Source organism: Mesorhizobium sp. WSM2561 (assembly GCF_000513915.1).
In the GTDB taxonomy this organism is placed as follows: Bacteria; Pseudomonadota; Alphaproteobacteria; order Rhizobiales; family Rhizobiaceae; genus Mesorhizobium; species Mesorhizobium muleiense.
On the sequence record NZ_AZUX01000004.1, the window covers coordinates 225,693 to 281,667 of the forward strand.

Below are 55,975 nucleotides of genomic sequence, written 5' to 3' on the forward strand. Positions count from 1 at the left end.
CGTTGGCGTCGATCAGCAGCAGGTCGCTCGCCTTGATGCGCGAGAAATGCACCTGGTTGGGATTCATTAGGAATTGCGAGCCGTCATCGTTGACGGCCAGCGAGAAATGATTGGCCACCGCTTCATGCATGTTGAGCCGCGCCGTCCAGCGGAAGGCGCAAGCCAGATCGACGCGTTCCTCGTAGAAGGGCAGGTTGGTCAGCATTTCCTTCTGCAGGCGGGCGATGCTCATCGAAAACCTCCGTGAAAGAAGCAAGGATGCCGTGCGCCGCCGATGCGCGCAACCGGTTTCGTTTGGTGCAGGCGAGCGCTTTGGCTTACGCCGCAGTGCTTCTGGCGGCGTCGATGCGCAGCCCGCCATGCTCGACGACAAAATCGATCACCTGCTGCAGGCCCTTGCCGCGCGACAGATCGGTAAATCCGAACGGCCGCTTGCCGCGCATGCGGGCGGCGTCGCGCTCCATGACATCGAGATTGACGTTCACATAGGGGGCGAGATCGCTCTTGTTGATGACCAGGAAATCCGACCGGGTGATCGCCGGGCCGCCCTTGCGCGGGATTTCTTCGCCCTGGCAGACCGAGATGACGTAGAGCGTCAGATCGGCGAGGTCCGGGGAAAACGTGGCGGCGAGGTTGTCGCCGCCCGATTCGATGAAGACGATGTCGAGATCCGGGAATTTCCTGGTCATCTCGGCGATCGCCTGCAGATTGATCGAGGCATCCTCGCGGATGGCGGTGTGCGGGCAGCCGCCGGTCTCGACGCCGATGATGCGATCCTCGGGCAGTGCCTGCAGCCGGGCCAGCATCATGGCGTCTTCCTTGGTGTAGATGTCGTTGGTGACCACGGCGATCGAGAACTCGTCGCGCAGCGCCTTGCAGAGCTTTTCGGTGAGCGTCGTCTTGCCGGAGCCGACGGGACCGCCGATGCCGACGCGAAGAGGACCATTGGCTTGTGTCATCTAGGGAACTCCGTAATGGCTAGCACTGCAAAGCCGAGCCCTACAACCAGGCAGAGCGGCGAATAATAGCCGACATCGAGCCGCGCGAAAGGCTGTTCGGGCGCCAGCCGGCGCCACCAAGGCGTGAAGCCGGCAATGCCGCGCCCCAGGAAGACCAGCGCGATGAGCAGCGCTGTCGCGGCGAGCCCGGCCTTGGGAAAGGGCGTGGCAAACACGCCTTGGAGCGCCAGCGGCCACAGCGTCGCCAGGCCGAGGCAGGCGGCGACGGCAAAGCTGGCAAAGGGCGCCGGCATTTCGTCGACGCCGCGAAAGCCGACCACCGCGCGGGCGCAGGAGGCAGCGTCCCCGCCCGGCCAGATCCCGCCAATGCCCCAATAGACATGCAGGGTGGTGATCAGCAGCAGGACGAAGGAGAGCGCGAAGGCGAGGACGATCATGAGCGGAACAGCCGCGAATATTGCGTCTCGTGCTTCATCGCCATGACATCCGAGACAAACGCGCAGCCGCCGAGATCGTCCAGCGTCGAGCCGGCAGCACGGGCGGCGACGCTGAGCGCCAGCGGTTCGAAGCCGGCGAGCAGCGCCGTGGCGCCGGTCTGGCCGACGACGCCGAGCCGGATCGCGGCCTGGACGAGGTTGGAAAAGAAGCTGTGCAGGAAGGCCGACAGTGCATCGTGCAGGGCAATGGCGTTGCCACCGGCAGTTGCACCGACGGCAACGCAATAGGCGCACTCGGCCGGCAGACGGTCGAGCACCTGACACGGCCATGCCGATGCCGCCTTCAGGAAGGCGGCGCCCTGCAGCATGGTCTCGGTGTGGCGCTCGCGCGAGCCGGCCAAGGCCTCGGCGAGGGCGGCGATTTCGGCGAGATCGCCGGCTTGCCGCGCCCGCCGCCAGCTTTCGGCAAACAGCACGGCATCGTTCCAGCCCGAGCCCATGTCGACCAGCGTCTCCAGCCACGCGGCGAGGTCTTTGCTGTCGGCGATCAGCCCGGCATGCACGGCTTGTTCGAGACCATGGCTGTAGGAAAAACCGCCGACCGGGAAGGCGGGCGACAGCCACGCCATCAGCCGCAACAAAGCGACGTTGGAAGGCTGGTCAGTCATGGTCGTGCGAATGGCTGTGGGAATACGATTCGCTATGGGTATGGGAATGCGACTCGCTGTGCGCCTCGGCATAGGCATGACCGTGACTGTGCCCGGAATAGGCGCCGCGCAGCGGCTTGAACGGCTCGGAAACGTCGCGCACCGTGGCGCCGAGCCCCTCCAGCATCGCCTTGATGACATGGTCGCGCAGGATGAGAATGCGTTCCGCTTCGATGGCGGCCGCAAGGTGGCGGTTGCCGATATGCCAGGCAAGCTCGGCCAGGTGCACGGCGCTCTCGGCACGGACGTCGTAGAGCGGTTCCTCGGCCGCAACGATCTCGATATGACGGCCATCCTCCAGCACCAGCCGGTCGCCATCGTTCAAGGCCACCGGCTCGGGCAGGTCGACCAGCACTCTATCGCTACGGGCCGTTTCGATGGTGCGGCGGCGCAGATGCCGCTCGTCATGGGCCAGCACCGCATGATCGTAGGGCGCGACGGTTCCGGCTTCGCCGGCGGTCAGGACCGAAACGGCACGCGGGAATTTGGTGAAATCGGTGCGGATGTCGAGCTTCATGTAAAACTGCCTCTCCCAACAAGCGTAGCCTATCGCGTCCGTCGCCCCAATGGTGCTCAAACGATCGTGTCGAAGAGCCGCAGGATGAACGATATCTGGTAGACGATGGCGGCGGCGACAAAGGCGATGTGAAAGCGACGATCGCTGACCAGTATGGCGATGACGCAAAGCGTGACGAACACCGGCGTGCGAAACAAATATTCGACGCCGAAGCGGGCGAAATGCTCCGGCCCCTTCAGCAGCGTATCGATCACGTCGAGCAGATAGGTCGCCGCCAGCAGGCCGAAGAACCAGGCGCGGCGCGAATAGAAAAAATCCTCGTAGCTGGTGTAGTCCAGCATCTGGTCCGGAAACAGCAGCGCGCAGAGCAGGAACAGCGTGACGGCGTAGAAGATGATGAACAGGTATTTTCCGAAGGTCCAGGTCTCGATCTGGAACAGGCCGAACTCCCACCACCAGAAATGCACCAGCATCAAAAGCACCGACACAACCCAGGCCAGATGCACCGAATAGAGCCGGTACTGGCCCGGATGCTGGACGATGCGGGCCAGCCCCGACAGCAGCCGGGTGACGCCAAGCCCGATCACCATGCCCAGAACGATGCGGATGTGCGGGAAGATGTCGTGGGCGTAAGGGAGTTGCTGGTTCATTAGCTACCCCCTTTGGCAAGGAACGCAGTAAAGAAGAAGCCAGCTAATCCCGCAGGAAATCGCCCATCGATAGCGGGTTTCCCGGCCAAAATCGTTCATCGAGCGCCTGCTTGCATGTGAATGGAGGTTCGCCTGGAAAGTGAGATTTCCTGAGACCCGTCTCCCTGACCGCGACAAGCAAAGCGTCTTTATATGCATCGTCGAAAATCTGAGCGGGATATCGGCGAAGACTCGGGCTGTCCTTGATGATGTTTCCGATCCAGATGCGCTGTTCGGAAATTGACGACTGCCAACTATGACTTCGATGGCCGGGTTGGAATTCCCATTTCAGGAGATGTGCAAGCAGCACCTCCATCCGACTGCGAATCTCTCGTTTGTCACGTCTCCCCAAGCTCTCGATCTCCTCGGCAAGATTCTCACGATCGAGGTCGGAGAAACGAGCTTCGCGCAACAATGCGCTTTGCTCGGCGCACCACTGGACGTAGTCCGCTTCGTAGGGAGTGAGGGCCCTGAGACGATCAATCCTGTTCATGAGGCCCATCATGCCGCAATTTCGAGACAATCGCAAAACGGCACGTGAGAGCCTTGGACAACTGAGCACCGAATTTGACGCCCCGCCAACAGGGCGTTTGTAGGGATCAGAACAAAAAGTACCTCTGCGCCATCGGCAGCACGGTGGCCGGTTCGCAGGTGAGCAATTCGCCGTCGGCGCGGACCTCGTAGGTTTCGGGGTCGACCTCGACATGCGGGGTTGCGTCGTTGAGCACCATCGAATGCTTGCCGATGCCGCCGCGGGTGTTGTCGACGGCGACCATCTGCTTGTCGACGCCGAGCCGGCCGCGCAGGCCGGCATCGAGCGCCGCCCTGGAAACGAAGGTCACCGACGAATTGGTCATCGCCTTGCCATAGGCGCCGAACATCGGCCGGTAGTGCATCGGCTGCGGCGTCGGGATCGAGGCGTTGGGGTCGCCCATCGGGGCGGCGGCGATCATGCCGCCGATCAGCACCATGTCGGGCTTGACGCCGAAGAAGGCCGGGTTCCACAGCACCAGGTCGGCGCGCTTGCCGACCGCCACCGAGCCGATCTCATTCGACAGGCCGTGCGCGATGGCCGGGTTGATCGTGTATTTGGCGATATAGCGGCGGACGCGGAAATTGTCGTTGTCGCCGGTCTCCTGCGGCAGCGAGCCGCGCTGGCGCTTCATCTTGTCGGCGGTCTGCCAGGTGCGGATCGCCACTTCGCCGACGCGGCCCATCGCCTGACTGTCCGACGAGATGATCGAGAAGGCGCCGATGTCGTGCAAAATGTCTTCGGCGGCGATGGTTTCCTTGCGGATGCGGCTTTCGGCGAAGGCGATGTCTTCGGGGATCGACGGCGACAGATGATGGCAGACCATCAGCATGTCGAGATGCTCGGCCAGCGTGTTGACGGTGTAGGGCCGCGTCGGATTGGTCGAGGACGGGATGACGTTGGGCAGGCCGCAAACCTTGATGATGTCAGGCGCATGGCCGCCGCCGGCGCCTTCGGTGTGGAAGGCGTGGATGGTGCGGCCCTTGATCGCCGCCACCGTGTTCTCGACAAAGCCGGATTCGTTGAGCGTGTCGGTGTGGATCATCACCTGCACGTCATAGTTGTCGGCGACCGACAGGCAGCAGTCGATTGCCGCCGGCGTCGTGCCCCAGTCCTCGTGCAACTTAAGCGAGCAGGCGCCGCCCAGCACCATTTCTTCAAGCGCGGCCGGCAACGACGCGTTGCCCTTGCCCGACAGGCCGATGTTCATCGGGAAGGCGTCGAAAGACTGGATCATCCGCGCCAGATGCCACGGCCCCGGCGTGCAGGTGGTCGCCAGCGTGCCATGCGCCGGTCCGGTGCCGCCGCCGAGCATGGTGGTGATGCCGGACATCAGCGCCTCCTCGATCTGCTGCGGGCAGATGAAATGGATATGCGCGTCGAAGCCGCCGGCGGTGAGGATCTTGCCCTCGCCGGCGATGATCTCGGTGCCGGGACCGATGATGATGGTGACGCCGTCTTGCATGTCCGGATTGCCGGCCTTGCCGATCGCGGCGATGCGGCCATCCCTAAGGCCGATATCGGCCTTGAAGATGCCGTCTGAGGCATCGACGACCAGCGCATTGGTGATGACGGTGTCGACCGCGCCTTGGGCGCGGGACACCTGGCTCTGGCCCATGCCGTCGCGGATGACCTTGCCGCCGCCGAATTTCACCTCTTCGCCATGCAGGGTAAAATCCTTCTCGACCTCGATGAACAACTCGGTATCGGCAAGCCGCACCTTGTCGCCGACGGTCGGGCCGTACATCTGCGCGTAGGCGGCGCGGGTGATTCTAGCCATCAGCAATTGCTCCCGAAATCCGGCCCCAAATACGGACCCAAGATACAGCCGGTCGAAGCCCGGCCCCACATTGTCGCCATCCTATGGTCACGCAATGACCTGCTGGGCGACACCTTCCGATCCCATTTAACGTTTGAGGTGGCAGGGTCACCCCAAAACGACCGTTTGCCAATCGATGGAAAGGAAGTTTTATGCGCAAAACGATATCTCTCGCCGCAGCCGCCACCCTCCTGCTCGCGACCGCTGCCAGCGCCCAGCAACAGCCTGCGCCGCAACCCGGCGAGCCGCCGGCTTCGCCCGCTCCCGCGGCGCCTGGCGCTCAGCCGGCTGCGCCGGCGATTCAGACCGTCAACGTCGTCGACATCGAGGAACTGCCCAAGGAAACGCAGACGAAGGTCAACGAAGTGATCGCCAAGCGCGGCGAGGACGGCCTGCAGAAATTGCGCAGCTCGATCGACGCGACGCCCCAGGTCAAATCCGCGCTCGAAGCCAAGGGACTCACCTCGGCGCAAGTGATCGCCGCCAGCATGGACGCCAACGGCTCGCTGACCTTGATCACCAAGAAGGCGAGCTGACGACGCGCTGTGGCGGGCCGGCACAAGGTCGGCCTGCCGCATCGGGGAGGGAACCTTCGCAGGGCGGAATACGTTTCGACTTTTTGGCCTAGAAACGGGTCTCGAAAGAGGCTCTGAGAGCGAGCGATGGCGATCACCACCTTCCCCGACACCCGATGGCTGCATATGATTGCCGCAACTGCGTTTCTTGCGGCGAGCGTTCCCCACGCCGGGCTGAATGCGCAGGGCCTTGAAGGCCCCGAGACCCAGAACAAGATCATCGGTTCGGAGGTCGGCCAGGAAGAGACCAACACGGCTGTCGAGGCCGGTAAAGTCGCTACGGCGATCGACCGGACGCGTGAAAACATCGGCGCGGTGCGCAAGACATCCAAGCTCGACAAGGTCGATATCGTCTTCCTCACCGACGCCGCGCGCACGGAAGGCGGGCTGCCGCCGGCGATCGAAAGCAAGGTCGAGCAGCATCAGGAGGACATTGCGGAACTGCGCGATGAGATCGAGGCGAACGCATTGCTGTTCAACGCAATCGACTCGCGACGCGTGCAGACCGAAGACGTTCTCGCCGTCGAATTCGACGATCCTGGCAAGGTCGTCATCTACGCGGCGGCCAAGCCGCCCGGCTGAGCCGAAACCGCTGAACGCTCTGGATCGCACAACGCGACCAGGGGATCGCACAGCGCGCCCATGGGATCTCACAACGCGCCCATGATCTTCTGCTGGAACCCGTAGACCTCGCGTTTGCCGCCGAGCGGCACCAAGGTGACGTCGCGCTCCTGGCCGGGCTCGAAGCGCATCGCGGTGCCGGCGGCAATGTCGAGGCGCATGCCGCGCGCCTTGTCGCGATCGAATTTCAGCCCCTCATTGGTCTCGAAGAAATGATAGTGGCTGCCGACCTGGATCGGCCGATCGCCGCTGTTGGCCACCTTCATGGTGATGGTCGGCTGGCCCTTGTTGAGCTCGATGTCGCCGCCTGCCGTGATGATTTCGCCCGGGATCATCGCCAGCCTCACAAGGCGCCGAAGACGAGGCCGGAGGCGAGCAGCAGGATCGCCGAGAGGGACGTGCGTTTGATCGTTGCGGGGACCATCGATATGCCTTCCGTTGTCAGCATCGTGCCGTCACGCGGCGTTGCGGGCCGGGCCGCAGCCTTCGGCCTTGAGCACGCGCTTTGTCGAGGCGGGATATTTGTTCAGCATCGCAGCCGGCCTGATCGGGCGCGGTGCGAAATCACCGCCGCAATTCGGGCAGACGCCGCCCAGCACATTTGCCGCGCAATCGGCGCAGAAGGTGCACTCGAAGGTGCAGATCAGCGCATCCGTCGCCTCAGGCGGCAGGTTCTTGTCGCAGCATTCGCAGTTGGGGCGCAGCTCAAGCATTTTTTCCTCTCCTCACCTTATCGGCTTTCACCTTATCGGCTCGTGCACGGTCACCAGCTTGGTGCCGTCGGGAAACGTCGCCTCGACCTGGACGTCGTGGATCATCTCGGCGATGCCCTCCATCACCTGCGCGCGGGTGACGACGTGGGCGCCGGCCTCCATCAGCTCGGCGACCTGGCGGCCGTCGCGGGCGCCCTCGACGACAAAGTCGGTGATCAGCGCGATCGCCTCCGGGTGATTGAGCTTGACGCCGCGTTCGAGCCGCTTGCGCGCCACGATCGCCGCCATGGCGATGAGCAGCTTGTCCTTTTCCCTTGGCGTCAGGTTCATGCGTTTCCCCGCAACAGCATAGTCAGGATGGCATAATCGGAATCAGAGTGACCATAATTTGGGCAGACCCGCCCGTCCGTTGAGCAATTCGACGAGCGGAACCAGCCGCTTGCGGAGTTGGTAGCCGTCCTCGGCAAACAGCCTCGCAAGAAGCTTGCCAGATTTCTTCACGCTCCAGACGCTGGCGTCGCCCTGGCCGCCGATGATCTCCCGGGCCGGATCGAGCAAAGCCTCCACCCGCGGCGAGATCATCAGCACCGTCGCCATGGCAATGCCGCCGCCGGCCACCGCCGAACCGCCCAGAATCGCCGCTATGTCCGGCCCGATGCGGAAATCCTCGGCATGAACCAGCGCTCCGTCCTGACTGACGCGCCAGCGGTCGTGGAAATTGCCGTGCGCCGCGCGTTCGCCCATGGCGAGGCGGCCGAAGACGGTCGCCTCGAGCACCAGCGCCTCGGCACCGGCGGCTAGCTCCAGGTCGAGCCTGCGGGCGAAGGCCGATCGATCAAAGACGATGGTTTCCTGCGGCAGCCAGGCGATGCGGCCGCCGGCGCCGACGGTCAGCTTCACCCGCACCTCGGCACGATCGGCTGCGGCGCGGTAGACCTTCTCGCAGGCCTGGGTGGTTATGCTGGCGCAGGCGCCGGCGCCGACATCGACCCCCCAGCCGAGACGGTCGCCGCCGGTCAGCCCGCCGGCGGTGTTGATCAGGACCGCTTCGAGCGGATCGGCCGAGACGGCCGGCATGCGGATCTTGGCGGAACCATCCTGATAAAGCCGCCGAAGACGCGTGCGGCCGCCATTCCTGTCACAGCCGAGCCGCGCCGTTCCGGCGACGCGCTGGGCCGGCGGCACAAAGTCCAGGCCAGGTTCGATCATATCCATGCCGCCAACGATAACCACAGCGCCGGCTTTGTCGACATATAAGCTTGTTGCTTGACAACGTTTCGGTTTCTATAGAGGAGCCGTCTTGGTACGGTCACACAGCGCCTCGCGGGATAAAAGGCGATGATGACAATTTGAGCCTGGGGAAAAACAGGCGCCGATCCGTTGGCGTCGGGGAACGACAAGGGTTGGGGAAGGAACCGAATGGCTGACCAGCTGGCAACGGACATCATCGAGAAGATCAAGGCTCATGCCGAGCCGGGTGGCGAAGAAATCACCACCAGCACCGAACTGACCTCACTTGGCATCCATTCGCTGGAACTGACGGAGATCATCTTCGACCTCGAGGAACAGTATGGCATCGAGATCGAGATGAACACGGTCGATGCCTGGAGCAATTTGAAGAACGTCGGCGACATGGTCGAGGCGGTTCGCGCGCTGATCGCGAAAAAAGCCTGACTGAATGCACAAGCGCGTCGTCATTACCGGCATCGGCGGCTTATGCGGGCTCGGCACCGATGTGCCGGCGATCTGGGGCGAGATGCGCGCCGGCCGCTCGGCCATCGGCCCGATCGTCAATTCGGAGCTGCATGACCTGAAAATCAGGGTCGGCTGCGAAATCAGGACGCTTCCCGAGCACGGTATCGACCGCAAGCAGGCCGTGTCGATGGACCGTTTCAGCCTTTTGGCGACGATCGCCGCGCGCGAGGCCGCGCAACAAGCCGGGCTAAGCTTGCACGCGGCCAACACCTACCGGATGGGCGCCATCGTCGGCGTCGGCGTCTGCGGCTGGGAGGCGATCGAAGAGAGCTATCGCGCCATCCTGCTCGAAGGCAAGAACCGCACCGGCATCTTCACCGTGCCGAAAGTGATGCCGGGCGCTGCGGCCGGCCATGTCAGCATGAATCTCGGCCTGCGCGGACCGGTCTTCGGCATCACCTCGGCCTGCTCCTCGTCCAATCACGCCATTGCCTCGGCGGTCGACCAGATCAGGCTTGGCCGCGCCGATGTCATGCTCGCCGGCGGCACCGATGCGCCGCTGGTCTGGGGCATCCTCAAAGGCTGGGAGGCGCTGCGGGTGCTGGCGCCCGACACCTGCCGGCCGTTTTCGGCCGACCGCCAGGGCCTGGTGCTCGGCGAAGGCGCCGGCATGGTCGTGCTGGAAACCTATGAGCATGCCATGGCGCGCGGCGCCACTATACTTGCCGAAATTGCCGGCGCCGGGCTTTCCGGCGATGCCTCCGACATCGTCGCGCCCACCGTCGAAGGGCCGGAGGCGGCGATGCGCTTCTGCCTCGTCGATGCCAGGCTCAACCCGGAAGACATCGACTACATCAATGCGCATGGCACCGGCACCAAGGCCAACGACCAGATCGAGACGGCGGCGATCAAGCGTGTCTTCGGCGACCATGCCCACAGGCTTTCGATCTCCTCGACCAAATCGATGCATGCCCACTGCCTCGGCGCGTCGGGCGCCCTGGAGTTGATCGCCTGCGTGATGGCGATCCGCGAAGGCATCGTGCCGCCAACGGCCAATTTTCGCGAAACCGACGCCGATTGCGATCTCGACATCACGCCGAATGTGGCGCGCGAGCGCAAGGTGCGCGCGGCGATCAGCAACGGCTTCGCCTTCGGCGGCACCAATGCGGTGCTGGCGTTGAAGGCGGTCTGACCGCAATCGGTTGCCCAGCTACGGCGAGACTTCTTTGCCACGCGCTGCCGCGCGAAAAATCCCCGCCCAGGAGTTTCGATGACCGACCTGTCCGCCTTTCCGATCGCCACGCGCTGGCCGGCCAGCCATCCCGACCGCATCCAGCTCTATTCGTTCCCGACGCCGAACGGGGTAAAAGTGTCGATCGCGCTGGAGGAACTCGGCCTGCCCTACGAGGCGCATGCGGTGAACATCGGCAAGGACGAGAGCTGGACGCCGGAATTCCTGTCGCTGAACCCGAACGGCAAGATCCCGGCGATGATCGATCCGGACGGCCCGGGCGGCAAGCCGATCGGGCTGTTCGAATCCGGCGCCATCCTGCTCTACCTCACCGACAAGACCGGCAGGCTGATCCCGGCCGACCCGGCGCGGCGTTACGAAACGATCCAGTGGGTGTTCTTCCAGATGGCCTCGATCGGGCCGATGTTCGGGCAGGTCGGCTTCTTCCACAAATTCGCCGGACGCGAAATCGCCGACAAGCGGCCGCTGGCGCGCTATCGCGACGAATCGCGGCGGCTGATCGGTGTGCTCGAGACGAGGCTGAAGGGTCGCAGCTGGATCATGGACGACGACTACACCATCGCCGATATCTCGATGCTGGGCTGGGTACGCAATCTGATCGGTTTTTACGAGGCAAGGGAACTTGTCGGCTTCGACGATTTTTCCCATGTCGCGGCATGGCTGGAGCGCGGCCTTGCCCGGCCGGCGGTGCAGCGGGGTCTCAACATCCCCGCCCGGCGTTAGCTCAATCGGCGGCTGGTGCCGAGAACCGACTACTTTGTCTTGGCTTTGTGTTTTGAGCCGCCCTTGCCCATGACGGAAGCGGCAAGCGATGCAGCGCCCCTGGCGGTAGCGACAACCGCGCCGGCCGCGACATTGGCCGTCGTCTTGACCGTGCGCATTGCGCTGTCGGCCATCGAGCCGCCGCTTGCCGACTTCCTCGGCTTGGCCGGTTTTGCCGTGGTTTTGGCGGCCGTCGGTGTCACTTTCTTCGGTGCTGCCTTGCCGAAACTGGGCTTTGCATCCTTGGAGCGGGCGGCGACGGCCGGGCCAGCGCCCGCCTTCGATTCAGTTGTCTTGGATTCAGTTGCCTTTGATCCAGCTGCCCTGGATCGAGTTGCCCTGCCCTTGCCGGGCGCAGGCTTTCTTGCCTTGGTTGCCATCGGAGTAGCCATCGGACAGTTTTCCTCATGTCAGCATCATTGCCGTATCTGACACAACGGCCGGAAAGTCCTAAGGTTCCAGGCGCGGGCCTTCCTTGCAAATCAGGCGTGATCGCCGATCACCAGATCGGCGGGGCGGCGGCGGGCAAGCACGCGGTCGATGTTGGGCATGTCGTTGGAGGCGATCCAGGCGCGGGCGTCGTCATCGGAGCGGCCATGCTCGTGCCATCGCTCGAGCAGCCGGCGCTCGAGCTCGGCGCGCGGCACATCGACGAAGATCGAGAAATCGAACAGCGGCGCCAGCCGCGACCACGGTTCCTCGTCAAGCAGGAGATAATTGCCTTCGACCAGGATGAACTTGGTGTCGGCGGCGATGATCGACGCAGCCGCGCGCGACAGCTCCATGCTGCGGTCGAACACCGGAATGGCGATGTCGGGCTCGGCCGCGCGGATGCGCTTCAGCAGGGTTTCGAAGCCGGCGAAGTCAAAAGTTTCCGGAGCGCCTTTTCGCGCCCGCAGGCCGCGCCGCTCGAGCACGATATCGTCGTAATGGAAGCCGTCCATCGGCACGATTTCGGCCGCGCCTTCCGGCAGCAGCTCATGCAGGCGGGCCGACAGCGTCGACTTGCCGGCGCCCGGAGGACCGGCGATGGCAACGACAAAACGCCGCGCCTTGCCGGCGCGCTTGAAGATGGTGGCGGCGAGGTGGGCGATCTCGGACATGCGTGATTCCGGGTGATAATTTCGGCTGCATCTTGGCGATAGTTGGCAGGAATTTCAAACCCGGGATTGAAGTTCGCCCAATTGTCGAGGTCGCCGCCGCCCCTCATTGGCCGCGACGTCGGCGCCGAGCTTCTTCCTTCTCCCCTTGTGGGAGAAGGTGGATCGGCGCGCAGCGCCGAGACGGATGAGGGGTGTTGGACGGAGTGCTGTTGGTGCCAAGCTGGAACACCCCTCATCCGACCGAGCTTCGCTCGGCCACCTTCTCCCACAAGGGGAGAAGGGAAAGCTGCACGTGGCCGCTCGCCCCAGAACTGGCCGTGAGGCGTAATTCAAGTTAAAGCAATCGCCCAGGCCAGCCCAATCAACCAGGAACCGATCGGCCAATCCTCAGGAAATCGCCGTCGAAAGCGACATCCCGCGTCGTACCGTCAGCGGCCGCAAGGCGCATATGCCCCTGCGTAGTTGTGATGTCGCGCGGCGGCTCGCCGTCCAATAAGGGCATGGCGCCGATGACGTGGCGGAACGAGACGTTGCGGCCTTCGCCAAGGGCAAAGGCGGTCGCCACCCCTTCCCGCTTCAGCCAGTTGTCGCCCAGCGACGCGGCATGGCCGAGCGCGGTGCGGCCGTCCTCGATGCCGAGCACGCCGCGATGGCGGCCGCTCCACGGCGCGTAGTCGCGCCCGCCATTGCTGATCCACAGCATGGTGACCGGCAGCTCGGCCGGGTTTTTCAGCACCACAACGAGATCGGCTTCCGCCTTTCGCGCCAGCGCGGTCCAGCCCGGCCCGCCATGGTCGGCCTCGACCAGCGTGACGAAGTCCTCTCGGCTCTGGTCCATGCGGTAGTCGGTCAGGTCGAGGATGCCGCCATCGGCGGCGGGAAAGCGCGTCAGGTCGGCGGACCGCGCGGGATAGGCGAGCAGAAAACGGCCGCGGGCCGGATCGGGCTCCAGCGGGTCGTCCGGCGTTGCCGCAAATCGTTTCGGCGAGAAGGCGAGCCTGCCGCCGTCCTTCATCACCGTCATCGGATGATGGGCGACGGAGATCGCGCCCGAACCGCCGGAAAAGACATGTTCCTGGTAGAGAAAGGGATGGTCGTCGCGCAGGGTCAGGATTTTTTCGACCGTCGCGCCCAAGACCTTGTGCTGCAGCCTGAAAACGGCCCGCCAGCCGTCGGCAGTCGCCTCGGAGGCGACGACATCCCAGGGGCTGTTGGCCGGCCAGCCATGCAGGGGTGCTTCCTCGACATCGCTGCGCGAAAACGGCGCGCATAAAAAATCGCCGGACAGGCGAACGGTGCCGGCGGGCAGGTCCTGCGGCAGCGTCTGGCGCGGCTCGTCGATCCATGGCGCGCGATGCAGCGGTTTTAGCCGCCGCCCGTCGATATCGACCGTCATGTCGGCGAGATGGCCGACGGTGAGATCGACCGTTACCGAAATGCCTTTTGCCTTGATCGTGAGCGTATCCATGGCGCACCTGCTGATTCTGCCGGCGCCAGCAAAGCCGCATGACGCCGGTTGCGCAAGCCGGGTGATGGGCTTTGCATGTCAGAGGCGCATTTGCCCGGTGACGTACCCCTCGCCTCGAGGCTTTCGCAGTGGAGGCCGAGGCTTTCGCTCTACGACGCACCCCCACCCCTAACCCCTCCCCACAAGGGCAGCGCTACCGCAGGTAAAGCCGAGGCTTTTGCTCTACGATGTACCCCCACCCCTAACCCCTCCCCACAAGGGGGAGGGAGACTTCCGTTGGCGCTGACCTCGGCAAATTGCCTGCCTTCCGGCGCGCCCAAGGGAAAGTAAAGGCGCGCGGCAGCGTTCCCTCCCCCTTGTGGGGAGGGTTAGGGTGGGGGTCCATCGTAGAGCGAAAGCCTCGGCCTTTCACCGAGATAGCCCTGCCGTAAACGGGGAGAAAGAAACTGGCCGCAATGCCGGCAGGGCAATGAGGGGCAGCGCCAACGCCGGGAATTCAACCCGAAGCGATTGCCGTGAAGACCGGCATTAACCAAATGGACGGCGCCATTGGGTTAGGCTAGTTTCCCACTCGTTTCAGCAACAGCTTACCTTCAGAATGTCCAAACCGCGCCACTTTCCGCTCCTCCAGAAATTTGTCGCGGCGTTTGCGCTGCTGGTGCTCGTCGCCGGCTGCGCGACGACGCCGACGGAGACCATGCTGGCGGTGCCGGCGCCGGCGCAGAAATATGCGGCTGTCGTCATCGATGGCGGCAGCGGCAGGACGCTGTTCGAGGCCAACTCGACGGCGCCGCGCTATCCGGCCTCGCTGACCAAGATGATGACGCTCTACCTGCTGTTCGAGGCACTGGAGCAGGGCCGCGTCAGCAAGACGACGCTGATCCCGGTGTCGGACAACGCCGCCAGGCAGCCGCCGACCAAGCTGCGCTTCAGGCGCGGCGAGACGATCGACGTCGAATCGGCGATCCGGGCGATCACCGTCAAATCGGCCAATGACGTGGCCGTCGCCGTCGCCGAATATCTCGGCGGCAGCGAAGACGCGTTCGCCGCGATGATGACGGCCAAAGCGCGCCAGATCGGCATGCGCAGCACCGTCTTCCGCAACGCCTCGGGCCTGCCGGACGTCGCCCAGCAGACGACCGCGCGCGACATGGCGGTGCTCGGCATGGCGCTGCGCGCCCGCTTCCCGCAGCATTTCCACTATTTCTCCGAAAGCGATTTTATGTTCCGGGGCCGGCTGGTGCGCGGCCACAACGACATGCTCGGCCGCGTCCGCGGCGTCAACGGCATCAAGACAGGCTTTATCAGAGCCTCCGGCTTCAACATCGTCACCTCCTACGATGCCGACGGCCGCCGGCTGATCCTCGTGGTGATGGGCGCCGACAGCGCGCGCCAGCGCAACGACCACGTCGAGGCGCTGATCCAGCGCAACCTGTCGCCGGCGTCGAACACGACGACGCGGCTGCTGTATGCCGGGGAGCAGTGAGGCGTGACGTTCGGCGGGGGGCGAGCTCTTGATCGGTGGTTTCAACTTGACAGGTGACGGCAATTATGCTAGGAATTTATTCATGGTGTGATTTGCGCCCGCCCGCCGGGTTTTCATTTCAGGCTTCGGCGCCATTCTTCATCCGATAAAACCGCAGGTTTGCCGGCCTTTGTCCTTGGCTTCTCGCACCTTCGAGGGTCATGGCAGGCTCCAGATCGTGGGCTTCCCTGGAATGAGCAATCCGGAAAATGCATTATTCCGAGTTCGCAGCCCTGCCACCGGCCACTTGCCCGTTGAAGCCCGCGCCTGCTTCCGCTAAGAAGCCGTGGCTGGCCGGTTTACCGGCTGGTTCGTTTTCCGGATCGTCGATCCTGAAAGCACCCGTAGCTCAGCTGGATAGAGCGCTGCCCTCCGAAGGCAGAGGTCACAGGTTCGAATCCTGTCGGGTGCGCCAATAAAATCAATGGCTTGGGCGATTCAACCAGCTTCCGAAAAATCACACAGGTAACGCATAGGTAACATGAGACATGATTTCGTGGCCTCGAAGTCGTACTATGGGCGTCTCACGTCGCTGGGTGTAGCAAACCAAGGCCGTCCGCGAACACGGCACGCGCGAGCTGGTCAAGGCCGTCGAATCCGGTGCGGTCCCTGTCTCCGCGGCCGCCGACGCGGCCATACTGCCAGCCTCACCAAGAGTCCGCCCTTCCTGGCCGCAGCACTCGCATTGAGCCGGCAGCCGGGGCGACGACGCAACATGGCAGCAGCGTTGAGCTTCTTCGCCGCCTCGTCCTGGCTGGCGGAAGTGCGCAAATTTGCGCGGTGGGAACAGTTCAGCGAGCGGGTGCGCGGAGAACCTCATGCGGCCCCTTCTTCCGCTTGCGATAGAGCCTCATGTGGTTCTCGGTGCCCGCGCGGGCCGTTTTTCGCGGCTGCGCGGCTCGAAGCGACAATTTGGACGCGACCGCCGCAGCGGTGCTATTGTTGCGTGGATGTCCTCTCGATCAAACTCGAGCCGGCCGCCTGGCAAACCGCACGGCAAACTCACGGCGCAGCAAGCTCGTTTCGCCGAACAATACGTCGTTGACTTGAACGGAACGCAGGCTGCCATCAGAGCCGGCTACTCGCCAACGGGCGCGGCCTCGCAGGCCAATGCCCTGCTTCATAAATCCCAAGTGGTCACGCGCGTGCAGGAGCTTCAAGCTCAGCGGACTGAACGGGCTAAGATCGATGCGGACTTCGTTCTGGCGCGGTTGGTCGAGGAAGTGCAGGCTGATGTCGCCGACTTGTTTGAGGCCGATGGCACGCTCAGGCCGGTCGAGACATGGCCGCTGCCTTTCAGGCGCGGACTTATCGCCGGCATCAAGGTCAATGAGTTGTGGGAGACAGGCGCAGATGGGCGAAAGGCGAAGATCGGCGTAACGAGGGAGGTCGTGTTCAGCGACCGCATCAAGCGGCTTGAGCTTTTGGGCAAGCACGTCAATGTCCAGGCCTTCAAGGAGAAGCTCAGCCTGGGCGCGGAAAACCCACTGCGTGCCCTTTACGATTAGATACAGGGCCAGTCGATCAGGCCAGCCATCGAGCACCAGCCCGAGGCCGAAACCGAGGGGGATGCATGATGCGCAACCCCAAGCAGCACATGGCATGCAGCATATCGCACGAAGGTTGCGACGAGCAGCGGCATGTGCTGCGGCGAACGAAGAGGAACGGCGTGCTTCGCACTGGTTTGTTAGTTGGTCTGGCGTTTCGGTCGGAGGTGGCGGGTAGGCTTCAAACGGAACGGGGACCCCTCGGTGGGACTCCATATTATTTCCCAGCTGCAGAAACCCGGTGGTTTGGTTGCGGTGGTCGAAAATTGTTTTCCAAAACAGCCACCAGATTGTGCAGGTTCTATGTCGATTACCTCCCCTATGCGGGTGGTCAGCGTGGGAAAAACGACGCTGGGCTATTTTCCTACAGCGGTACGCAGTGTTGCGTTGATGCGGGTTTGCCAGCCTTTGCCGTTGGCTTTGAAGGCAGCGAGCAGATCGGTGTCGATGCGCAGGCTGACGAGTGTTTTGCCCGTAGTGGCAGGTGGTGGAGAGGCGGCTGGCGCCGGTGGTTGTGGTCTGGACGGCTCCGGCGATGGCGCGGCGAGCGCTGCTGGTGGGGCTGGCTGCGCCGCTGGCTTGATGAAGGCGGCGAGAGCGGGATCCTGTGGTGCATATTTGAGGACCATTTTCGGGCTCCTGGCGTAGCTACAACTGTAGCTACAATACCATGGGACGTCGGCAGCGATCAGGCATGATCTACCATAGCATCCTCGAACTTGCGTTGGCCGTGGCGCAGAAAGCTCCTTGAACCACCAACTGCGCTCATGTCGGCAATGACCCCACGGGCGAAGCAAATAATAGCGGTGCAGGCCGAGCGAAGCTGAGCAAGATCAGTTCCAGTTCCGGACATGAGTTTGGAAAAGTCCGCTTGCCCGCTGTACAGCGTTGCGACTTCCTGTCGAAGGGCAGAGGTCTTCGTTTTGCCTTGGTATGGATACCACACCCCTTCCGCCTGCCGGTACTGGATGTCGTTCCTCATCTGGGAGGGCCAAGACAAGTTGCGACCGTTCTTGGAGATGAGGGCCAGTAGGGACTTCAACTGGGCCTCGATCTTCTTCTTGTCGGCGTTTAGATATGGGGCGCTGGCGACAGCCGCCTGAAGGTCGGAAAGCGCCCGATGAAACTCCCGCCACACGGACTCATGGGAACCGCCGCCGCTGCTGTCGGGCAGCATGTCGACAGCAAATGCTTTCATACGAGCCGTCAACAGATATTGCCCCGTCTGAACCTTAAAGGGTGCGGCGACCCCGTAGGCCGTAAGCGCGTTGCGCAAAGGCATCAACTCCAATGTCCGGAAGTAGCTCGGCGATCTGCCCCAAATACGCAGGGTTGCGTGCGCGTAGAACAGTGAAGCGTAGTAAAGCTTGACATAAGGCCACGCCAACGACTTGGGCAGGGCATCTATTTCCATGATGTTCTTAAGTGTCTCGCTGGCCGCCGAAGCTGTGCGATTGATGTCGGCACCCAACGCTTCGAGAAAGCGCTGGGTGTGGATGCCGGAAAGCACAAGGCTCTTGCTCGCTACAGCCGGCGCGTAGGTTCCTGTCGCCAGCCAATCATGAATTGTCCCCCGGGGCTGCCCGGTCAGTTGCGCCAGACCAGGACACCACATCAACCTGGCAGCCTCGACGATGGTGAGTGCCATCAGAAGATCGACTTCGTTTTCAGCCCGTCCATGAAAATCTTGGCGTAAGAACTGACGCTGTTGCCGACGTTCTTCACGGAGGAAGGCTTCACACTCTTCAGCATATCCGACACGATCACCGCGAAATCGTCGGATGCATAATTGGTCCCAAAACGGTCGCGAACTCTTTGGGCAATCTCTGGGAAAATGGAGAGTATGGCCCGAAAAGCGATCGGCTGCGCGACGTCTACCTCCAGTTTCCGTTCTGTGGCCTGGCCCATGAAGGCCGTGAGGTAGGCCGCCACTACCCGGTAGATTTCCGATGACGAAGCTTCTCCGAATAGGCCCAGGATCGGCTTCATGGCCGCATTGAATGTCACCCGCGAGATCTGGTTTTTCTTCCGTTTCGATGGCGACATCGACCCGAACAGCGGGCTCGATGGCTCCGTCGTGAATAGGTCGAAAATGTCCCCGAGCCGGGTCTCCAGGTCGTTCCGATATTCCGCGAGTTTCCGGATGTCGAGAAGAAGCTCGTTGGGAACCGGCTTTTGCTTGGTGTTGATGTCAATGAAAAGACGCGACTCGTCCACGCGCGTAAGCTCGTTGTAGATGACCACCGGCACGCGAAGCAGGGATTTGGCCAGATGGAAGCCATAGATGCGGTGCTGACCATCAAGAACGAGGAAAGACTTAGGATTTTCCAGGAAGCGAACTGTCCTCTTACTGCGTTGGTAGGTGAATTGCGAAATGCTCTGTGCCGAGAGCACGACGGAGGTCGGGATTGTCCCGAACCCAGCATCGATGTAGTCGGCGATTTGCTGCGCTCGGTCCTTGTCCAGAAGCCGTTGGAACCCCGCAATCGGGTCTTCATCACGATCCACGACAAAGCAGGTCCGCGCAAGCACGTCAGAGGGTATGGTTAAGCTGTAGAAGCGGTGCTTTCCCTGTGTGATCAGAGACGCGGTGTAGCTGAGCGACCCGCCTTCCTCATTCGCGTCTACCACTAATTCCCCCTTCTACGCCGAGCCGGCCCAAGCCTGTATTCTTCACCGTTATTGGTGCGATCCGAACGAACGTCCAGCGGACCCGCAACGATCCGCGTAACCAGTTGACGCAGGCAGAGCCGTGCGACGCGGCATGTCAGTGCCTGCCATTTATTCCTCGAACCCGCTCGATTCCGCCTTCAAGCTGCTTCGCGTTGTCGCGGACGACGCTCACCTCGCTGTCGGGAACCCCCCAGGCGCTTCTGCCTCGATCTTGCATCTGCGCTGCCTCCGCGAGGATCTCGCGGCTCGTCACTTTGATCCCCCAGCGAACAGCGCATGCGTCGACCCCAAAACTGTGTCGACCAGCAAGCTCCTGTCCAATCGTGTGTTGCGGGCCTCGCACGAGGTCTCCGGAATGAGGAGACATGCATGGCAGGCTGCCCCGTGGAGCGGTCGGTCATCATGATCGTTGTCAGGACCGTGTTCGGCGCAGATCGGGTCGTTCGAGCAGAGGTCCAGTTTCGTGATTGATCGTTCCAACAGTCGCTGCACATGTTCCGCCATGTTGCTCAGTCCGCCCAATGTCCCCTGCCCTCCAGCAGTGGACGTATAGATGAGGATTGCAAATCGATCTGGCTGTCCCGTCCCGCTTGCATAGATCCGCTCCTTCAACGAGGACAACGGATAGCCGCACTCCAGGGCGAGTTCACCCATCAATGCGTGGGAAAGCGAATGAAGGGCCCAATAGGTGCCGCCGAGGTGAATGGGCGGACGGTTGAAACGTTCAGCGTCACGACGCTCGCCATCCTTCAGAAGCATTGCCCTCGCACCAACCGCCGGCTTGTCCAACCACCGTCGGAGATACTCGGGTGCGATGTGTAGAAAGATGCCCTCGCCGAACTGTTCCAGTGCCGGCAGCCAGTCGACGACGCGGGCGAGGTCTGCACCGTCAACGGCGAGCTGGATTTCGTCGAGCTCACTTTCCGCGGACGTCGGAGGTGGTTCGAGGCGGGTGAAGCCGTAGAGGCAGGTGACCTCGCGAAGCTTGTGGACCTTGACGATCCCTTTCAGGAGTTCGCTCCAGGGAGCGCGCAGGTCGAGGCGGTTTCGATCGATCGTCTCGGCAAATAGAAACGACCCAGCACCATCGTTTCCAATGATCGGTGCGCCCGAGGCAAGGAGATCGAACTCTGCGATTCGCGGATTTGCCGCCGTTGGTGAAGGTTCAGAGGCGTCATTATGCAACGCGCGCAGGATCTCGTCGTCGGAAAATTCTGCGAAAGCCTCCCGTGTGTTTGGGAGCGAACGGAGGACGTCCAGGAAATTTGGCAGAGCCCGAATGCTATCGATTGTCGGCCGATGCTCCTGAATGGTTTGACGAACCCTGTTGTCAGACTTTGTCAGCGAGATGACCGTGACGGTCTGCGGAAAATAGGTGTTGGTCGCCGAGCGCGGAAGCAGCCGCAATTCTTCAGGGCAGATTTCATCCGGTAGCCGGCGCGGCTGCAGCCAAGGGCTATGGCAATCACATTTGCCAAGGAACTTCGGCTTATAGAGATCTCCAAGCGTCACCGACGAGCCGCAGGTGCACCTGATCGAGATATCCGAAGGGTCCGAGCTTACGCCGCGCTCGACCCAATAGAGCGGCTTGCGACATGTCCGGTCCCCATTCCGATGGGCGAGGAACCGCCAATTGATGTCCTGCAGATGGCCCTTGGCGCAGGCGGCGACAAAGCGGACGGGATTGACCTCGGCCCTCTTTCCGTCGCCCTTGTATGAGAGCTTGCCTGCCTGCGTGACAGTGAGGTCGGAATACTCGACCATCCGCCTCCGCTTCTCTATGGCTCCTGGCGCAGGCCCGTCGTCGGCCCCCCCACCGCCCGCTTGCTTCAGTTCGTCCACGGTGAACCAGGTCGGGAAGATCTGCACCTCGACACCGGGCGCCCTCTCGTCGCGTCGTTCCTCGTCCTGGGCCGGGGGTTGGCGCAGCCCTTGGAAATCCGCGGCAAGCTTGTCGCCGAGTTGCTGCCTAAGAAGCGGGACGAGACGATCTTCAGCGACCGGCTGCCATTCGCCGGCGTACCGCCACCCTTGCAGGCCCGAGACGATGACCGCGTTGTCGGGGAGGTCGAGCATCGCACCCGGACCGTAGGTCAGTAGGATTTGACTGAAGCTTTGCGTAACGTCGGCCATCGTGTTCCTAAAAGGGTCTGCCGTCAGGGTTTCTCAGCTTGAGAAGGGCCACCGGCTCCGTATCGCGCATGGACCGGCCGGAAACGAACCATGCCCGATTGGGTGGTTGTGTCACCCGCCTCCCGAATGGATCTTGCAAAAGCCTTCGAACTGGTTCTTCGCCGTCATAGGCGAAGTTCTCGCCATTCTTCGTTTGCCTCTCGGCAATCTCGACCCAAGCGTCTCGTAAGTCATCCAAACGCGCGAGGCACCGCTGCACGGTCTCGGCGTCCTGCTCGGCAACCCGCATCTTCTCGGAAAAGGCGGCCTTTACGTCCGCAAAGGCGCGATCGTTTGCGGCGATGTCGGCGGCTGCATTCTTGGGCGTCAGCACCGGCTCAACGTGTCGCGCCGCCGCGACCAGCGTCGCAGCAAGAGCGCGGTCGAGCGCTCTGGGCGCGAAAGGCGTGACGGACGTCGCTTCCACCGCCCGGTAGAAGCTCATGTGGAAGGCGCGAAACTGCTCATAATGTGTCCGGTCGCGTGGCTTGTGAATGTTGAGCAGTGTCACGACAAGCCCGGGCTTGAGCGCCTCGCGCCCCACGCGGGAGGTGGCCTGGATGTATTCGGCAGCCGTTTTCGGCTGCCCCTGAACCACCATCAGCCCAAGCCGACCGATGTCGAGGCCGACTGAGATCATGTTGGTCGCGAGCGCGACGTCGACGGCGTTCTTTTCGAGGGCCGGATATCCGAGCCGCGTTCGAGCTTCGGAAACCTGGTCGGTGCTGTATCGCGACGTGAGCTCCTGAATTTCTCGCAAAGCTCGGTCGGCAAAGGGATTGCCGGCCGGCTCGCGCCGCGCCCGGCTGGAGCCGTAGGCGGTGAGATGCGCGCGAACCTCGTCATCGACGATGCGTCGTGCTCCGCCGAGTTCGCGCAGCGCGTTGAAATAGCAGAGCGCCGTCAGATACGGATCGGCCGGGTCGTCCTTCGCGCCGGTGGACAGCGCCGCAGCGCCCGAGAGTAGGGTCTGTAAAGTGCGAAGAAAGACCAGCTTTGGACCGCGCCCAGGAGATGCGATACCCGCATACAGCCGGGATGGCGTATCTCGATCGATCTTCGCGAAGAACGAATCGTCGCGGCCAACGCCGGGCGGCGGGAAGATCGCCGTTTTCGAACGCCCGAACAGGTTGCGGATCTGCGTCTCGGCGCGCCGCACTGTCGCCGTCGAGGCAACGATCTTGGGTCCGCGCCGCTCGCCGTTAATCGTGCGCGACGCGAGAAGATCGAACGCGGTTTCGTAGAGGCCGGCGATCGTTCCAAGCGGCCCGGAGATCAGGTGCAACTCGTCCTGGATGATGAGATCGATCGGCCGCAGGGGACGATCGAGGCGTTGCCCGCTGGTGGGCAAATCTGCACCGTAGAACCCGGTGTTATCGTGGCGTTCGACATGACCGAAGAACGCGCCGGATTTGCCGTTCCACGGCACATTCGCGAATTTGTCGATGGTCGCGATCATGAAGGCCGGAAGGCGGCGATAGATCTCCTCGTCGACCACCACGATCGGCAGCCTGTCCGAACCGGAAAAATCGCAGTCAACGTTGTGGCAGCGAATGTCGAGACGCTGGGGCATTGTACCGTTCGGGTGGAGATGAAAACTGTCCGCCTTGAAGCCGGAGCCGCACCACGGGCAAGACTTGAGAGGCGCCGGCGCAGGGCCGCGACCCGACCGATGCTCCCTGAGCCAGTAGTAAGCGGTGCCCTCTTTGGCATTCCTGCTGCTGCCAAGATTGTTCGGGGTCGCCGCGCTTCCCACCCACAGACCGATCTCGATCGGCCACGTTCCTAGCCGCTTTCCGGACAGGCGCTCCAGTTCCAACGCGCAGACGAGGCCGGCGGCGCGCTGCAGCTGATCGAGCGTGAGCAGGCGGAGCGTATACCGCATGACAACCGACAGTCCGGCACCATCCAGACCGGGATTGTCCAGGCGGCGACGCGCGATGGCGAAGGCTGCGAGGCCGAGATAGGCCTCGGTCTTGCCGCCGCCTGTCGGGAAGAACAGCAGATCGACGATGGGACGGTCAGCATGCGTCGGGTCGGCCAGGCCCTCCAGATTGAGCAGAACGAAGGCAAGTTGGAAAAGGCGCCAGGTCGGGGCCTTCTGATCCTGAGGCGGCTTGCCGTTGATCGACGAGCTTCGCTGGCGATTGGACCGATCCATCACCCTGTTCATGATCGCGAAGGCCTCGCGGCTCACGGGATCGGCGAGCAGACGCGCTATTCCGCCTTCGATACGGCGTCGCGCCGCCTCAATGTTCTTCAGGCATATGTCTGCGGTCGCTTGTCGGTGCTGGCCCTCAATCCCGGCGACCAATTTGGCCTGTTCGGTCGCCCAAGCTGCGTATCCGACAGGCAATCCTGCCAGCGCCGCGCTGAGCGTTGACACGTCGCCTGCGGCACCAGCCAGCGCTTCCATTACGCGCTCGACGCCTGGAGCGTCCATATCGGCGCCGAGCTTTTCCACTTCCTGGCAGGGAACTGGATTGGTGAAGACAGTGGTCACCTGGCCTTCCGGATCAGCCTTCGCCCAATCCCCGGACGTATTGTGCCCGACCGCGTAAGAACAGACGTCGCGGTAGTGCAGATCCGCCAGACGCTCGTCGAAATCTTTGGCATCGTAGGAGGCGCGGTCGTCGCGCGGCTCGAAACCGTCGGCGAAATCGAGTTGGAGGCGGGCCTGAAAGCAACCGGCGACGTCGCCGAAACGCCGCAGCGCCTCCGTTCGCGCATTGACCAGGAAAACCGAAACGGCGAGGAGATCGCGGTGAACGCCATCGATTCCTGCGGTCCTCGTCGGACGCGCAGAGACGACAAGCTGCAGCCCGCCTCCGGGCGCCATCGGCGCGGCGCTGTTCGACACCAGGATCATCCGGGGCGCGCCATCGCCGTTGCCATCCAGCGGGATCGTCAGGCGCTCCTCGCGCGGGATGCGCCGCCAGTCGACTGAACTCTTGGGCGGCTCCTTCGTCTTCTCGCCGGCCGCTTCAGCAGCTTCGCGGGCATCCGGCAGAAACACCGCGTCTTCGAGGCGCGGCTCGGTCACATAGTCGCCCCAGGTGACGCGCGCCGCCAGGGAACGCGCACCGCGCGGCAGCAGCACGGTCAGACCAAGTGAAGACGGCTCGAACGAGCGAGCGGGCGGCCGATCCGCAGCCCCCTCGTCCGGCGCGCCGCCCTTGCCAGTCGCCCCTTGCTCCATGTCTTCTGTGCCGCGTTGGGTTTCCAACAGCAGTTCGGATTGTTCTTCCCCGGCAGTGGCGGCGCCGAGGATGGCTTCCGCGCGACGGGCCTTGGCACCTTGCCGCTTGGGACCGAGATAGCCGGTCAGGTACCAGGTGGACGGGCTCGTGCCGGACAGCACCTCCCGTTCGAGGTCGGGGTCGAAATCTGGATGCGGGCCCACGAGATCGCGGCGCAGCATGTCGAGAAGCCGCTCACGCGCCTCGACAGCCCTCACCGGCTTAGGCAACGTGGTCAGACGATCGACGAGCGGCGCGATTGGACTCGCCGACGCGCTATTTCCCGAATCGTCCATTGCTTCCCCCTCGACCCGTGCAAAGCGTATCCAGCTAAACGGTCGGGAGCAACCCGACATGACTGGCATCCGGAAACAATTCGTCAGTCGAGATCAAGACTATCCTGCGCTTCATCTTCGCCCTCTTCAGTCGCACGGCGTGTGCCGCTCGCCGGTGCGATACCGGCAGCGACTTCTTCGGTATGGCGCTCGGCATTGAGAGCGAGGAGGCGAGATAGGACGAGGTCGCGCTGGTCTGCCGGCCAGAAGTAGCGGTTCTGGTAGGTGTGGTCGTCTTCGGTCTCTGGCGTGAGGAATTGCGGTCGAAGCGTTTCTGCGAGATCGTCCCAGCCATAGGCGCGCAGCACGGCGCGGTCCATGTCGTCGTGGAGGTCGCGTAAACGCTCTATCGCTGCGCCGCGTTCTTCCGACTTGTGGAAGCGGTTGTAGGTCTTGGTCATACCCTCGTTGGCGGCGATCATCAATTCGGCGCGGTGGTCGTGATAGGTCTGGCCCGCGACCTCCAGCTTGGGGTCCGTCTCGTAACAGAGTGGAAACGGGAAGGTCTCGAAGCAGTCGGAAGGCGCATAGCGCAGATCGTCCTTCATCGACGACGAGAATGACCTCCCCCAAATCTCGTGTATGCGCGATTGAAGGACAGAAAAGGGAGAGAAGCTTGGATACAGAAAGGAAACGATGGTCAAAGCATTTATCTGCTGAGCTGGAATGCGGGCAAATGACCACTGTCCGGAAACCATTGAGCGTCCTATGATAACTGAGTGGCCTTGGCTAGCGTTCTCTAGACCGGTAGTTCTCCGACCGTACTGCCACCAGAATCGCTTGCGACGCTTGGCATCCGGATTATTACCAAGCTTGTCGCGAGATGGTTTAACCCGGCTCGCGACTATCGCAAGGAGATCTGGCCAATCCGCTGCCACTGGTCCACGATAGTCTATCGGAACGACGCCCTCTCTTAGCGCTTCCTCTTTTTGCTTAGATGTCATTTCCCCCCAACTCACCAGTTCGTCGCTCCGCCGAAGCGGAAAGTCCTCAAAATCGATAGCAAACCTGTGATACGATTGCGCTGGTGATGTATTGACCTCCTCACCACCCAGATATGGCCGAATACGCTCCCCATTTCTTGCATCTTTGGTGATTAAGGCGCGCATGGTTTCAATGCTTTCTGCTTCTCCTTTCGCCGCCGCTGAGTCGTCGAAGGTAAGCCCATGCCAAGAATGTAAGGGCCAATAAACGCCTTACCGAAATTTGAGGCCAATTGTGCTGGGGCTTCGTCAGAGCCACCTGAGACTAGATATGCTGAGATGCGGCTGACTTGCCGTTCGTTCAGAATTGGTAGCCGCGACGGTCTTCCATTTAAGATATGGACGATCGAAACGATGACTGCTGCGCTTTCGTTAGGCCATTGGTAGCGCTTGCGAGCCTGAAAAATGGTTCCTCCATCCCTTACTATCGCGGCCAGCCCAGTCTGGCGCGTGTCGCCCTGGCCGATTGTGTTTGTAGCGATCAGACCGAATGCGCCGCCAGCGCGCAGCAGGTAGAACGCCCGGCGGAAGAAATGCGCGACCAGATCAGCGTTGCCGTGTGCTCCTACATGCAAGTGTAGCAGCCACGGGAGATAGCGCGGGCCGGAGGCACCGCTGATCGTATTCTTGCCGGCGAATGGCGGATTGCCGACGATTGCGTCGAACCCGAGATTGTCGCGCGCAAAGACTTCCGGAAATTCGATCTCCCAATGAAACGGCTGCCAGCCCTGTTCGGCGCGGAAGGCTTTCGCCTTCGCCTCTAGCAGATCCCATTTCGGATTGAGATGCCCGGTGATCCAGCTTTCCACTGTCTGCCGCGCATGCTCCCGCGCCGCGGGCTTGTCGGCAGAAAAAAATGAGGCGACGACTGCATCGCCGACGATGCGCGCCGGCTCGACCTCCTCCACCACGCGGCGATGACGCGATTCCTGCACGGCGCGCGTCACGTCGTCCGGCGCGGTGCGGATCGCCTCGCGACCCACAAGCGCCTTCTCGACCGCCTCCTTGATCAGCTTTCGATAGAGCGGCAGGCCAGGCTTCGACGCATCCCAGTTGGCGGCGGTGATCTCGCGCTGGGTGAGGCCGACAAGGCTGTCGCCCGCCTTTAGCGCGTGGTCGAGGAAGCTGAACTCGTGTTCGCGCGCCAGCGTCGCCAGCCAGAGCGATAGACGGGCAAGATCGACCGCCATAGGGTTTCGGTCGACACCGTAAAGGCAGCGCTGCGCGACCAGCCGGCGCGCATGCGTCGCCTCGTCCTCGTCCGCCGGGATCGTCGGCTTCTCCGCCTTGTGCATATCCCAGGCCTGTTCCAGCCGGGCGCCCAATTGCCGACAGGCCTCGACCAGGAAGGCGCCGGAGCCGCAGGCCGGATCCAAGACTTTCAGGGACAGCACAGCTTCAGGCGAGGCGTTTGCGCCGATCCGCTCAAAGGCCGGCTCCAGTGCATAGCGAACGATCGGCTCGGTCAGCGAACGCGGCGTGTAATGGGAGCCTGAGCGGCGGCGCTCCTCAGTCGGCTGGAGGTAGGGCGCGCCGGCGCCAAGCAGCAAGCTGCCGGGCGAGGCGCGCTGATCGACGGCGCCGCCGAACGCCGCCAGCAGCGCTGGCACATCGGCCGCCTCCTTGAGCTCCTTGATTTGCTTTGCCGATAGCTTGATCGCCAGGTCCTTCAGCCATTTCTGACGATCGCCGGGCTTTTGCGCGAGCAGGCTGTCGAGGCCGACGAAGGTCGGGAGTTTCTTCTCGTCGCGCAATGCAACCATACGCTCGGTTGCCCGCGCTGTCGTGAAGCCCATCACGGTCTCGTAGACCGAGCCGATGCTTTCGACGTCGAGCGATCGGTAGGACAGGCGTTCGCGGATCTTCTCGCCAGTCAGGCTCCGCCCATCGACGGTCATCAGCCCGTGCAAGATGCGCAGGATTACACCGTCGGAGACCGGCAGCACCTGCGCATCACCGCGGTCGCTTCCCTTGTCTCGTCCTTCCAGGAACGGAAAGACATCAGGATCGAAGAGCTTGCCGCCGCGCCGTGCCACCCAGTCGCCATAGCCGTCATGGACGAGCCGGAAGACTGCCATAAGCTGGCCCCACCCGCCGCGACGTTCGTCCATCGTGTCCGGGTTCAGCGCTTCGTCGACGAGCAGCCGACCATAAAGCGTCTTGACCGAGTAGCCGCTCTCCCAGAGGTGCTTGAGTTGCGTATCGGTCGAGGATGGCAGCAGGTCGCGGTCTTCCGCGTATAGCAGGAAGACGAGCCGCATCAGGCAGGTTAGCAGGCCTTCGTAGAGGTGATGCGGCTCGCTTTCCGCCAGCGCCTCGATCCTGTCGGGTGCCGCGCGGTGGAGGCCTCGCAGCAGTTCGTGCAGGGCGCCGAGCACTTGGCCGGACAGCTTTTCCGAAACTTCATTCTGGGCTTCGCGCGAGGCTTTCAGCAGTGGCCGCAAACGCGCATCCGGCGCGCCGGTGAAAAAAGCGTTCCGCCCGAGACAAAGCTTCAGACCAGCGAGCATTGGCCGCCCCTCCACGCGGCCGAGCGCGGCCAGCGGCCAGGACATCCAGCCGGCCGTCTCGCCCTTCGGTGCATGGATCAGGCGCAGCGTGTTGCGGGCGACGAGGATTCCCACGCCAACGCCGGTTTCGCGCAGCAGCCGCTCCAACCTCTGGTGAGGGCTCGCCTCCCATTCAGAACCGCCGAATTGGTTGCGTCCGTCGGGATCGAGCGAAGGGTGCAGGCCGACCAGCGTCTGCGCCGGCACGCCATCTTCACCCGCACCATTCCAGAGGACCGCCATGTCCGGGGAAAGCAGCGTCTCATGTTCGGGAACGGTTCTGGCAAGGTCCACGGGCACTCCCGGACCGTTCGGACTGCCGGCGACGAGCTTGACAGGCCACTGCAGCACACGCTCGAAGAATGCCCAGGGATCACGCAAGACGAAGTGACGATCATCTTCACGCTCGGCGCTATCGGGCAGCCCAAGCGCCTGCTGCGCTTCCTCTGTGTCGACGGGGGTTTGCCTGATGGGCGTCAGGGCGCGTTCGCGCAGAACGTTTGCGCCGACAACCAACCCTTCCGGCTGGAGGTAGTTCAGCCATTCCGTGGTTTCGTCGAGGTGTCCGTGAAATGCCATGCTGCTGCTCAGTTCGTGGCCGGCCAGAGATAGATGAGGCCGAGCGGTTCCAGTTGGCGCGCGCGCACCTCATACCCGTCGCGCACATTTTGAGGCTCATGTTCGAGATCATCCTGCAGGCGCAGCAGCTTGCCGTCCCATGATCGGCGGTCTGCCTCGAACTGCCTCGTCTCCTTTTCCGCCTGTTGCCGCTGCTCATCCGATGAAAGGTCAAACTCCATCTGCGCGGGAGGCTGTTTCTCACGCATCGCCTGGCGCACCTTGTCGATCTGGCGGCGGAGCAGCAGAGACATTTCATCCCCCTCGCGGCGACCATTTTCGGCGAGCTCGGTCTTGGCCGCAGCCTCCAACTCTGCCGCCCGCGCCTCCAGATGCGGCCGCAGATCGGCGATGTCGCGCCCCGCCGACGCGGCGAGCCGGGCGATCACGCCCGAGCCGAGTGCGGCTCCGTCGCGCAAGGCGTCGTCCAGTTGCGCGATCGTCGCCGCTTCACCCGCTTGAGCGAAGGGCGCGAGCGGGGCTTCGTCTCGGCGGCTATCGCGCCACGCAGCGGTGATCGGAATGATCTCTTCATGAAGGCGTCGCGCGCCTGGCCCGAACAGCGAGAGGCGGCCGATGAGCACGACGCGGGGCTGCGCGCCCGGCCCGGCGATCGCCGTGATCCGGCCGACATCGGCGCGAAAGCCCTGCGACGCAAAGCGCGAAATCAGTCGCTTGACCAAGCGATGCTCAAGATGAAGCTGAACGACGTCCTGCGGCTCGGGCTCTCCTTCAATGATGCGGGGAGGCTGGAAGACAAGCCCGCGTACAGGCGTTTCGCGACGCCATCTCGCACGATCCTTGGGCCGGGCAGGCCTACCCGGCCGCAGTTCATCGAATAGCGAGGCCCAGCTTGCATCCTTGGCAAAAGAGGGATGATCCGGGTCGAGCATGACTGCCTCGGGGACGCTGAAATGTCCGGGCGAAAGCGCTGCGTTGTCGGCCTTCAATGCGATCTCAACCACGCGCCGGACATCATCGCCATCCACCCCGACGCGGCGGCGCGCCTGTTCCAGCGCACGCTGCAGTCGCTCCTGCTCTTCCTTCAGCCGCGCGATGCGACGTTCGGTCTCGTCACCGAGTTCGCGCTCTGCAAGAGCGACGCGAGTGGAGGTTTCGCTCGATCGAGGCGGCAAGGCTTGCGGCCTCGCTTCGCCTGATGCCTTCGCGCGTCAGCGTCTTTTCCATCGTCTGACGCAGCACCTCGCCCGATGCACCAAGCTGCCGTCGGATGGTCTCGGTCTTGCGGACGAGCGCATCCAGCACGCGATCCTCCTCGCGCTGCTCGTAGAAGAAATACCGGCACGTCACGACCTTCGACGGCTGCAGTTTGCGATCGATCCGCCCGTTACGCTGCTCCAAGCGCGACGGGTTCCAAGGCAGATCGACATGGATGAGATCGTGGCATCTTGCCTGGAGGTTCAGGCCCTCGCGCGCCGCATCGGTGCAAACCAGGATACGGACCGGCTCCTTCTCGAAGGGGGCGTTGAAGGCGATCTTGATCCGCTCGCGTTCGTCAAGGCTCGTCTGACCAGTAAAGACGAGGATCCTTCCGTCAAGATTGACCTTGCTTCGACTGCGCTGCAGAAGCCCTTCCTTCAGCCTTTCGACAAGCCAGCGTCTGGTGTCGTCCCACTCCGTGAAGAGAAGGAGCCGGCGGTTCTGCCACGCATGGGAACGATCGAGCATTTCGGCCTCGACCCAGTCGAGGATCGCCTCGATGCGTGCATCGGGCAGATCCCGCGCAGGTCCAGTGACGGCCAGCATCCGATCGACCTGAGTAATCGCCGCGTCGAGGTCGCCGAGCTCGCCGCGCGCCTGATCGGTAGCCGCTTCGATCTGGTCATTGTCATCTGTCAACTCAAGAACGGCCTCGACTTCTACGACCGTCTCCTCTCGGCGCTTCCTCAGGAGCGTCTTCCGATGCGTGGTCAGCGTGCGGTCGAACGCCGCGATCGAGGAAAACAACCTCTGCTGGAGGTTGGCGAAGAGGAATCGAGCACGCGAGCCTCCGGAGGACGACGCACGATAGTCGTCAAGCAGCGCGGCAAGACGCAATTCAGGGGCGTTGGCATCGAGACCACTGATGCGGATCGGCTCGACGATCCGTTCGGGAAAGGGTTGTCCGAGCCGACGCAGGTCTTCCTTGAGGCGCCTCACCATGACCGGCTCCAGTTCCTTGGCCTGGACATCGATTCCCCGCGTGAAGCGTTGTGGATCCAGTATTTCCAGAAGTGTGGCGAAGGAGTTGGAATGGCCATTGTGCGGTGTGGCGGAAAGGAACAGCCGATGCTCGAACCGCGTCGCGATCTGGCGGACCGAACGGGTCATCTGGCTCTCAGTTGCCCATGCCGTTCCAGCCGAGGGCGCCGCATGATGAGCCTCGTCGAGGATGAACATGGTTCGCGCCCTGAACTCGCCGAGCATATCTCGCAGGCCGCCCATATAGGCTTCGTCGGCAAGCACACCGTGGGAGACGATGAACCGGGAACCGATGCTCCAGGGATTGGCGGAGAAGCCGCGAGTTCGGCGCGTTTCCAGGAGATGCTCGCGATCGACGATCGTGAAGTCGAGGCCGAACTTCTGTGCCAGTTCGTCCTGCCACTGCAGCAGCATCGATGCCGGCGCGGCGACGACAATCACCTCCACACGCCGCCGCAGCAGCATTTCGCGGACAATCAGCCCTGCCTCGACCGTTTTGCCCAAACCGACGTCGTCGGCGATCAACAGATTGACGCGCGGAAGTTCGAGCGCTTTGGCGAGCGGGAGCAACTGGTATGCATCCAGCCGAATGCCCGCACGAAAAGGCGCCTGGAAGAGCTTCCGATCCGCCGCCGACGCTGTCCGCCACTCGGTGGCCCGCAGGTACGCGCCGAGGCGTTCGGGGCCTTCGAAAGTCGTCTGAAGGAGTGGCGACCAGTCGTTTGGGTCGAGTACCTGCGCGCCTATCTCCGACCGGAGCGCAATGCGCAGCGTCTCGCCCTGCGAATCGTCTTCGACCGAGACGAGATCCAGCGTGGGGATGCCGCTGAGGGTCTGCCTGTCCTCCACAATCCAGGTTTTCGATCGGGCCAGCAGAAATGTTCCGGGGGATATGGCCGAAACGGCGCTGTCTCTGTCGCCGACGCGATCTGAACTCAAGATGTCCCCCACAGTGTTGGTCCGTCGTGGGCCAATACGAATGGGACTTTTTTCACAGGTCAAGCTGGGGGGCAATCCGAATAGGTGATCTTCTCATCTGGCTCTCGCAGCAGCGCCATTGCGCGCTGACGCGGACGATCGAACCACATTGCGCTTATTTGCGGTGCCTGAGCCGCCGCCAGCCTGCATCCAGAGAGGCTGTGGCCCGCCAGTAAGGTGACCAATGCGGACGCACATAGATCGTCTACCGTCACGGCTCGTTCTCGTCGAACGATGGCATCCCGGCCGGCGCGGCGAAGGTGGCCGCCCATCAGATTGCCGTTCGCCCTGAAAACCAGATTGAGGGCGTCAAAGTCCGAAGCGCGAAACCGATACGATCTCCGCCAAGGCCAGATGCATCGAGGCCTCTGATCCGGGCTCCCGGCTTGATGTCTTCGAACGTGCTCATGCCGCCCCCTTACAGCATGGATCGCCGAAAGGCTTCTAAAAGGCAATGTGTTGGACGGCTTGGAAGACTAGTCCAACCGTGGATGGTGCCCGACGTGGAGGAGATCGCCAAATGGTTGCTTTCTGTGGGGTACTCTGACTTCGTCTATGATGATGGTGATCAACATGTTGGCGATGATCACAATCATCATCGCTGGCAAGGTCGGTCGGGCTAGCCATGCTGTGACCGCCTCGGCCCACAGCTGGTCAACGACCTTGGCAACGCCCGCAAGATCGATGTCTTTGACGTGGATCGGCCAGAACCGCCGGTTGCCGGTGATATCGACATTTGCTGGGTCTACGGTTCCTTTAGATATTTCCAGCGCCGCCTGTCGGCCTCGGTGCGGGCTGCATCGAGCCTTATCGCGCCGGCGAGCACCTGCCCGACCAGATCCTCGTGCTCGAGCAGTGAGCGGGCGTCAGAAAGGCGCTGTTTCGTGACATCTGGAAATCGTCCGGAACCGGACGCTTTCTTGCCTCGATGCACTTGCTCGACATTGGGATAGGCAAGCGCCATCGCCATCGCTGGGTGCCCGGTCGTCAGATACCGGCGCGCGACGTTGACGGCCAGGATGTATTCGACCGGATCTTGGCCGTTCAGCTGCTCGAAGCGCGGTTCCACGTTGACGATGACGCCTGACCAGCAGCTTGAGCAGCACGCGCTCAACGTCGAGCGTATCCCGCGGGATGCGATTATTGACCTTGGGCGGGAACTGGCTGCGGCACAGGAGCTCGGTCATGTCGATTTCTTGGCTGGGTCCCGGCAGATTCGAGCCGCTGCGCGCGTCGGAGCGTTAGGTCTGCGGCCCAGAAAAGTCCGTGCAAACCGGGCCGCTCAGTCGCAACGGCTATCTCGAGGACACTCCGCCTCGGTCGCAGTCTCACTCGAAATCGGTCCGAAGGTTACGGAAATCGCTGACGCGATCGACGAGCGGCGTCATGCGCTCGGTGAACTGCATGGGTACGATGCGGTCCGTCACTAGGGCGGACCTGACAACCAGCCGTGCCGGCTCAATTCTGGTGTGCCGCGCGACAAGGGCTGGATTTTTTTGCAGGTACTCCACGCGATCAAGATGCTTCTGGATCGCCGTCCGCTTGCCGGTTTTCTTTCCGGTGACCGTATAGTCCAAGAAGCGCTCACCGATCTCGGCGACGGTGCGATCGATCTGTAGGCGCTTGCATTCTATCACCCAGACTTCGCCGGTTGCCGCTTTCCAGGCCAGCACATCGGCATCACCGAAGCTTCGATCAGCTCCGAAGCGGGTCATCATCTGGTCCGGCGCGGCCTCGAAACCGACGCTCTGGAGCACCTCTGCAACCCGGTGATTGAAGGCATGCCCCCTGTCGTTGACAACGGTACCGATCCATTGATGGATGGCCGCCGTGTCGAACATTTCGGCCGGTAGACGCCCGTCGACCAGCTCGAGCACGCGCCGCACCACCCGGTCCATCAGCACCGGAAACAGGAGCACTTCTGGATCCTCGCCCTCGTCGACCTGGATAAGCGGGCGGCGGGTCAGCGAAAGCTTGCGGTTCATGCGCCAGGGCTGCCAGTCCCGTGCACGTGCCCCCACGGGCTTTTCTTCGTCCCATCGCGCACGCGGCAGAAGCGTAAGGGCCTTGTATGCGCGTTCCGCGTCGACGCGACCGTTCCGCTCCTCCGCGGACAGCCTTCCCAGCACCTCGCTACGACGCAAACTCAAGTACGGCTGCCCCGCCTCGAGGGCGTCCTCGGCGAATTCCTGGCAGACGTTAAAGAGGTCTTCGAACCCGAGGCCGAACTCGTCCTGCATTGCGGCGACAAGCAGCGGATCGATCATGGGTGGCGCGACGGCATCGGGATCCGTCGCGGCCTTGGCAAATGCCTCAGCATAGTCCGCGGCAGCATCCCGGAAGAGACGCTCCCCCTGCGCGTCATTGAATGGCCGCTGGATCCGATCGAGGAACTGTCGGTCGAACTGGAAGCTGCCGTTCGCAGCCACGTTGAGTGGTTCCGATGTCAGTTCATAGTAGTAGGCATCGCACTGGGAAGCGCTTTCGACCATGGCTGCAACGTCGGCCAGCAGCTGATCGAAGTCGACATCGGTGATCGGCAGACCGCCAGTCACCGGAGAGGTGCAGATGGCCATCTCGGCGATCGCACGACTGGCGATACCGGCAACCCCTCTTTGATATTCCCGGTCATTGTGTGTCTCGACCACATCGGCCTGGTCATGCAGCGCTAGCAGCGCCGCAGCCGTGTGTCTCCATTCCACGCGATCCTTGTCGATCGCCTCCTGGTTGAGCAGAGCCCGCACGACGACGCTCTTGCGGTTAAGCCGTCCAAGGGTTGGCCGGATGCGCTCCCAAAGCCGAAGCACGGTCGTGCGCAGCAGCGGCCCTGCGTCCGTCGGCGATACGGATGCTGGCCCGGGACAGCCTGAGGCCGCCGCCAGCCCGAACATTGCCCAACCGATATCCTCATCCTTGACCAGGCGCGCAGGCGGCAAGGGCGCGTAGAACTGAAGCGCCTGCGTTGGTGTTGCTGCGGGGATGGCGTGCACGAACCGTGCGTCGTCGGCCCGCGTGATAAGCATGGCCAGCGCGTCCGCCCAAGCCTCGTTACGGTCTGCCTGGGCCAGCTTTGCGGCGCCAAGCGCCATGGCTGCGATAAGCCAGCGTTCGGCGGTGTTGACCGGATCGCTATGGGCGCGGAGCACCTCAAGGGAAGACGCGACCCGAACACTGCCGTGATCGTCAACTCGGACGTCCGGTCGTGTGGCTGCACCGTGCTCGGCGCCCATTCGCGAGGCAACCAACTCTACGTCGGGAAACTCCAGCTCGATGCCTATGGGGCCGGACGGAAGTGTGTCCAGATCCCGTTCCAGTTCTGGGGCTAACCGGACCATCCAGCGCTGGGCTGCATCCCAGACCTTTCCAACAAGGTCGCGCGCCATTGGGTCTTGGGCATCGCGGGGAGTTCCAATCCACCAGGTACGCGCCTCGGTTTCGACTGCCGCGAGCAACCTGCCCCCGAAAAATTCCCCCGGCGCCACGAAGAGCGGCAGATCGCTGATTTCCTGAAAGAAGGGGGCTGTGGATCGCCGCTGCACTTCGATCCAGCGGCTGTGCGTTGGGTCGGCGAGCAGGTGGTAGTCCAGAGCCTTGCGGATACGCGAGCGCACGGCCGTGACATGGCCTGGCGAGAGGGTCATCAAGCCGGGCGAGCCTAGCTCAGGCGGCACCGGCAGGAATCCTTGGGACTCCAGAAAGCCGTAGTGGTTGAGGAAACCGTTGACGTTGATGATTTGGTAGCCGCGGGCTACCATCTGGTCCTCATGTGTGCGTAGCTTCCAAGCCCTGATTGCCGTAAAATCGTGGTCCCAGCCGAGGCGCAGGGCATCGGCCATGCTCATCGCCACCTGCTGCCATTCCGGCGGGGGCTCTGGAAACCCCAGGGTAAAGCCGCGACCGACACCACCGAGCAGAACGATCGTCAGGCCACGGCGGTAATCGTCACGGCCAGCCAATTCTTGCTGCAGCGGGAACACCGTCTTGTCGAACGCGGCTTGAGGGGAATCGACCCCTTGGAGGCCAGAGGCGAAAACTGCCCCAAGGTCGCCGGTCAGGTAAACCACGGCGGCGTACCCGCCCACGTCGAACTCAGCGGTAAACGCCGAAACCCCGCCCGGGTAGTGCCGGATGTCAGACGGGTTTCGCAGCTTCCAACCGGCAATGCCGACGGTCATGACTTCCTGCAGCTCGACATCTCGAATGGCAGCGCTCAGTTGCTCTATTTGGCCGTTCTGTTGCGCGAGATCAACAATGAACAGCCGAGCGGCGGCGCTTAGCGCAGTTGGCAGAATGACCAGCCAACCGGCCGAATGGTGCAGCAGAGGCAGACGCTCGAGCGTGGTATTGCCGAGTTCCTCGTCCGCCAGGCGATTAGCCCTTTCCGGCGTGAACGCGAATGGGAGCAGCGCCCGTTCATCGATGTGCAGCTTGGCTAGATCGTCTGCGGTGAAGCTAACGCAAGCCTGTCCGCGCTGCACGTTGTTCGGAGCAACCCTTATCGGCGCCTGGGGTTCGCTCGTTGCCAACGTGTAGCGAGGGACTCCCGAGCGTCTCGCGATCTCTTCTGAGAGCCGCAGCAGCGGCATGACGTGGACCAGAGCGGACTGAACCCAGCCGTCGCGAGGAAATCGGAGCAGTGCCGCAAGCATGGTCTGGAGATGGTAGCTGTTTTCGGTCCACTTACCCTCGAATAGCCTTGCCGGACCCGTCCAGGACGGAGTGATGGTAACAAAGACGTCTTCTGGTGGATCTTCGCCACTTCCCAGAAGATCTCTCATCAGGATGTCGTTCAGCCACTCCCGAAAGTTGGCAAGGGGGGGAGCCTGGTGACCGCTACAGTGCAACGCTGCCAGATGGATCAGGCCTTCAATTCTAAGCGTCGCCGCGTGCGTCGCGGGCTGTGTCAACAAACCTGAAAGGATGCTTGCCACTTCCAGAAAGGAGTACTTGCCGAGTCTCTTGACGATCCTTGGCTGCCGCCTGCTGAGTTCCCCAATGTGCAAGGCTGCGTCGAGCATGTTCAAAGTCCCAGGTTTTCGGTCGGCACGACTCATCGGGCGCGTCCGTATCTGGTTCACCTAGCACCATGTCAGCGCTCGCGCATCCAGACCACCAACTCACGGCGAGGAGGATCTGCGACATGCATCGCTGCTCGGTTTCAGCGATGAGCACCAGTGAGCCTCTCCACAGTCTCTGTGACCGGCTTGGCCCGCGCCTCGCCTTCATGCACTCGCTCGGGACCATAGAGCAGCACGACGGCTTCCTCGCTCGGCAGCACGCCGGCCGGGCAGGTCTGCTCAATGGCCATGCGGACCAGTTTCAGTCCGGCCCATGCGTTGTGAAGGTTTAAGCCCGCGCCGTCACGATCCAACTCGCCGAATCCAGGCGCACGACGCCGTCCTCGTCCACATGCGGCCGTAATGCCTGGCGTACATCATCGATCACGAGCGCCCGCTTGTCAGGGTGCTCGAGCAAGGCGCGGCCCAGGGGGCCGACTTTGAGGCTGACGGCCAAGGTCTGCTCCAGGTCGCCAGCGCCAATCTTCTGGTCGTGCGGGGTCAGATCGATGTCGCGGAAGCCGGCGCTGGCGAGGATGTGGCGCACCTGCGCAGGGTCGGCGAACGCAAAGGGGCCAGGCGCGCCGGGCTTTGGCGGCGGCGCAGGCGGAAGCTGCGGCGCAGCCGCCATATGCGGCAGGATCATGAAAATGTTCTCGCCGGGTGTGCGCCAGCAGACGAACGCCAGTCGCCCACCTGGCCTCAGCGCCCGACGGATGTTGACGAAGGCCGCTGGCGGGTCGGCGAAGAACATCACGCCGAAGCGCGAGAATACCGCATCGAAGGTCGACGCGAAGACGCAGGTCTGGGCGTCGGCCTCGCGGAACGAGACGTTCGCAACGCCCGATTCGGCGGCGCGGCGGCGAGCCACATCCAGCAGCGGCCGCGAGATGTCGAGCCCCACGACGGCGCCGCTGGCATCGACGGCTCGGCCCAACTCCAAACTCGTCTGGCCAGAGCCGCAGCCGACATCGAGTATGCTCTCGCCTGGCGCGGGAGCGAGAGCCTCCATCGCCCTGAGCCCATGGGGCTCCAACTGGGCGTCCATGTGCTTCTGCAAGGCCGCCCAAGTCTCACCGGCCCCGGCGTTCCAATAGGCGATTTGATCGGCGTTGTCGGTTTCAGACATGACCCAGACCTCAAATGTCCGCACGCAACGCGCGCCGGAGCCCTGAACTTAATTGGAGGGCGCGGAATCTCCTGATGGTTGTCAACGAGCGGGCGTAGGGAATATCCGGCATCACGACGCCGGCGTCAGGCAAACTCGAACAGATCACGTAGCCATGCAAGCGCTCCATCATGCTAATTCGGCTTGCCGCATCTTGCGATGGAGTCAACCATCCTTGGCAGGGAACGCATCACTCTAAGAGCTTTCTCGATCCAGCGGAAACGAAATTGGGTTGGCCTCTAACCCGGAGTTTGTGCACCTGTTCTGGTGATTGTCGACAAAGGCGTGCTCGTTTCCGCGTCGCTCTGTTCCTACGTTCCCTCCTGTACCCACCGATTCCCATGAAGTGCTGTATTTCCCTATCGCTCACGCTCTAAAGGGAAGGGTAGGAACAGTAGGAACGCCAGGAGCGGAACCGCCGATTTCTGCGGTTTTGGGTGTGATTGTTCCCACTCAGTCGGAACATCCGCGGATCATGATTACTCGATCACATCGTCGGCAGCGGGTCGGCTATAAGCCCATCTCGGCTTGTTGTCGGGTCCACCGCGCTGTTTTTTGCGCGCACATTTCAGACGCCTCAGCACTGCGCCCACACGCATCTCGGCAGCCCTGTCGCGACGGCTCATATCGACGTTGAGCTGTCCGAGAACGTCCGCAGTCGTGAACCACATGCCAGCCATGCGCGTGCATACGTACTCATCGATCTTGTCGTGCCAAGGATCGGTATCGATGCGACTGTCGGTCTGACCTGCGGCGATCCTTTCGATCTTCGGAGTCAGCCACCAGATTTCGCCATCTCGCCATGCCGCGACCGCCTCGGCCCATAGCTGATCCACGATCTTGGCGACACCGACAAGGTCGACGGCCTCGATGCGGATCGGCCAGAACCGGCGGTTGCCGGTGGTGTCGACGAGATAGGTTTCAGCGTTCGTCGTACCGCAGAAGATACATTGCCTCGGTACCGTGACCACGCTGCGCCCGTACGACGGTCGGTATTTGTCGCTCTGGCACGAGAGGAAAGATTTGACCGTCTCGATTTCGGAGCGCCTGAACTGGGCGATTTCGCCGAGTTCGACGATCCACCGGCCGGCGAGATGCTGGCGCGCATCCTTGCTTTCGAGGTCGTGGGGGAGGCTGTCGGAAAACCACTCGTCATTGAGGGCCAGCATGCGCAGCAGGCTTGACTTCAAAGCACCCTGCTTACCTTCGAGGATCAGCGCGCAATCCGCCTTAACACCGGGTCGCAAAGCACGCGCGACGGCCGAAATGAAGAAACACCGGGTTACCGCTTCAATGTAGCTGATGACATCGGCGCGCTCCTTGTCGTCATCACCGTCGACCACGGCGCCGCAGTAATCGAGGAAGAATCGCGACAGCCGTTTGGTGCCGTCCCATGACAGCCCTTCGAGGCGCTCGCGCAATGGATGGAAGGGTTGCGAGCGTGCTTCCAGTTCGATTACGTCGCGGACCAGATTACGACCGATTCGTTTGAAGCCGCGCTGGTTGAAATGCTCCGCAAGCGCGGTGTCGTCGGCGTCGGCCCAAGGGCGCGGCGCAAATGCCTTCGGCGTCTTGAGATGGGGACGCGGGATGGGGCGCAGTAGCATGACTTCGCCCGCGAACTCGTCGAAGCCGACGAGGCCTTTGGTAAGAGCGTTGCCATGCAGTTCGCGGCGGAGGTTCAGCGGATTCGCGACATAGTTGGTCTTGCCAGCGCCCTCATCACCACCACCGTCCGGCTGAAAATGGATGACGTTCTCGTTCATGGCGCGACCTCGTCGGCATAGTCGCGTCCAAGCCCTTTCGGCCAGCGGATGAAGACTTCCCGGCCGGCTGCAGCGTATCGCTCCGCACACCCCTGCGCGGCTGACAATCCAGGACCGTCGTGGTCGGCGAAAAGCGTCAGGCACTCGATCCCACCAAGCAATGGGAAGCGACGCATGATACCTTCCGTGGTCGCCGACCAGATCGGCCAGTTGCCGCCCTTAAGGCAACCGAGCGCCGACTCGATGCCTTCGCCAAGATTGAGGTTCAGGCAAACGTGCTCGTCGGCTGTCAGCTTCACACACTGGCCAGTCACCGGACCAAGCATCTGCTTGGCCACGTCGCGGCGACGATCTGATCCATCCATGCAAAGCGCGGTGCGATGGATAGCGCTGGGCGGCGCGTCGGGATCGTGGTCGCCTGCAATCGGCGCGTAGCGGCAGATCATAGCCGGCAGGAATAGCCGCTCGCCATCTGCACCTTTGAACGGACAATGCCGATGGAAGCGGATCACATTTCCCGCCACTTCGTCGGGAAGGGGCAGTCCACGTGCGGCAAGATAGATCTCGACCAGCGTGCCGCGCGGATCGTGGCTTTCACGCCAGAGCCGGTAAGCCTGTTGCGCGCCGGCCGTCGTGTCGATCCTGTGGTTTACATGCTGGCGATGATCTACTCGCGGTTGGACCCGCGTCCTGTCCGGCGCGAACGCTGGAAGACCGCAGGTCTGGCGCACGTAGTCGATGCAGTCCTGCCAATCGTCATCGGCAAAACTTTTGACGTGAAGTGCGCCGTGCGCATCGATCCACACCTTCAGCGAGCGATCGCGGTCCGAATGCCCTGGTCCGGGCGCCAGGGCGTAGCCTTGATGGACGTCACCGCCAAGTGCGCGAGCGACCTCGGCAGCGGTCAGAGCGATCATCCGTCCCGTCTCCTCGCGCGCCCGCCGCCGGTCGAGCCACGAACGGAACCGAGCGGGATCAGGCTGGTCGGACGGTGGAAACCGATGATCTGCAGCGGCATTAGTCAGCGTCCTCCTCATCTTCGGAGTCATCGTCGGGATCGTCGCCCGAGTCGTCGGCACCCATCAGGTCGAGCAGCGCGACGTCCCACGGCAGTTCCGGACGTTTCTCCAGCCGGCGCCGCAACAGCCGCTCCAGGTCCTTCGGCAAGCTGACGGTAGCCGACGTCTTCGAAACCTCGCGGATGGCTTTCTGCATCTCGGCGATCATTGCAGCCCGCCTGGCGGCAAGTTCGAGCGTCCGGCGGTCCGGAACAACCTTGCGGACACCCGCCTCGGTGAGCTTCCGCTCGAGGAAGGCAACGAAATCGGGCGAGGTCATCGCGTTCAGTTCGACGCGCTGCTGCCTCTCGAGCAGGAAGGCGCTCTCGTCCTTGGTCGCGCCATACCGATGCAGCGTCGAGGCAATTGCATCGAGGTCCGCCTTGTCTTTGAAGAAGACGTCTTCCGGCTCGAGGCCCTCGACGTCGGCGAGGCGCAGGCCGAGATCGATGACCTTGAACGGGCGCGTGAACTCATAGCGCCGTGTCGATTCCTGTAGCGTGCCGGCGATCGTGAAGCCGGAGACGTCAAAGTCGTGCAGGACCAGCAGCGGGATCTCATGATCGGCGCATAACTCTTCGATCAGCTGCCTTGATGCCGTGACCGACATGCCCTTTGTCGACATGATCGCGATGTCGAAGCGCTCGGCAATACGGGCCGCATCGAGTAGCGGCTTGAAGCCCTCCTTCTCAATGAACAAGATCGCGCCGAAGCGATTCTGCGGGCCGCTCGTCGGAAAGCGGCGGCTGATCACGATGTTCGGAATTTCATCCAGACCGTCGTCCAGTTTGATTGTAGCGAGATACTTCCTGACCTGCAGCGTGCCGATCGGCACCGGGCGCTTGCCGTGCGGCTCGAAATAGGTGCCGCGTGCGTCGTAGACGACGTCCCAGTGGAGGCCATACCGCTCGATATAGTCGGGCAGCAGCGACTGCGAGAAATAGCCGTAATTGACCGGCTTGCCGGTGATTTCCTGTAGCGCGCCACGAGCCGCATAATAAATCTGCCGCGCCGAAGCCGGATACAGTCCGTCACCGGACGCCTTCGCCCACGCTTGCGGGAGGATATGGGCCGCGGCCTCGATCAGGCTTGCAGGCCGCCACCGCTTCATCGCTTGGCGGCGGTTGGCGCGCGCTGAAGCTGCCCGCTCTTCGGCCCTGCGCTGTTTTGCCCATTTCTTGGTGACGCCCTCGACGGCGTCGATTATCGACTGGCCCTTCATGACCGCACCGCCACCGACGACTTGCCGCGGTCGAGGTAATCGACGCGCGGGCAGGCGACGTGCAGGATGAAGGTCACCGGCTCGTCACGGCCGACGCGCTGGCGCTGCAGGATCGAGTCGAGGCTTTGGCCATAGCCGCCGAGCACACGGAACGGGTTGGTGATGCCTGGCGACCAGTTAACGCCGACAATGTCGCGCCGGCGGCCGTAGTCATCATCGCCGCGCCAGGCAAACGCGGTCTCGACGAGGTAAGGAATGCCTTCATCGTCCTCATCCTCGATCTTGCGATAGTCGAAGGACTCCATTTCGCAGCCGAGCTCGCGACAGCGACGTTCGAAATGGTTGCGGCCGATGGCGCCGAGAAGCTTGGGCTTGATCGGCTTCGACTGCGACTTCATGGCATCGAACAGCGCGGCAGTGGCAGCGGCGTCGATCGCGCCATTGCTTACGAGTGCAGAGAGCGGCGCGTGACAGGCAAAGCGCCTCAAGCACCGCCTTCTGCTTACCCGTCGAGGAAAGGCCACGGAACTGCGCGACAAACTCCCGGACGGTGCGGTCACGACCGTTGTCGGCGTCATGCGCCACCTGCGCCGCGATCAACCGCTGCTGCCGTTCCGGCGGATACCAGTGTGGCGATGTCGGGTCCGATGCCTTCCACTTCGCCCAGGTGGAATCGGTCGGCGCGATCTCGAGGACCTCGCCGAACCAGTCAATGGAGAGCGTCAGGTTGGGGTTGAGCCATGCGTAGTCTTGGACGATTTGTAAAAATCGTCCGCGGGACTGTTGCAAGATTGAGCAAGCTAAATCGGGCCATCCAACCCGGATTTCCGTGCCAATCTTGCGGTCTGCCGGGGAGGTCCGGTAGGTGATCGCCGGCTGCTGCCGGATCTGGTCGACCCTGAAATCAATGTGATGCTGCATCCCATGCGCCGAGATCGTAGCGGTGCCCAGCCGGCCCCCCGACAGCACATACGGCATCGCCACCAGCGTCTTGAGCGCATTGCCCTGCGCGCCACGTGTCGGCGACACGTATGCTTCGCGGCTGGAAACCCTCACATTGAAGTCGAGAACCGATTCCACGGTAGTTGTCGGGATTCCCGGCCCGTTGTCGGCGATCGTGATGCCATCGGCATCGACGCGGATTGCAACAGCGGGGGCTATGTCGGCGTCCTCGCAGGCATCGAGCGCGTTGTCGACGCCTTCCTTAGCAATCACCAACGGCCAGTCGGCCATCTCGTGCCCGGTCTGCGCTTGGAGCTCCTTGGCCGAGCAGAAGTCGAGCAGCCTGCTGGTCCGGAAGGCTTCGCGGTTGAGACGTTGATGCATGGGTCCTTCCTCAAACAAGGACCGTCCGCCCGTCGAGGGCGAACGGCCATCAGTTCATCTGCTGCAATCCGACTGTCGCTTGCTGACGACGTCGATCTTGGTGGACAATGCCTCGTGACCGCTCCCGTCCCGGCGGTAGAACCGGCCTCCAAAAAAGGTGAGTTCCGTCAGCTGCAGCTTCATCACGCGGCGTTCGACATCGGAGAAGCCACCGGGTCCCCAATTTCGGATCAACCGCTTGCCGTCCTCATCGAAGAATACCGGCAGCCCGAGTTCGTCCCTCGACTCGATGATGCCGACGGGATAGCCGGGCCTGATGCATGGTTTCGGGGAAGTTGATGTCGGGTCGGCCAGTGCCTGACGCCCGACGGCCGCAGGGAGCCAGCGCGGTGCCGCGCGTACGTTTTTGTCGGAGGATTGGACCTCCCCCAGATCCGCACGCCTTTGCCGGCGCCGTTGGGCCTTCGCGCGACATGAGGCGTTGCAGCAGTGCTGGTCAGGCCGGCTTGGGGTGAAACTCGCACCGCAGCCCTTGCAGGTGATCGTCGGCGCGCTCATGCCGAGCCCCACTCGCCAAGCACGCCCTCGATCACTTGGAGCGCCCGATCGGGCTGGCCCCTCTTGAGCAGCCTCGCCAGCTCGGCGAGCACCGCTTCGTGGCGGGCGTCGAGCCGACGCCAATCCGCCTCGCGCAAGTCGAGCAGCGCCTGGAGCGTCCTAGCGCGGCGCTGCAAATCAGTCGACTTCATCAACGCGGTTCCTCTTTTTGGAAAACCTCGCGCCGCTTGACTTGTGCTGACCGGATTTTAGTTTCGCGGGCGTCTGACTGTCCGCAAGATCCCGGAGCCTTCGTCGCGCGACATGCGGCGGGGCTTCGGGTTCAGGCCGCCTGCTCGGCGGCGGCGCGGCGGGCCTTGTATTCGGCGCTGGAAGAGACAGCTTCGCCGAACAGTTCTTCGACCCACGCGTCCAGATTGTCAGTGTCGTAGAACGGTACGTTGTTGGCCTTGTGGTATCGCGGCCCACCGCCGGTAACGGCGTACTTCGCCAGCGTCTTTGGCGTTCGGCTGACACCGTGGACGGTTAGCAAATAGGCGGACGCATCCTTCCGCCGCAGGCGCCTGGGGAAACCCTTCTCCATCGTGAAACCTCCGATCAACTTACCGACTCGCGGCGTGTGACGAGGTTCGCTGATCTGTTCTGGTTTGACCCGAAACCGAAACTCGGCCGATTTAGCCGGAGTTTTCGTTTCGGGCCTGCCGCAGGGCTCGCGTCGCTTCGGCCACGGCCTTGGTCAGCGCCGCGTCGGTCTTGTTGTGCCGCGGCAGTCCTGGCGGGAGCGCTTCCTGCAAGATGCCGACGAACTCGATGAAGCGGGTTGCTGTCCGTGACTCGGCGCCATTGTCGTCGGCTGCCGCATCGACCAGCATCATGTTGGTTGACGGTTTCCATCCGCGGTCCTGGGCCAGCTTCCACAGTCGGATGATCATGTTGCGCCACTCGTCGCGCTCGTCGAAGCGCGGGTGACCGTCGCCGCTGATGTCGGCTCGGGCGCACGTTATGGCTCGGCCGGCCGCCGAGGCGCGCTCCAGCAGGTCGCTGAACCGCGCATACCCCGCTTCTGCGAGATGTTCGTTCATGATGCTCTCGGCATAAGCCTTGGCGCCACCGCCGCCTGAGCTTGTGTACGCAGCCACAAGGTTGAGCAGAGCCTTGTCGACGCTATCGAGCCACTTGGTTGCATCCTCAACACGAGGCGCGTTTTGGCTGAACGGCGCATCGTCAATGTAGCGCTGAGCGATCCAGGCTATCTGGTCGCGCGCTTCCGGCTCCAGCTCGTCCTTGCCCAAAGCGGCCGCCAGCTCATCCCACAGCGCTGGATGTGGCGGCAGCCATCTGGCGACCTTATGGACGGCGCGGCCAGCGCGTGATGCCGGCAAGCGCGACTTCTTCGGGCGCCCCATAGCTCACACTCGCCGACGGCGCCTCGGCATTTCGATGACGTTGCCAGCCGCTGGTTCGGCCAGTGCCTGCTCGTCCCGCTCGCGAACCGCGTCGCCCATCATGACCGCGGTCTCGTCGGCAATGTCGTCGGCGGCGGCGATAAGCGCCTTGGGCAGGGCATGAACGTACCCGTCATGCACACCATTGCCAGCGTGCCCGACGAGCGCCTTGACGATAGCAGCTGGATATCCGAGGTCGGCTTCGGCCACGGATGTGAAGCTGTGGCGGAGCCCGTGCAGGGTCATGCCCGAGACACCGAGGGCCTGTTGGATGCCGGACACGGCGGGGCGGGTCCTAGTGGCCGGAGTGCCGCGCCATACCTTCGGGAGCCCTTGATAGAAGCCGTCGCCCTTAGCGGCTGGGAACACCCACTGCGAGCTGCCGGCCTGTTCCAGCGCGTTCCGCAGAACGTCGAGAGCTGTCTGCCCGAGCGGGCGCGCGCTCTCGCCCGTCTTGGAGTCGGACAGGCGCAGGCAATGGCCGGCGAAGTCGATCTCCGACACCTTGAGCGCCTGAGCCTCGCCTAGGCGACAGCCGGTCAGGGCTATGACTCGCAATTGACTGATCGCTTGCCAGCGAGCACCTGTGGCAGCCAGCCGACGCAACTCGTCACCGAGGCGCAGGTATCCGTCTGCATCGAGGCGGACCTTGCGCTTACCGTCGGCATGGCGCTTGATTCCGAGCACAGGGTTGTCGGCGCGGTAACCCTGCTCCACCGCCCACGTGAAGATGCCGGACAGCAGTCCCGTGGTCCGTGTGGCTGTACCTGTCCCGCCCACGACAACTGCCTTGCCACGGGCTTTCGTCTTGTGGATGCCGGCCGTCTTGCCGTCTGCCACATCATCTTGAAACTTACGGATGTCAGTCGGCGTGATCGAGACGACCGTGCGGCGACCGAGAAGCGGGACGATGTGACGCTCGATCCGCCCGCGATCGGTGTAAAGCGTAGTCGCCTTCTTGGGTTTCCGGCTCTTGGTCAGCAGCTTGCCGGTTTCGGCAGCCGTCAGGTATGCCTCGCACAGTTCCTTGACGGTCACAGCGTTGCGGCCGGCAATCTTCTGCTCGGCGGGATCTTCGCCGCTGGCGACCTCCAGCAGCCGCACCTTCGCCTGCTTGCGGGCTTGATCCGGCGTGATCACACCGTACCGACCGAGCGTCAGTTTTCGCACACGGCCGTTGGCATTGCGGAACATCAGGATGAACGTTTTGGCACCCGACGGCCACACGCGAATACCGAACGCCGGCAGATCGTCGTCCCACACGAGAACGTCACGCTTCCCGTTGGGCTTGATGGCGTCGATCGTCCTTGTGGTTAGCTTCGGCACTGGATGGCTCTCCGACACAGGCCTGCCGCCCTAAAGGTAACGCATAGGTAGCAGCAGGTAGCAAATTGAGGCGATCAGCAGCGATCACCGTTGCCTAGCCGGTAAGCCATATCTGTTTGTACGTCAACGATTATCGAACGTTGGTAAGCTCGCAGGTAACAGGGTCAATCCGATGACGCCTGCCCTCCGAAGGCAAAGGTCACAGGTTCGAATGCCGCCGGGTGCGCCAAATTTGCCCGGTCCATTCTGGACACATAGGTTACGGTTTATATCGGAGGAGACATGGTGGACTGCACCCCTCTCTCGGGAAGAGCTCGATCTGCCGACTCTCCCTGTTTCAGCCACATCTCGTAGAGCCGAACCTCGAATCCAGTCTTGCCCGCCCCTGACGGCCGCCTTCTCAGCTGTGCTCTGGAACCCGTTCGGCCTCAAGTGAATTCTTCGTGGGTAGATCTTGAAGGAGACCCCACCATTGTCCGCACCTGACGAAATGGATGTCGTCCTCGAAAAGCTGCCTTTGAGGATCGGCGCCTACATACCCGACGACTTGCTGGAAGACTGGTTTGCGCCGGGAACGGGCATGAACCCGGTCAGCAAGGAAGCGCTGGCGGCCGCCAAGACTTACGGGTGGCGCTTCGAATGCGAATTCAAGCACTACCCCGAACGGATGGAGGGGGTGTTCTGGAAGTGGGTGCCTGCGATCTGATCCGCACAGGGCGAGCCTAGGTGGAAACGGGCAGGCATGGCCTCCTCAGCCGCCGCCTATCGGCGTCGTCACCTTTCCGGTTCCGCCGCATTCGGGGCAGGTGCGGCCGTCGATCATGCCTGTCCCTGCGCAGCGGCGACAGATATTCTCGCCGGCGCCAGGAGTGCCTGCCGGAACTTCGTCGACATTGGTCTGATCCTGCGCAGCTTGCGCAGGTTTGCCCTGCAGCTTGTCTCTTAACCGGGCGACCGCGGCCTCGTCGACTTCAAGCGACGTGCTGCTGTCGTCCGGCAGACCTTCACCGGATTGGCCTATGGTTTCGTTGCGCGGCCGGTCGTTCGTGCCTGTCGTTATCTTTGGTTTCCGAGCCATTGCAGTACTCTTTTGTCGATTGCAGGCGCAGCTATCAGTTCCTGCGGTTTCGAACGCCTCAGCTCCGCAGAGGTTCCGGTTGGCAATCGTTCGCCGGCGGGGCTCGGACGGAAGCGGCAACAGCCAAGCGGATCAAGGCTGAAACGGCACACGATCGGGGAGGCGCTCAAGCAGGGCCGGGACTTCCCTTCAATGCGCCGCGCAGCCTTTGCGTCAGCGCTACGACAGCCGCTCCGAGCGCACTTTCACGTCGTCGCTCAGCTGCCGCACGATCTCGGCGGTCTTGCGGATATCGGCTTCGTCGAGAGCGACGCCCATGGTCGAGGCGATCGCCAAGAGCTGGGCGTTGAGCTCGCCGTAGCGCGCAGCACCCTTGCGCGTCAGCTGCACAAGCTTCGAGCGCCGGTGTTTTGGATTGTCGATGATTTCGACCAGCCCCTCGGCTGCAAGCTCATCCGCCAGCCGCTGCATGCGCTGACGGCTGGTGGGCCGCATCTGGGCGATCTGCGGCACGGTGAGCGGGCCAAGCAGCGCCAGGCTTCGCATGAAGCCGAACGCACCGCCGCCCCAGCTGGTGATGAGCCCTGTCTTCTGGCCGAGAGCCCGTATCCTGAAGAAGCACTGGGCCACTTCGAGCATCAGCTCGGTGATCGCCTCGGCCTTGCCGTCAGCGATGGGGTCCGTCCCGGTCCTCTGGTCGTGTCTTGCCGACGCCATCGCTTCCTTCCTTTTGTCTTGCGAATTTCTGCGATTGACACCCTTGTTGTCAACTTCTAGAGTGACACCTTAGTTGTCATTGTAGGTAGCTGTGAGCTTCGTAGCCCTCCAGCATTTGCGGGAGCACACATGGCAATTGAACCGGCTGGGCAAACCGACACCGGAACCGCAGGCGTCATCGCGAGACCGCCCCTGCTCTTTCTCGCCGCTTTGCTGATCGGCTTCGTCCTGGATCGCCTGCTGCGCTTGCCGTTCCCGGTCCCAAGGGCCTGGATCATCGGCGGCTCGCTGATCCTGATCGGTCTGGCGCTTTTCGCCGCGGGCATTCGCAACTTCATGCGCGTGGAGACGCCGGTGCCGACGAATGAGCCGACGCGCGTGCTGGTGACGACCGGCATCCACGGCTGGACGCGCAATCCGATCTACCTTGGCATGTTCCTCATCTATGGCGGCATCGGCATCGCCGCGCAAAATAGTTGGATCCTTGTCCTCACGCTGCCGCTGGCGATCCTGTTCCGCTACGGCGTCGTCGCCCGCGAGGAGGCCTATCTCGAGCGGCGGTTCGGCGATGCGTATCGCGGCTACAGGCAGACCGTGCGGCGGTGGCTCTGAGCGTCGCAAGAATGCCGACAGTTGCGCACGTCAGGAAACCGCAACGAGATGACCGTTGCCAAGATCCCTCAGGGCCAGTTTCGGCGGCTCTTCGCCAATTTTTCGGGTCGGGCTCGGGATCTCCTGGTCGAGACGCGCGAAACGCGGCCGGCGTCTTGCCGGATCGGGCACCGGCACGGCTTCGATCAAGCGCTTGGTGTACGGGTGGCGCGGGTTCGAAAAGACCTGGTCGCGGGTGCCCATTTCGACGATCTGGCCGAGATACATGACGGCGACACGATCGGAAATGTTCTCGACCACCGCCATATCGTGCGAGATGAACAGGTAGGCGATGCCGAATTCGCGCTGCAGTTCCTTCAGCAGGTCGAGCACGCGGGCCTGCACCGACACGTCGAGCGCCGAAACGCTTTCGTCGGCGATGATGAGTTTGGGCCTGAGCGCCAAAGCGCGCGCGATGCAGATGCGCTGGCGCTGGCCGCCCGAGAATTCGTGCGGATAGAGCTCCATCTGATCGGCCGAGAGACCGACGCGTTCGAACAGCGCCGCCACAAGCTGGCAGCGCTCTTCCTTCGAACCTATGCCATGGATCAACAGCGGCTCGGCAACGAGGTCGCCGACGCGCATGCGCGGGTCAAGCGAGGCATAGGGATCCTGAAAAATCATCTGCACGTCGCGGCGAACCGCCTTGCGCTGGTCACGGCCAAGGCCCGCCAGATTGCGCCCGCCGATGACGATATCGCCGTGGTAGGGCACAAGCCCGGCCAGCGCCTTGGCGGTGGTCGACTTGCCGCAGCCGGATTCGCCGACCAGCGCCAGCGTCTCGCGCGGCGCGATCGAAAAGCTGACGCCTTCGACGGCGTGGACACGGCGGTTCACTTGGCCGAAGAAGCCACCGCGCAGGTCGAAGCGGACATGCAGATCGTTGACCACCGCCACGCTTCCGGACATTTCCGCTTCGACCGATTTTTGGCGGCCGACGCCAGTTCCGATGCGCGGCACGGCGGCGAGCAGTTCGCGTGTGTAGTCGGCTTGCGGGCGAGCAAAAATATCGGCGGCTGTTCCCTCCTCGACCATGCGGCCGTGCCGCATGATGATGACGCGATCGGCCATTTCAGCGACCACGCCCATGTCGTGGGTGATGAGGATGACGCTGGTGCCGTGTTCGCGCTGCAGATCGCGCAACAGTTCCAGCACCTCGCCTTGAACGGTGACGTCGAGCGCCGTCGTCGGCTCGTCGGCGATCAGCACATCCGGTTTCAGCGCCAGCGCCATGGCGATCATCACGCGCTGGCGCATACCGCCGGACAGTTCGTGCGGAAACTGTTTTAGCCGGCTTTCGGCTTCCGGGATGCGGACGGCCTTCAGCGCCTCGACGGCGCGCCGGCGCGCCTCGGCGCGTGACAGGCCGGTATGGGCCTCGATGGATTCGACCAGCTGCCGGCCGATCGACAGCACCGGATTGAGCGATGTCATCGGCTCCTGGAAGATCATCGCGATGCGGTCGCCGCGAATGCGGCGCATCCGACGCTCATCGAGCCCAGCCAGATCGATGTCACCTCGATGCATATCGCGAAGCCAGATCTTGCCTGACGATATGCGGGCGGCAGGCTGCGGCAAGAGCTGCATGATCGCCAGCGCGGTCATCGATTTGCCGGAACCGGATTCGCCGGCGACGCAAAGCGTCTCGCCGCGCGCAAGCGAGAACGATAGCTCTGAGACCACCGGCCGCTCGCCGTCTTCGCCACGCACGCTGACGGTCAGGCCGGAGATTTCCAGCACCGGTCCAGCCGTGGTCGAAACGGCCGGGGCAAAAACCCCGGTCCGCTTTTTGCCTGCGCTTTTGCTCATTCGAAGACGCAGCGCGGGAAGTAGAACGACACCACCCAGTTCGGCATGTCGACGATCTCGCTGATCCGGAGATCGCCGCAGACCGAAACCAGCATGTAGGCCTCGACCGGGTCCATTGCGTAGCGGCCGGCAAGCAGGTCGATCATCTGCGAGACCGCTTCCCTGGCGCCCGTCATCAGGTCCGGTCCGATGCCGGTCGTCACCTCATAGCCCTTGGCATCGAGATGGCGCGTCACCGGACCCGGCGTGGTGAAGCGCGGCGTCTTCAGCCGCGCATTTTTAACCAGGTCGAGCTTGAGCACGACATCCATCGGGCTTTCGATCGCCGTGCCGCACACTTCGCCGTCGCCCTGCGCGGCATGCGTGTCGCCGACCGAAAACAGCGCACCGGCCACCTCCACCGGCAGATAGAGCGTGGTGCCGGCCGCGAGATCGCGGATGTCGAGATTGCCGCCGACGCGCCTTGGCGGCACCACCGAGTGGAGGCCCATTTCAGCCGGCGCGTTGCCGATGGTGCCGGCAAAGGGTTTCAGCGGCACGCGGGCATGCTTGCCGAACAGCGCCGGTTCGAGCGAGGCGTCGTCGTATGTCCAGATGTTCAGCGCCGGTTCCGGGAAGTCGTCGGCGAGCAGGCCGAACCCCGGAATGTTCGCCGTCCAACCGAAGCCCGACGGCTTGAACGCCTCAATTGTGATCTTCAGCGCGTCACCCGGCTCAGCCCCGTCGACATAGATGGGCCCGGTGACGGGGTTCACCTTGGCGAAGTCGAGCAAAGCGACGTCGTCCACAGTGCTGTCCAGCGTCAACTGGCCTCCGGACGAGTCCAGGCACTGGAACTCGATCGTCGAACCGGGCGCCACCCGCTCAGTCGGGACAAAGGAATTGTCCCAGCCGAAATGGTGATGGCGCCCATGGATGGTGTAGTCGCAGTTATTGCACATCGGTCACATACACATTGTCGTAGTTGATCGGGATATGGACGGGGTCGACATAGAGATTGTCGGCGCCACCCATCCGGGCCGATTTCATGGTGAAACGCTGCTCGTTGAAGACCGGCGCCCAGGGCGCGTCTTCCATGATCTTGCCGTAGATCGCGCTCCACATCCTGGCACGTTCGGCTGATTTGGCCGGGTCGACGATCGAGTCGGCCTCCGCCGCCTTGGCGTCGAGATCCTTGTTGCAGTACCACGACCAGTTCCAGCCGCCCGGAACCGCGCCGGCGCAGCCGAGGATCGGCCCGTAGAAGTTCGATGGATCGGGGAAATCGGCGATCCAGGCCATGCCGCCGGACCAGATCATCGGCGCGCCGGCCTTGTCGCCGCCGGCGGCGATGACGTTGGCCTGCGCGAGCGACTGGATGCTGGCCTTGATGCCGACCGCCGCCAGATCCTGCTGGATCGCCTGGGCGATGCGCGGGTTGGGATCGGTGTTCATGGCGAACAGCTGCGTTTCGAAACCATCGGGATGACCGGCCTCGGCAAGCAAAGCCTTGGCCTTGGCCACGTCATAGGGATAGCCCTTGAATTCCTTGTCGTAGCCGGGCATCGACGGCGGCAGCGGCTGGTTGGCCGGCACCGCACGGTTGTTGATCAGCTGGACGATACGGTCCTTGTTGATCGCCATGTTGACGGCTTGCCGCACGTTGAAATTGTCGAACGGCGCCATGGTGGTGTTCATGGTGATGTAGCCGGTGTGCAACTGGCCGCCCTCGACGACGCGGGCCTTCTGCTCGGGATCGGCCATCACCTCCTGGAACTTGGCCGGCGGGATGCCGTCGCCGGGAATGTCGATCTCGCCTTTCTGCAGGCGCAGCAGCGCCACGATCGGCTCCTGGCCGATCTCGAAGCTGATCCTGTCGAGATGCGGCAGGCCTTTGTGCCAGTAATCCGGATTGCGCTCGAAGACGACGCGCTGGCCGAGCGTCCATTCGGCGAACTTGAAAGCCCCGGTGCCGACCGGATGCTTGCCAAAATCCGCGCCGTATTTCTCGACCTCCTCCTTCGGCACGACATGCGAAAAGTTGATGGCCATGACATGCAGGAAGGTGGCATCGGGCCGGGTCAGTTCGAACTTGATCGTGTAGGGATCGACGACGGTGACGCCCGCCAGGCTTTCCGCCTTGCCGGCAGCGACTTCGTCATGGCCCTTGATCGAGCCGAAGAAGCCGGCGCCCGGGCTCTGCGTCTTCGGATTGGTGACGCGATCGAGCGAATATTTCACGTCGTCGGCGGTCATCTCGCGGTCATTGTGGAACTTCACCCCCTGGCGCAGCTTGAAGGTGAAGGTCTTGCCGTCTGGCGCGATCTCGTAGCTCTCGGCAAGGTCGGGCCGCAGGTTGGTGGTGCCCGGCTCGTAGTCCATCAGTCCGTCGAACAGGCTCTTGATCATAGACCAGTTCTGCCAGTCATAGCCGATGGCCGGATCGAGCGTGGCGACGTCGTCCTTGTAGGTGACGGTGATCGCGCCGCCCTGCCTGGCGTTCGGATCGACGGCGTCTTCGGCGCGTACGCTTGTCATGCCGAGCATCAGCGCGAGCGCCGATACCGCTACGGTGGAGGTCAAGATTTTTTTCATCTCATGTTCCCTTTCTCTGGTTGTTATCGTCTTTTTTGGCTTTCATCTGAGCTTGATGCGCGGGTCGATGAACGGTGCGACAGTGTCGGCCAGGAGATTGCCGAGCACGATGGCGAAGGCCGAAACCAGGGTCACACCCATGATGATCGGAATGTCGACGCGCTGGATGGCCTGCCACGCAAGCTGGCCGATGCCGGGCCAGCCGAACACACTCTCGACCACCACGATTCCGCCCATGAAGATGCCGATGTCGATGCCGATCATGGCGATGACCGGCAGGATGGCGTTGGGCAGTGCATGGCGGAAGATGATGGCGCCGCGCGCAAGGCCCTTGGCGCGGGCGGTCCGCATATAATCCTGGCGCAGCACGTCGATCATCGACGAGCGCATCATGCGGGCGTACCAGCCGGCGCCGAGTATTCCCATGGTCAGGGACGGCAGCACCAGATGGCGCCAGGTGCCGTAGCCGCCGATCGGAAACCAGCCGAGCCGCACGGCGAATACGTAAAGGAGCAGCAGGCCGACGACGAATTGCGGCGCCGAGACGCCGACAAAGGACGCGACCATCAGCGTCTGGTCGGTGGCGGTGCCGCGCCTGACGGCGGCAACAAGGCCCATCGTCAGGCCGATCGCCAGCTCGCAAAGGATGGCGCCGACCATCAGCAGCAGGCTTGCCGGCAGCCGCGAGACGATGAGCTCCGTGACCTCGGAACGCTGGATGTAGGAGCGGCCGAGATCGCCGCTGAGCAGGCTGATCAGATAGTGCCAGTACTGGATGAAGAAGGGCTGATCGAGGCCGAGCTGCCGGCGGATGTTCTCGACCGTTTCGGGCGTGGCACTGCGGCCGGCGATCTGGCGGACGGGGTCGGCGGGCAGCAGGTAGAGCAGTGCAAAGGTGATCAATGAGACGCCGAGCAGGATGAGCACGGACTGGATAACGCGGCGGCCGAGATAGGCGATCATGCCCGGCCCCTTTGCGTCGGATCGAGGATGTCGCGCAGCGCATCACCGATGAGGTTGAAGGCTAGCGCCAGCGCCAGGATCGCCGCACCAGGAAAGAAGACCAGCCAGGGCGCTGCCTGGAAATATGTCTGGTTCTCGAAAATGATGTTGCCCCAGGATGCGGTCGGCGGCTGCACGCCGATGCCGAGATAGCTGAGCGTTGCTTCGAGCAGCACCGTGGTCGAGATGCCGAGCGTGCCCCAGACGATGATCGTCGGCAGCAGATGCGGCAGGATATGGCGAAACAGGATGCGTGGCGCGCTCGCCCCGATGGTGCGCTCGGCGTCGATGAACTCGCGCTCGGCGAGCGAGCTGGTCTCGGTGTAGATGACCCGCGCGGTCTGCACCCAGTTCACCAGTGCGATCACCATGGCAACGATCCACAGGCTCGGCTGGAGCACCGCCGCCAGGCAGATGGCGAGCAGCAGCGCCGGAAAGGCCATCATCAGATCGGTGAAGCGCATCAGCGCGCTGCCGATCCAGCCGCGGAAATAACCCGCGGTGACGCCGACCAGCGTGCCGATCAGAAGCGCCACGCCGTTGGCGAC

At 62.9% G+C, this 55,975-nt stretch carries 56 protein-coding genes and 1 tRNA gene (2 of these 57 only partly in view); 11 read left to right on the plus strand and 46 right to left on the minus strand.

Annotated elements, in window-relative coordinates; genetic code table 11:
• From M727_RS0107625 to ureC, 8 genes are all read right to left on the minus strand, one after another.
• Positions 1-232: the 5' end (the start) of a class II aldolase and adducin N-terminal domain-containing protein gene (locus M727_RS0107625; protein WP_027152178.1), read on the minus strand. Its footprint begins 536 nt before the window's first position; 232 of the gene's 768 nt are visible here — the first part of the coding sequence; the start codon lies at positions 230-232; its stop codon lies off the left edge, out of view.
• Between the two features lie 85 nt (positions 233-317).
• On the minus strand, positions 318-959 hold the full coding sequence (gene ureG / locus M727_RS0107630; RefSeq protein ID WP_023801515.1) for an urease accessory protein UreG: 642 nt from the start codon (positions 957-959) through the stop codon (positions 318-320).
• Positions 956-1,396, minus strand: a complete 441-nt coding sequence (locus M727_RS0107635; RefSeq protein WP_027152179.1) for a DUF3995 domain-containing protein — start codon at positions 1,394-1,396, stop codon at positions 956-958. The genes ureG and M727_RS0107635 overlap by 4 nt, the downstream gene beginning before the upstream one ends.
• Positions 1,393-2,064, minus strand: coding sequence for an urease accessory protein UreF (locus tag M727_RS0107640; RefSeq protein ID WP_036261725.1), 672 nt, complete (start codon positions 2,062-2,064; stop codon positions 1,393-1,395). Before M727_RS0107640 ends, M727_RS0107635 begins: the two co-directional genes overlap by 4 nt.
• Entirely contained in the window at positions 2,057-2,620 is a 564-nt protein-coding gene (locus tag M727_RS0107645; RefSeq protein ID WP_027152181.1) for an urease accessory protein UreE, read from the minus strand. The genes M727_RS0107640 and M727_RS0107645 overlap by 8 nt, the downstream gene beginning before the upstream one ends.
• Before the next feature lie 56 nt (positions 2,621-2,676).
• Positions 2,677-3,270, minus strand: a complete 594-nt coding sequence (locus tag M727_RS0107650; RefSeq protein WP_027152182.1) for a hypothetical protein — start codon at positions 3,268-3,270, stop codon at positions 2,677-2,679.
• Between the two features lie 43 nt (positions 3,271-3,313).
• Positions 3,314-3,802 carry a DUF29 domain-containing protein gene (locus M727_RS0107655; RefSeq protein ID WP_027152183.1) on the minus strand — a complete coding sequence of 163 codons (489 nt, stop codon included), beginning with the start codon at positions 3,800-3,802 and terminating at the stop codon, positions 3,314-3,316.
• 106 nt (positions 3,803-3,908) lie between these two features.
• Positions 3,909-5,624, minus strand: a complete 1,716-nt coding sequence (gene ureC, locus M727_RS0107660; protein WP_198032612.1) for an urease subunit alpha — start codon at positions 5,622-5,624, stop codon at positions 3,909-3,911.
• A gap of 188 nt (positions 5,625-5,812) precedes the next feature.
• Between ureC and M727_RS0107665 the strand changes: the two genes are divergently transcribed.
• Both M727_RS0107665 and M727_RS0107670 read left to right on the plus strand, forming a co-directional pair.
• Positions 5,813-6,196 (plus strand): hypothetical protein, encoded by a 384-nt coding sequence (locus M727_RS0107665; protein WP_027152185.1) that lies wholly within the window; start codon positions 5,813-5,815, stop codon positions 6,194-6,196.
• Positions 6,197-6,322: 126 nt separating this feature from the next.
• Positions 6,323-6,817 carry a hypothetical protein gene (locus M727_RS0107670; RefSeq protein ID WP_027152186.1) on the plus strand — a complete coding sequence of 165 codons (495 nt, stop codon included), beginning with the start codon at positions 6,323-6,325 and terminating at the stop codon, positions 6,815-6,817.
• A gap of 68 nt (positions 6,818-6,885) precedes the next feature.
• Here the strand turns inward: M727_RS0107670 and M727_RS0107675 are convergent, their stop codons facing one another.
• From M727_RS0107675 to M727_RS0107695, 4 genes are all read right to left on the minus strand, one after another.
• Positions 6,886-7,191, minus strand: coding sequence for an urease subunit beta (locus tag M727_RS0107675; RefSeq protein ID WP_027152187.1), 306 nt, complete (start codon positions 7,189-7,191; stop codon positions 6,886-6,888).
• A 120-nt stretch (positions 7,192-7,311) separates the two neighbouring features.
• Complete coding sequence (locus tag M727_RS0107685) at positions 7,312-7,569, minus strand: DUF1272 domain-containing protein (protein WP_027152188.1); 258 nt, start codon at positions 7,567-7,569, stop codon at positions 7,312-7,314.
• A 27-nt stretch (positions 7,570-7,596) separates the two neighbouring features.
• On the minus strand, positions 7,597-7,899 hold the full coding sequence (locus M727_RS0107690; protein ID WP_023801505.1) for an urease subunit gamma: 303 nt from the start codon (positions 7,897-7,899) through the stop codon (positions 7,597-7,599).
• Positions 7,900-7,941: 42 nt separating this feature from the next.
• Positions 7,942-8,784, minus strand: a complete 843-nt coding sequence (locus M727_RS0107695; RefSeq protein ID WP_036261730.1) for an urease accessory protein UreD — start codon at positions 8,782-8,784, stop codon at positions 7,942-7,944.
• Positions 8,785-8,988: 204 nt separating this feature from the next.
• On the opposite strand from M727_RS0107695, the gene M727_RS0107700 reads away from it, so the two are divergent.
• The 3 genes from M727_RS0107700 (at position 8,989) to M727_RS0107710 (ending at position 11,239) form a co-directional block, all read left to right on the plus strand.
• Positions 8,989-9,243 (plus strand): acyl carrier protein, encoded by a 255-nt coding sequence (locus M727_RS0107700; RefSeq protein WP_010912831.1) that lies wholly within the window; start codon positions 8,989-8,991, stop codon positions 9,241-9,243.
• Positions 9,244-9,247: 4 nt separating this feature from the next.
• A complete protein-coding gene (locus M727_RS0107705) occupies positions 9,248-10,456 on the plus strand; it encodes a beta-ketoacyl-[acyl-carrier-protein] synthase family protein (RefSeq protein ID WP_027152190.1) in 1,209 nt (402 codons plus the stop codon).
• 78 nt (positions 10,457-10,534) lie between these two features.
• The gene (locus M727_RS0107710; protein ID WP_027152191.1) at positions 10,535-11,239 is read left to right on the plus strand and encodes a glutathione S-transferase N-terminal domain-containing protein; all 705 of its coding nucleotides are present in this window, start codon (positions 10,535-10,537) and stop codon (positions 11,237-11,239) included.
• A 29-nt stretch (positions 11,240-11,268) separates the two neighbouring features.
• Here M727_RS0107710 and M727_RS43760 read toward each other — a convergent pair whose 3' ends face one another.
• Positions 11,269-11,397, minus strand: a complete 129-nt coding sequence (locus M727_RS43760; protein WP_268929070.1) for a hypothetical protein — start codon at positions 11,395-11,397, stop codon at positions 11,269-11,271.
• Between M727_RS43760 and M727_RS42955 the strand changes: the two genes are divergently transcribed.
• Positions 11,384-11,710, plus strand: a complete 327-nt coding sequence (locus M727_RS42955) for a hypothetical protein (RefSeq protein ID WP_245268494.1) — start codon at positions 11,384-11,386, stop codon at positions 11,708-11,710. The two genes, M727_RS43760 and M727_RS42955, sit on opposite strands and share 14 nt — an antisense overlap.
• A 50-nt stretch (positions 11,711-11,760) precedes the next feature.
• On the opposite strand, the gene M727_RS0107720 is transcribed toward M727_RS42955, so the two are convergent.
• Both M727_RS0107720 and M727_RS0107725 read right to left on the minus strand, forming a co-directional pair.
• Entirely contained in the window at positions 11,761-12,381 is a 621-nt protein-coding gene (locus M727_RS0107720) for a nucleoside triphosphate hydrolase (protein ID WP_027152193.1), read from the minus strand.
• 361 nt (positions 12,382-12,742) lie between these two features.
• Positions 12,743-13,849 (minus strand): hypothetical protein, encoded by a 1,107-nt coding sequence (locus tag M727_RS0107725; protein ID WP_027152194.1) that lies wholly within the window; start codon positions 13,847-13,849, stop codon positions 12,743-12,745.
• A 598-nt stretch (positions 13,850-14,447) separates the two neighbouring features.
• Between M727_RS0107725 and M727_RS0107730 the strand changes: the two genes are divergently transcribed.
• The 3 genes from M727_RS0107730 (at position 14,448) to M727_RS36005 (ending at position 16,882) form a co-directional block, all read left to right on the plus strand.
• Entirely contained in the window at positions 14,448-15,335 is an 888-nt protein-coding gene (locus M727_RS0107730; RefSeq protein WP_027152195.1) for a D-alanyl-D-alanine carboxypeptidase family protein, read from the plus strand.
• 377 nt (positions 15,336-15,712) lie between these two features.
• Positions 15,713-15,789 (plus strand) — tRNA-Arg (locus M727_RS0107735).
• A 358-nt stretch (positions 15,790-16,147) separates the two neighbouring features.
• Positions 16,148-16,882, plus strand: coding sequence for a terminase small subunit (locus tag M727_RS36005; RefSeq protein WP_156941495.1), 735 nt, complete (start codon positions 16,148-16,150; stop codon positions 16,880-16,882).
• A 395-nt stretch (positions 16,883-17,277) separates the two neighbouring features.
• On the opposite strand, the gene M727_RS39775 is transcribed toward M727_RS36005, so the two are convergent.
• The 24 genes from M727_RS39775 to M727_RS36030 all read right to left on the minus strand — a co-directional run bounded on the left by M727_RS39775 (position 17,278) and on the right by M727_RS36030 (position 47,596).
• Positions 17,278-17,550: a BrnA antitoxin family protein gene (locus tag M727_RS39775; protein WP_084646664.1), complete on the minus strand. Its 273-nt coding sequence runs from the start codon at positions 17,548-17,550 to the stop codon at positions 17,278-17,280.
• 59 nt (positions 17,551-17,609) lie between these two features.
• The gene (locus tag M727_RS0107750) at positions 17,610-18,569 is read right to left on the minus strand and encodes a hypothetical protein (protein ID WP_027152196.1); all 960 of its coding nucleotides are present in this window, start codon (positions 18,567-18,569) and stop codon (positions 17,610-17,612) included.
• Positions 18,569-19,552 carry a DGQHR domain-containing protein gene (locus M727_RS0107755; RefSeq protein ID WP_027152197.1) on the minus strand — a complete coding sequence of 328 codons (984 nt, stop codon included), beginning with the start codon at positions 19,550-19,552 and terminating at the stop codon, positions 18,569-18,571. The genes M727_RS0107750 and M727_RS0107755 overlap by 1 nt, the downstream gene beginning before the upstream one ends.
• 291 nt (positions 19,553-19,843) lie before the next feature.
• Positions 19,844-21,727, minus strand: a complete 1,884-nt coding sequence (locus M727_RS36010; RefSeq protein ID WP_051505551.1) for a DUF1998 domain-containing protein — start codon at positions 21,725-21,727, stop codon at positions 19,844-19,846.
• A gap of 7 nt (positions 21,728-21,734) precedes the next feature.
• Positions 21,735-25,301, minus strand: a complete 3,567-nt coding sequence (gene drmA, locus M727_RS0107770) for a DISARM system helicase DrmA (RefSeq protein WP_156941496.1) — start codon at positions 25,299-25,301, stop codon at positions 21,735-21,737.
• 83 nt (positions 25,302-25,384) lie between these two features.
• Entirely contained in the window at positions 25,385-26,449 is a 1,065-nt protein-coding gene (locus M727_RS42310; protein ID WP_198032608.1) for a type IIL restriction-modification enzyme MmeI, read from the minus strand.
• Positions 26,437-29,451, minus strand: a complete 3,015-nt coding sequence (locus tag M727_RS36015) for a DNA methyltransferase (RefSeq protein ID WP_198032609.1) — start codon at positions 29,449-29,451, stop codon at positions 26,437-26,439. Before M727_RS36015 ends, M727_RS42310 begins: the two co-directional genes overlap by 13 nt.
• 8 nt (positions 29,452-29,459) lie before the next feature.
• A complete protein-coding gene (locus M727_RS42315) occupies positions 29,460-30,383 on the minus strand; it encodes a hypothetical protein (protein ID WP_198032610.1) in 924 nt (307 codons plus the stop codon).
• A gap of 181 nt (positions 30,384-30,564) precedes the next feature.
• Positions 30,565-32,631, minus strand: coding sequence for a DISARM system SNF2-like helicase DrmD (drmD, locus tag M727_RS42320; RefSeq protein ID WP_198032611.1), 2,067 nt, complete (start codon positions 32,629-32,631; stop codon positions 30,565-30,567).
• Between the two features lie 515 nt (positions 32,632-33,146).
• A complete protein-coding gene (locus M727_RS39780) occupies positions 33,147-33,440 on the minus strand; it encodes a VapE domain-containing protein (RefSeq protein WP_084646667.1) in 294 nt (97 codons plus the stop codon).
• Positions 33,416-33,739 carry a hypothetical protein gene (locus M727_RS0107790; protein ID WP_027152199.1) on the minus strand — a complete coding sequence of 108 codons (324 nt, stop codon included), beginning with the start codon at positions 33,737-33,739 and terminating at the stop codon, positions 33,416-33,418. Before M727_RS0107790 ends, M727_RS39780 begins: the two co-directional genes overlap by 25 nt.
• A gap of 259 nt (positions 33,740-33,998) precedes the next feature.
• Complete coding sequence (locus M727_RS0107795; protein WP_027152200.1) at positions 33,999-37,688, minus strand: hypothetical protein; 3,690 nt, start codon at positions 37,686-37,688, stop codon at positions 33,999-34,001.
• Between the two features lie 140 nt (positions 37,689-37,828).
• Positions 37,829-37,978, minus strand: coding sequence for a hypothetical protein (locus M727_RS0107800; protein WP_245268496.1), 150 nt, complete (start codon positions 37,976-37,978; stop codon positions 37,829-37,831).
• 38 nt (positions 37,979-38,016) lie between these two features.
• Entirely contained in the window at positions 38,017-38,856 is an 840-nt protein-coding gene (locus tag M727_RS0107805; RefSeq protein ID WP_027152202.1) for a class I SAM-dependent methyltransferase, read from the minus strand.
• A gap of 518 nt (positions 38,857-39,374) precedes the next feature.
• On the minus strand, positions 39,375-40,661 hold the full coding sequence (locus M727_RS36025; protein WP_051505554.1) for a virulence-associated E family protein: 1,287 nt from the start codon (positions 40,659-40,661) through the stop codon (positions 39,375-39,377).
• Positions 40,658-41,578, minus strand: a complete 921-nt coding sequence (locus tag M727_RS0107815; protein WP_027152203.1) for a hypothetical protein — start codon at positions 41,576-41,578, stop codon at positions 40,658-40,660. The genes M727_RS36025 and M727_RS0107815 overlap by 4 nt, the downstream gene beginning before the upstream one ends.
• 100 nt (positions 41,579-41,678) lie before the next feature.
• Positions 41,679-42,941, minus strand: a complete 1,263-nt coding sequence (locus M727_RS0107825) for a DUF2399 domain-containing protein (protein ID WP_027152204.1) — start codon at positions 42,939-42,941, stop codon at positions 41,679-41,681.
• Positions 42,938-43,246, minus strand: coding sequence for a hypothetical protein (locus M727_RS0107830; RefSeq protein WP_027152205.1), 309 nt, complete (start codon positions 43,244-43,246; stop codon positions 42,938-42,940). The genes M727_RS0107825 and M727_RS0107830 overlap by 4 nt, the downstream gene beginning before the upstream one ends.
• Entirely contained in the window at positions 43,212-44,267 is a 1,056-nt protein-coding gene (locus M727_RS0107835; RefSeq protein WP_027152206.1) for an ATP-binding protein, read from the minus strand. Before M727_RS0107835 ends, M727_RS0107830 begins: the two co-directional genes overlap by 35 nt.
• A gap of 54 nt (positions 44,268-44,321) precedes the next feature.
• Positions 44,322-44,825 carry a hypothetical protein gene (locus M727_RS0107840; protein WP_027152207.1) on the minus strand — a complete coding sequence of 168 codons (504 nt, stop codon included), beginning with the start codon at positions 44,823-44,825 and terminating at the stop codon, positions 44,322-44,324.
• Complete coding sequence (locus tag M727_RS0107845) at positions 44,822-45,016, minus strand: hypothetical protein (RefSeq protein ID WP_027152208.1); 195 nt, start codon at positions 45,014-45,016, stop codon at positions 44,822-44,824. The genes M727_RS0107840 and M727_RS0107845 overlap by 4 nt, the downstream gene beginning before the upstream one ends.
• A 131-nt stretch (positions 45,017-45,147) precedes the next feature.
• A complete protein-coding gene (locus M727_RS0107850; RefSeq protein WP_027152209.1) occupies positions 45,148-45,408 on the minus strand; it encodes a hypothetical protein in 261 nt (86 codons plus the stop codon).
• Positions 45,409-45,499: 91 nt separating this feature from the next.
• Positions 45,500-46,117 (minus strand): hypothetical protein, encoded by a 618-nt coding sequence (locus M727_RS0107855; RefSeq protein WP_156941497.1) that lies wholly within the window; start codon positions 46,115-46,117, stop codon positions 45,500-45,502.
• A gap of 117 nt (positions 46,118-46,234) precedes the next feature.
• Positions 46,235-47,596: an integrase arm-type DNA-binding domain-containing protein gene (locus M727_RS36030; protein WP_051505555.1), complete on the minus strand. Its 1,362-nt coding sequence runs from the start codon at positions 47,594-47,596 to the stop codon at positions 46,235-46,237.
• Between the two features lie 472 nt (positions 47,597-48,068).
• Here M727_RS36030 and M727_RS0107865 point away from each other — a divergent pair, with 472 nt between their 5' ends.
• A complete protein-coding gene (locus tag M727_RS0107865; RefSeq protein ID WP_027152211.1) occupies positions 48,069-48,302 on the plus strand; it encodes a hypothetical protein in 234 nt (77 codons plus the stop codon).
• Positions 48,303-48,347: 45 nt separating this feature from the next.
• On the opposite strand, the gene M727_RS39135 is transcribed toward M727_RS0107865, so the two are convergent.
• Together M727_RS39135 and M727_RS0107875 are read right to left on the minus strand one after the other, a co-directional pair.
• Entirely contained in the window at positions 48,348-48,530 is a 183-nt protein-coding gene (locus tag M727_RS39135) for a hypothetical protein (protein WP_051505560.1), read from the minus strand.
• Positions 48,531-48,893: 363 nt separating this feature from the next.
• Positions 48,894-49,391, minus strand: a complete 498-nt coding sequence (locus M727_RS0107875) for a MarR family transcriptional regulator (RefSeq protein ID WP_051505556.1) — start codon at positions 49,389-49,391, stop codon at positions 48,894-48,896.
• 129 nt (positions 49,392-49,520) lie between these two features.
• Between M727_RS0107875 and M727_RS0107880 the strand changes: the two genes are divergently transcribed.
• Positions 49,521-50,003, plus strand: a complete 483-nt coding sequence (locus M727_RS0107880; protein ID WP_027152213.1) for an isoprenylcysteine carboxylmethyltransferase family protein — start codon at positions 49,521-49,523, stop codon at positions 50,001-50,003.
• A 30-nt stretch (positions 50,004-50,033) separates the two neighbouring features.
• Here M727_RS0107880 and M727_RS0107885 read toward each other — a convergent pair whose 3' ends face one another.
• The 5 genes in view from M727_RS0107885 to M727_RS0107905 are tightly spaced (at most 42 nt apart) and all read right to left on the minus strand, a layout consistent with a single transcriptional unit that may run on beyond the window.
• Positions 50,034-51,851: an ABC transporter ATP-binding protein gene (locus M727_RS0107885; protein ID WP_084646666.1), complete on the minus strand. Its 1,818-nt coding sequence runs from the start codon at positions 51,849-51,851 to the stop codon at positions 50,034-50,036.
• Positions 51,848-52,792 carry an acetamidase/formamidase family protein gene (locus tag M727_RS0107890; RefSeq protein WP_027152215.1) on the minus strand — a complete coding sequence of 315 codons (945 nt, stop codon included), beginning with the start codon at positions 52,790-52,792 and terminating at the stop codon, positions 51,848-51,850. The genes M727_RS0107885 and M727_RS0107890 overlap by 4 nt, the downstream gene beginning before the upstream one ends.
• Positions 52,782-54,425 carry an ABC transporter substrate-binding protein gene (locus M727_RS0107895; RefSeq protein WP_027152216.1) on the minus strand — a complete coding sequence of 548 codons (1,644 nt, stop codon included), beginning with the start codon at positions 54,423-54,425 and terminating at the stop codon, positions 52,782-52,784. The genes M727_RS0107890 and M727_RS0107895 overlap by 11 nt, the downstream gene beginning before the upstream one ends.
• A 42-nt stretch (positions 54,426-54,467) precedes the next feature.
• On the minus strand, positions 54,468-55,388 hold the full coding sequence (locus tag M727_RS0107900; protein WP_027152217.1) for an ABC transporter permease: 921 nt from the start codon (positions 55,386-55,388) through the stop codon (positions 54,468-54,470).
• Positions 55,385-55,975, minus strand: the 3' portion of a protein-coding gene (locus M727_RS0107905; protein WP_198032614.1) for an ABC transporter permease. It continues 276 nt past the right edge of the window; 591 of the gene's 867 nt are visible here — the last part of the coding sequence; its start codon lies beyond the right edge, outside the window — the gene reads right to left on this strand; its stop codon occupies positions 55,385-55,387. The genes M727_RS0107900 and M727_RS0107905 overlap by 4 nt, the downstream gene beginning before the upstream one ends.

Excerpts from the sequence above, each read along its gene's own strand:
- M727_RS36025 (WP_051505554.1), bottom strand. The coding sequence starts at position 40,661 with ATGAACGAGAACGTCATCCATTTTCAGCCGGACGGTGGTGGTGATGAG.
- ureG (WP_023801515.1), bottom strand. The coding sequence starts at position 959 with ATGACACAAGCCAATGGTCCTCTTCGCGTCGGCATCGGCGGTCCCGTC.
- M727_RS0107635 (WP_027152179.1), bottom strand. The coding sequence starts at position 1,396 with ATGATCGTCCTCGCCTTCGCGCTCTCCTTCGTCCTGCTGCTGATCACC.
- M727_RS0107880 (WP_027152213.1), top strand. The coding sequence starts at position 49,521 with ATGGCAATTGAACCGGCTGGGCAAACCGACACCGGAACCGCAGGCGTC.
- M727_RS0107750 (WP_027152196.1), bottom strand. The coding sequence starts at position 18,569 with ATGGCACTCACCATCGTCGAGGCTGCCAGGTTGATGTGGTGTCCTGGT.
- M727_RS0107665 (WP_027152185.1), top strand. The coding sequence starts at position 5,813 with ATGCGCAAAACGATATCTCTCGCCGCAGCCGCCACCCTCCTGCTCGCG.
- M727_RS0107650 (WP_027152182.1), bottom strand. The coding sequence starts at position 3,270 with ATGAACCAGCAACTCCCTTACGCCCACGACATCTTCCCGCACATCCGC.
- M727_RS0107730 (WP_027152195.1), top strand. The coding sequence starts at position 14,448 with ATGTCCAAACCGCGCCACTTTCCGCTCCTCCAGAAATTTGTCGCGGCG.
- M727_RS0107725 (WP_027152194.1), bottom strand. The coding sequence starts at position 13,849 with ATGGATACGCTCACGATCAAGGCAAAAGGCATTTCGGTAACGGTCGAT.
- M727_RS39775 (WP_084646664.1), bottom strand. The coding sequence starts at position 17,550 with ATGGTCCTCAAATATGCACCACAGGATCCCGCTCTCGCCGCCTTCATC.
- M727_RS0107845 (WP_027152208.1), bottom strand. The coding sequence starts at position 45,016 with ATGAAGTCGACTGATTTGCAGCGCCGCGCTAGGACGCTCCAGGCGCTG.
- M727_RS0107815 (WP_027152203.1), bottom strand. The coding sequence starts at position 41,578 with ATGATCGCTCTGACCGCTGCCGAGGTCGCTCGCGCACTTGGCGGTGAC.
- M727_RS0107875 (WP_051505556.1), bottom strand. The coding sequence starts at position 49,391 with ATGGCGTCGGCAAGACACGACCAGAGGACCGGGACGGACCCCATCGCT.
- M727_RS0107795 (WP_027152200.1), bottom strand. The coding sequence starts at position 37,688 with ATGCTCGACGCAGCCTTGCACATTGGGGAACTCAGCAGGCGGCAGCCA.
- M727_RS36010 (WP_051505551.1), bottom strand. The coding sequence starts at position 21,727 with ATGGCCGACGTTACGCAAAGCTTCAGTCAAATCCTACTGACCTACGGT.
- M727_RS0107900 (WP_027152217.1), bottom strand. The coding sequence starts at position 55,388 with ATGATCGCCTATCTCGGCCGCCGCGTTATCCAGTCCGTGCTCATCCTG.
- M727_RS0107645 (WP_027152181.1), bottom strand. The coding sequence starts at position 2,620 with ATGAAGCTCGACATCCGCACCGATTTCACCAAATTCCCGCGTGCCGTT.
- M727_RS0107840 (WP_027152207.1), bottom strand. The coding sequence starts at position 44,825 with ATGAGCGCGCCGACGATCACCTGCAAGGGCTGCGGTGCGAGTTTCACC.
- M727_RS0107705 (WP_027152190.1), top strand. The coding sequence starts at position 9,248 with ATGCACAAGCGCGTCGTCATTACCGGCATCGGCGGCTTATGCGGGCTC.
- M727_RS0107675 (WP_027152187.1), bottom strand. The coding sequence starts at position 7,191 with ATGATCCCGGGCGAAATCATCACGGCAGGCGGCGACATCGAGCTCAAC.
- M727_RS0107835 (WP_027152206.1), bottom strand. The coding sequence starts at position 44,267 with ATGCATCAACGTCTCAACCGCGAAGCCTTCCGGACCAGCAGGCTGCTC.
- M727_RS0107670 (WP_027152186.1), top strand. The coding sequence starts at position 6,323 with ATGGCGATCACCACCTTCCCCGACACCCGATGGCTGCATATGATTGCC.
- M727_RS0107655 (WP_027152183.1), bottom strand. The coding sequence starts at position 3,802 with ATGAACAGGATTGATCGTCTCAGGGCCCTCACTCCCTACGAAGCGGAC.
- M727_RS0107720 (WP_027152193.1), bottom strand. The coding sequence starts at position 12,381 with ATGTCCGAGATCGCCCACCTCGCCGCCACCATCTTCAAGCGCGCCGGC.
- M727_RS0107830 (WP_027152205.1), bottom strand. The coding sequence starts at position 43,246 with ATGGAGTCCTTCGACTATCGCAAGATCGAGGATGAGGACGATGAAGGC.
- drmA (WP_156941496.1), bottom strand. The coding sequence starts at position 25,301 with ATGGACGATTCGGGAAATAGCGCGTCGGCGAGTCCAATCGCGCCGCTC.
- M727_RS0107825 (WP_027152204.1), bottom strand. The coding sequence starts at position 42,941 with ATGAAGGGCCAGTCGATAATCGACGCCGTCGAGGGCGTCACCAAGAAA.
- M727_RS0107805 (WP_027152202.1), bottom strand. The coding sequence starts at position 38,856 with ATGTCTGAAACCGACAACGCCGATCAAATCGCCTATTGGAACGCCGGG.
- M727_RS0107685 (WP_027152188.1), bottom strand. The coding sequence starts at position 7,569 with ATGCTTGAGCTGCGCCCCAACTGCGAATGCTGCGACAAGAACCTGCCG.
- M727_RS0107710 (WP_027152191.1), top strand. The coding sequence starts at position 10,535 with ATGACCGACCTGTCCGCCTTTCCGATCGCCACGCGCTGGCCGGCCAGC.
- M727_RS0107695 (WP_036261730.1), bottom strand. The coding sequence starts at position 8,784 with ATGGATATGATCGAACCTGGCCTGGACTTTGTGCCGCCGGCCCAGCGC.
- M727_RS0107690 (WP_023801505.1), bottom strand. The coding sequence starts at position 7,899 with ATGAACCTGACGCCAAGGGAAAAGGACAAGCTGCTCATCGCCATGGCG.
- M727_RS0107800 (WP_245268496.1), bottom strand. The coding sequence starts at position 37,978 with ATGGCCATTGAGCAGACCTGCCCGGCCGGCGTGCTGCCGAGCGAGGAA.
- M727_RS0107850 (WP_027152209.1), bottom strand. The coding sequence starts at position 45,408 with ATGGAGAAGGGTTTCCCCAGGCGCCTGCGGCGGAAGGATGCGTCCGCC.
- M727_RS0107890 (WP_027152215.1), bottom strand. The coding sequence starts at position 52,792 with ATGTGCAATAACTGCGACTACACCATCCATGGGCGCCATCACCATTTC.
- M727_RS36015 (WP_198032609.1), bottom strand. The coding sequence starts at position 29,451 with ATGGCATTTCACGGACACCTCGACGAAACCACGGAATGGCTGAACTAC.
- M727_RS43760 (WP_268929070.1), bottom strand. The coding sequence starts at position 11,397 with ATGCGCACGGTCAAGACGACGGCCAATGTCGCGGCCGGCGCGGTTGTC.
- M727_RS0107895 (WP_027152216.1), bottom strand. The coding sequence starts at position 54,425 with ATGAAAAAAATCTTGACCTCCACCGTAGCGGTATCGGCGCTCGCGCTG.
- M727_RS0107700 (WP_010912831.1), top strand. The coding sequence starts at position 8,989 with ATGGCTGACCAGCTGGCAACGGACATCATCGAGAAGATCAAGGCTCAT.
- M727_RS42315 (WP_198032610.1), bottom strand. The coding sequence starts at position 30,383 with ATGCTCGACCCGGATCATCCCTCTTTTGCCAAGGATGCAAGCTGGGCC.
- M727_RS0107885 (WP_084646666.1), bottom strand. The coding sequence starts at position 51,851 with ATGAGCAAAAGCGCAGGCAAAAAGCGGACCGGGGTTTTTGCCCCGGCC.
- M727_RS42310 (WP_198032608.1), bottom strand. The coding sequence starts at position 26,449 with ATGCGCGCCTTAATCACCAAAGATGCAAGAAATGGGGAGCGTATTCGG.
- M727_RS0107640 (WP_036261725.1), bottom strand. The coding sequence starts at position 2,064 with ATGACTGACCAGCCTTCCAACGTCGCTTTGTTGCGGCTGATGGCGTGG.